The organism is Actinokineospora sp. (assembly GCF_050699995.1).
Classification (GTDB): Bacteria; Actinomycetota; Actinomycetes; order Mycobacteriales; family Pseudonocardiaceae; genus Actinokineospora.
In genome coordinates this window covers 1-54,383 of sequence record NZ_JBOHGC010000209.1, presented here as the reverse complement: position 1 = coordinate 54,383, position 54,383 = coordinate 1, and the positions used below count along the sequence as shown (strand labels likewise).

58 protein-coding genes, 2 pseudogenes and 1 riboswitch (1 of these 61 running past the window's edge) are annotated in these 54,383 nt (G+C 69.3%); of the genes and pseudogenes, 35 read left to right on the top strand and 25 right to left on the bottom strand.

From position 1 onward, the window contains the following. Positions 1 to 488, top strand: partial view of a transketolase family protein gene (locus tag ACRDSQ_RS11635; protein ID WP_431420899.1) — the 3' portion only. 424 nt of this gene lie to the left of the window's left edge; only the last 488 of its 912 coding nucleotides appear in the window; its start codon lies off the left edge, out of view; it ends in the stop codon at positions 486 to 488. Positions 489 to 492: 4 nt separating this feature from the next. On the opposite strand, the gene ACRDSQ_RS11630 is transcribed toward ACRDSQ_RS11635, so the two are convergent. Continuing rightward, positions 493 to 720: a hypothetical protein gene (locus ACRDSQ_RS11630; protein WP_431420898.1), complete on the bottom strand. Its 228-nt coding sequence runs from the start codon at positions 718 to 720 to the stop codon at positions 493 to 495. 124 nt (positions 721 to 844) lie between these two features. Here ACRDSQ_RS11630 and hisH point away from each other — a divergent pair, with 124 nt between their 5' ends. From hisH to ACRDSQ_RS11610, 4 genes are all read left to right on the top strand, one after another. Then, positions 845 to 1,480, top strand: a complete 636-nt coding sequence (gene hisH, locus ACRDSQ_RS11625) for an imidazole glycerol phosphate synthase subunit HisH (RefSeq protein WP_431420897.1) — start codon at positions 845 to 847, stop codon at positions 1,478 to 1,480. Continuing rightward, the gene (locus tag ACRDSQ_RS11620; RefSeq protein WP_431420896.1) at positions 1,477 to 1,710 is read left to right on the top strand and encodes a hypothetical protein; all 234 of its coding nucleotides are present in this window, start codon (positions 1,477 to 1,479) and stop codon (positions 1,708 to 1,710) included. Before hisH ends, ACRDSQ_RS11620 begins: the two co-directional genes overlap by 4 nt. A gap of 9 nt (positions 1,711 to 1,719) precedes the next feature. Continuing rightward, a complete protein-coding gene (gene priA, locus ACRDSQ_RS11615; protein ID WP_431420895.1) occupies positions 1,720 to 2,451 on the top strand; it encodes a bifunctional 1-(5-phosphoribosyl)-5-((5-phosphoribosylamino)methylideneamino)imidazole-4-carboxamide isomerase/phosphoribosylanthranilate isomerase PriA in 732 nt (243 codons plus the stop codon). Positions 2,452 to 2,520: 69 nt separating this feature from the next. After that, positions 2,521 to 2,670, top strand: coding sequence for a hypothetical protein (locus ACRDSQ_RS11610; protein ID WP_431420894.1), 150 nt, complete (start codon positions 2,521 to 2,523; stop codon positions 2,668 to 2,670). Positions 2,671 to 2,674: 4 nt separating this feature from the next. On the opposite strand, the gene ACRDSQ_RS11605 is transcribed toward ACRDSQ_RS11610, so the two are convergent. After that, positions 2,675 to 3,067: a PPOX class F420-dependent oxidoreductase gene (locus tag ACRDSQ_RS11605; protein WP_431420893.1), complete on the bottom strand. Its 393-nt coding sequence runs from the start codon at positions 3,065 to 3,067 to the stop codon at positions 2,675 to 2,677. An 80-nt stretch (positions 3,068 to 3,147) separates the two neighbouring features. Between ACRDSQ_RS11605 and ACRDSQ_RS11600 the strand changes: the two genes are divergently transcribed. Next, on the top strand, positions 3,148 to 4,785 hold the full coding sequence (locus ACRDSQ_RS11600) for an alkaline phosphatase D family protein (protein ID WP_431420892.1): 1,638 nt from the start codon (positions 3,148 to 3,150) through the stop codon (positions 4,783 to 4,785). Positions 4,786 to 4,814: 29 nt separating this feature from the next. Here ACRDSQ_RS11600 and ACRDSQ_RS11595 read toward each other — a convergent pair whose 3' ends face one another. Together ACRDSQ_RS11595 and ACRDSQ_RS11590 are read right to left on the bottom strand one after the other, a co-directional pair. After that, entirely contained in the window at positions 4,815 to 5,549 is a 735-nt protein-coding gene (locus tag ACRDSQ_RS11595; RefSeq protein WP_431420891.1) for an ABC transporter permease, read from the bottom strand. Between the two features lie 230 nt (positions 5,550 to 5,779). Beyond that, positions 5,780 to 6,265, bottom strand: a pseudogene (locus ACRDSQ_RS11590) (ATP-binding cassette domain-containing protein); the annotation flags it as partial. A 99-nt stretch (positions 6,266 to 6,364) separates the two neighbouring features. On the opposite strand from ACRDSQ_RS11590, the gene ACRDSQ_RS11585 reads away from it, so the two are divergent. Next, positions 6,365 to 6,895: a hypothetical protein gene (locus ACRDSQ_RS11585; protein ID WP_431420889.1), complete on the top strand. Its 531-nt coding sequence runs from the start codon at positions 6,365 to 6,367 to the stop codon at positions 6,893 to 6,895. Between the two features lie 17 nt (positions 6,896 to 6,912). Beyond that, positions 6,913 to 7,752, top strand: a complete 840-nt coding sequence (locus ACRDSQ_RS11580) for a hypothetical protein (protein WP_431420887.1) — start codon at positions 6,913 to 6,915, stop codon at positions 7,750 to 7,752. A 37-nt stretch (positions 7,753 to 7,789) separates the two neighbouring features. Here the strand turns inward: ACRDSQ_RS11580 and ACRDSQ_RS11575 are convergent, their stop codons facing one another. Together ACRDSQ_RS11575 and ACRDSQ_RS11570 are read right to left on the bottom strand one after the other, a co-directional pair. Continuing rightward, positions 7,790 to 8,461 carry a maleylpyruvate isomerase family mycothiol-dependent enzyme gene (locus tag ACRDSQ_RS11575; protein WP_431420886.1) on the bottom strand — a complete coding sequence of 224 codons (672 nt, stop codon included), beginning with the start codon at positions 8,459 to 8,461 and terminating at the stop codon, positions 7,790 to 7,792. 39 nt (positions 8,462 to 8,500) lie between these two features. Further along, positions 8,501 to 9,142 carry a TetR family transcriptional regulator gene (locus ACRDSQ_RS11570; protein ID WP_431420884.1) on the bottom strand — a complete coding sequence of 214 codons (642 nt, stop codon included), beginning with the start codon at positions 9,140 to 9,142 and terminating at the stop codon, positions 8,501 to 8,503. A 57-nt stretch (positions 9,143 to 9,199) separates the two neighbouring features. Here ACRDSQ_RS11570 and hisF point away from each other — a divergent pair, with 57 nt between their 5' ends. Genes hisF through hisI form a run of 3 tightly spaced genes read left to right on the top strand, consistent with a single transcriptional unit; the run spans position 9,200 to position 10,651 of the window. After that, complete coding sequence (hisF, locus tag ACRDSQ_RS11565) at positions 9,200 to 9,973, top strand: imidazole glycerol phosphate synthase subunit HisF (RefSeq protein WP_431420882.1); 774 nt, start codon at positions 9,200 to 9,202, stop codon at positions 9,971 to 9,973. Then, positions 9,970 to 10,314 carry a hypothetical protein gene (locus ACRDSQ_RS11560; RefSeq protein WP_431420881.1) on the top strand — a complete coding sequence of 115 codons (345 nt, stop codon included), beginning with the start codon at positions 9,970 to 9,972 and terminating at the stop codon, positions 10,312 to 10,314. The genes hisF and ACRDSQ_RS11560 overlap by 4 nt, the downstream gene beginning before the upstream one ends. Beyond that, complete coding sequence (hisI, locus tag ACRDSQ_RS11555; protein WP_431420879.1) at positions 10,307 to 10,651, top strand: phosphoribosyl-AMP cyclohydrolase; 345 nt, start codon at positions 10,307 to 10,309, stop codon at positions 10,649 to 10,651. The genes ACRDSQ_RS11560 and hisI overlap by 8 nt, the downstream gene beginning before the upstream one ends. A gap of 3 nt (positions 10,652 to 10,654) precedes the next feature. Here hisI and ACRDSQ_RS11550 read toward each other — a convergent pair whose 3' ends face one another. Continuing rightward, complete coding sequence (locus tag ACRDSQ_RS11550) at positions 10,655 to 11,263, bottom strand: TetR family transcriptional regulator (protein WP_431420878.1); 609 nt, start codon at positions 11,261 to 11,263, stop codon at positions 10,655 to 10,657. Positions 11,264 to 11,356: 93 nt separating this feature from the next. Here ACRDSQ_RS11550 and ACRDSQ_RS11545 point away from each other — a divergent pair, with 93 nt between their 5' ends. From ACRDSQ_RS11545 to ACRDSQ_RS11520, 6 genes are all read left to right on the top strand, one after another. Further along, positions 11,357 to 12,907: an anthranilate synthase component I gene (locus ACRDSQ_RS11545; RefSeq protein WP_431420877.1), complete on the top strand. Its 1,551-nt coding sequence runs from the start codon at positions 11,357 to 11,359 to the stop codon at positions 12,905 to 12,907. 20 nt (positions 12,908 to 12,927) lie between these two features. Then, entirely contained in the window at positions 12,928 to 13,446 is a 519-nt protein-coding gene (locus ACRDSQ_RS11540) for a Trp biosynthesis-associated membrane protein (RefSeq protein ID WP_431420875.1), read from the top strand. 111 nt (positions 13,447 to 13,557) lie between these two features. After that, positions 13,558 to 14,367 carry an indole-3-glycerol phosphate synthase TrpC gene (gene trpC / locus ACRDSQ_RS11535; RefSeq protein ID WP_431420874.1) on the top strand — a complete coding sequence of 270 codons (810 nt, stop codon included), beginning with the start codon at positions 13,558 to 13,560 and terminating at the stop codon, positions 14,365 to 14,367. Continuing rightward, positions 14,346 to 15,668 carry a tryptophan synthase subunit beta gene (trpB, locus tag ACRDSQ_RS11530; protein WP_431420918.1) on the top strand — a complete coding sequence of 441 codons (1,323 nt, stop codon included), beginning with the start codon at positions 14,346 to 14,348 and terminating at the stop codon, positions 15,666 to 15,668. The genes trpC and trpB overlap by 22 nt, the downstream gene beginning before the upstream one ends. Next, a complete protein-coding gene (trpA, locus tag ACRDSQ_RS11525; RefSeq protein WP_431420873.1) occupies positions 15,668 to 16,459 on the top strand; it encodes a tryptophan synthase subunit alpha in 792 nt (263 codons plus the stop codon). The genes trpB and trpA overlap by 1 nt, the downstream gene beginning before the upstream one ends. Before the next feature lie 139 nt (positions 16,460 to 16,598). Beyond that, positions 16,599 to 17,156, top strand: a complete 558-nt coding sequence (locus tag ACRDSQ_RS11520; protein WP_431420917.1) for a Uma2 family endonuclease — start codon at positions 16,599 to 16,601, stop codon at positions 17,154 to 17,156. Here the strand turns inward: ACRDSQ_RS11520 and ACRDSQ_RS11515 are convergent, their stop codons facing one another. Beyond that, the gene (locus ACRDSQ_RS11515) at positions 17,157 to 17,723 is read right to left on the bottom strand and encodes a class I SAM-dependent methyltransferase (RefSeq protein ID WP_431420871.1); all 567 of its coding nucleotides are present in this window, start codon (positions 17,721 to 17,723) and stop codon (positions 17,157 to 17,159) included. It lies immediately after the preceding gene. A 93-nt stretch (positions 17,724 to 17,816) separates the two neighbouring features. Between ACRDSQ_RS11515 and lgt the strand changes: the two genes are divergently transcribed. Continuing rightward, positions 17,817 to 18,962 carry a prolipoprotein diacylglyceryl transferase gene (lgt, locus tag ACRDSQ_RS11510; RefSeq protein WP_431420870.1) on the top strand — a complete coding sequence of 382 codons (1,146 nt, stop codon included), beginning with the start codon at positions 17,817 to 17,819 and terminating at the stop codon, positions 18,960 to 18,962. A gap of 561 nt (positions 18,963 to 19,523) precedes the next feature. On the opposite strand, the gene ACRDSQ_RS11505 is transcribed toward lgt, so the two are convergent. Genes ACRDSQ_RS11505 through ACRDSQ_RS11490 form a run of 4 tightly spaced genes read right to left on the bottom strand, consistent with a single transcriptional unit; the run spans position 19,524 to position 22,480 of the window. After that, positions 19,524 to 19,748, bottom strand: coding sequence for a hypothetical protein (locus ACRDSQ_RS11505; protein WP_431420869.1), 225 nt, complete (start codon positions 19,746 to 19,748; stop codon positions 19,524 to 19,526). Continuing rightward, positions 19,738 to 20,532, bottom strand: a complete 795-nt coding sequence (locus ACRDSQ_RS11500) for an ABC transporter ATP-binding protein (protein WP_431420868.1) — start codon at positions 20,530 to 20,532, stop codon at positions 19,738 to 19,740. Before ACRDSQ_RS11500 ends, ACRDSQ_RS11505 begins: the two co-directional genes overlap by 11 nt. Next, positions 20,529 to 21,554, bottom strand: coding sequence for a FecCD family ABC transporter permease (locus tag ACRDSQ_RS11495; RefSeq protein WP_431420866.1), 1,026 nt, complete (start codon positions 21,552 to 21,554; stop codon positions 20,529 to 20,531). Before ACRDSQ_RS11495 ends, ACRDSQ_RS11500 begins: the two co-directional genes overlap by 4 nt. Beyond that, a complete protein-coding gene (locus tag ACRDSQ_RS11490) occupies positions 21,551 to 22,480 on the bottom strand; it encodes an ABC transporter substrate-binding protein (RefSeq protein ID WP_431420865.1) in 930 nt (309 codons plus the stop codon). The genes ACRDSQ_RS11495 and ACRDSQ_RS11490 overlap by 4 nt, the downstream gene beginning before the upstream one ends. A 103-nt stretch (positions 22,481 to 22,583) precedes the next feature. Next, positions 22,584 to 22,691, bottom strand: a riboswitch (cobalamin riboswitch). A gap of 192 nt (positions 22,692 to 22,883) precedes the next feature. Between ACRDSQ_RS11490 and gltB the strand changes: the two genes are divergently transcribed. From gltB to ACRDSQ_RS11470, 4 genes are all read left to right on the top strand, one after another. Further along, entirely contained in the window at positions 22,884 to 27,425 is a 4,542-nt protein-coding gene (gltB, locus tag ACRDSQ_RS11485) for a glutamate synthase large subunit (RefSeq protein ID WP_431420864.1), read from the top strand. Then, positions 27,418 to 28,917: a glutamate synthase subunit beta gene (locus ACRDSQ_RS11480; RefSeq protein WP_431420863.1), complete on the top strand. Its 1,500-nt coding sequence runs from the start codon at positions 27,418 to 27,420 to the stop codon at positions 28,915 to 28,917. The genes gltB and ACRDSQ_RS11480 overlap by 8 nt, the downstream gene beginning before the upstream one ends. 104 nt (positions 28,918 to 29,021) lie before the next feature. Then, complete coding sequence (locus ACRDSQ_RS11475; RefSeq protein WP_431420862.1) at positions 29,022 to 29,534, top strand: hypothetical protein; 513 nt, start codon at positions 29,022 to 29,024, stop codon at positions 29,532 to 29,534. Positions 29,535 to 29,639: 105 nt separating this feature from the next. After that, the gene (locus ACRDSQ_RS11470; RefSeq protein WP_431420861.1) at positions 29,640 to 31,124 is read left to right on the top strand and encodes a PstS family phosphate ABC transporter substrate-binding protein; all 1,485 of its coding nucleotides are present in this window, start codon (positions 29,640 to 29,642) and stop codon (positions 31,122 to 31,124) included. On the opposite strand, the gene ACRDSQ_RS11465 is transcribed toward ACRDSQ_RS11470, so the two are convergent. After that, entirely contained in the window at positions 31,125 to 32,354 is a 1,230-nt protein-coding gene (locus ACRDSQ_RS11465) for a lipase family protein (RefSeq protein WP_431420859.1), read from the bottom strand. Positions 32,355 to 32,633: 279 nt separating this feature from the next. On the opposite strand from ACRDSQ_RS11465, the gene ACRDSQ_RS11460 reads away from it, so the two are divergent. From ACRDSQ_RS11460 to tesB, 6 genes are all read left to right on the top strand, one after another. Next, a complete protein-coding gene (locus ACRDSQ_RS11460) occupies positions 32,634 to 32,858 on the top strand; it encodes a hypothetical protein (RefSeq protein ID WP_431420858.1) in 225 nt (74 codons plus the stop codon). A 102-nt stretch (positions 32,859 to 32,960) separates the two neighbouring features. After that, positions 32,961 to 33,893, top strand: a complete 933-nt coding sequence (locus tag ACRDSQ_RS11455; RefSeq protein WP_431420857.1) for a trypsin-like serine peptidase — start codon at positions 32,961 to 32,963, stop codon at positions 33,891 to 33,893. A 68-nt stretch (positions 33,894 to 33,961) separates the two neighbouring features. Further along, positions 33,962 to 34,732, top strand: a complete 771-nt coding sequence (locus ACRDSQ_RS11450) for an aminotransferase class IV (RefSeq protein ID WP_431420856.1) — start codon at positions 33,962 to 33,964, stop codon at positions 34,730 to 34,732. Beyond that, the gene (locus tag ACRDSQ_RS11445) at positions 34,729 to 35,388 is read left to right on the top strand and encodes a DUF2461 domain-containing protein (protein ID WP_431420855.1); all 660 of its coding nucleotides are present in this window, start codon (positions 34,729 to 34,731) and stop codon (positions 35,386 to 35,388) included. Before ACRDSQ_RS11450 ends, ACRDSQ_RS11445 begins: the two co-directional genes overlap by 4 nt. Before the next feature lie 89 nt (positions 35,389 to 35,477). Next, positions 35,478 to 36,908, top strand: a complete 1,431-nt coding sequence (pyk, locus tag ACRDSQ_RS11440) for a pyruvate kinase (protein WP_431420854.1) — start codon at positions 35,478 to 35,480, stop codon at positions 36,906 to 36,908. Between the two features lie 30 nt (positions 36,909 to 36,938). After that, positions 36,939 to 37,865: an acyl-CoA thioesterase II gene (gene tesB, locus ACRDSQ_RS11435; RefSeq protein WP_431420853.1), complete on the top strand. Its 927-nt coding sequence runs from the start codon at positions 36,939 to 36,941 to the stop codon at positions 37,863 to 37,865. Positions 37,866 to 37,868: 3 nt separating this feature from the next. On the opposite strand, the gene ACRDSQ_RS11430 is transcribed toward tesB, so the two are convergent. The 7 genes from ACRDSQ_RS11430 to ACRDSQ_RS11400 form a co-directional block, all read right to left on the bottom strand. Next, complete coding sequence (locus ACRDSQ_RS11430; protein ID WP_431420852.1) at positions 37,869 to 38,912, bottom strand: hypothetical protein; 1,044 nt, start codon at positions 38,910 to 38,912, stop codon at positions 37,869 to 37,871. Between the two features lie 72 nt (positions 38,913 to 38,984). Continuing rightward, positions 38,985 to 39,926, bottom strand: coding sequence for a hypothetical protein (locus ACRDSQ_RS11425; RefSeq protein WP_431420851.1), 942 nt, complete (start codon positions 39,924 to 39,926; stop codon positions 38,985 to 38,987). Next, positions 39,910 to 40,311 (bottom strand): hypothetical protein, encoded by a 402-nt coding sequence (locus tag ACRDSQ_RS11420; protein WP_431420850.1) that lies wholly within the window; start codon positions 40,309 to 40,311, stop codon positions 39,910 to 39,912. The genes ACRDSQ_RS11425 and ACRDSQ_RS11420 overlap by 17 nt, the downstream gene beginning before the upstream one ends. Positions 40,312 to 40,365: 54 nt before the next feature. Further along, positions 40,366 to 40,974 carry a DUF3558 domain-containing protein gene (locus tag ACRDSQ_RS11415; RefSeq protein WP_431420849.1) on the bottom strand — a complete coding sequence of 203 codons (609 nt, stop codon included), beginning with the start codon at positions 40,972 to 40,974 and terminating at the stop codon, positions 40,366 to 40,368. Between the two features lie 7 nt (positions 40,975 to 40,981). Continuing rightward, positions 40,982 to 41,431, bottom strand: coding sequence for a hypothetical protein (locus ACRDSQ_RS11410; protein ID WP_431420847.1), 450 nt, complete (start codon positions 41,429 to 41,431; stop codon positions 40,982 to 40,984). 77 nt (positions 41,432 to 41,508) lie between these two features. Further along, positions 41,509 to 41,697 (bottom strand): DUF397 domain-containing protein, encoded by a 189-nt coding sequence (locus tag ACRDSQ_RS11405; RefSeq protein WP_431420846.1) that lies wholly within the window; start codon positions 41,695 to 41,697, stop codon positions 41,509 to 41,511. A 20-nt stretch (positions 41,698 to 41,717) separates the two neighbouring features. Continuing rightward, complete coding sequence (locus tag ACRDSQ_RS11400; protein WP_431420844.1) at positions 41,718 to 42,599, bottom strand: helix-turn-helix domain-containing protein; 882 nt, start codon at positions 42,597 to 42,599, stop codon at positions 41,718 to 41,720. 152 nt (positions 42,600 to 42,751) lie between these two features. On the opposite strand from ACRDSQ_RS11400, the gene ACRDSQ_RS11395 reads away from it, so the two are divergent. Beyond that, entirely contained in the window at positions 42,752 to 42,958 is a 207-nt protein-coding gene (locus tag ACRDSQ_RS11395) for a hypothetical protein (protein WP_431420843.1), read from the top strand. Positions 42,959 to 43,650: 692 nt separating this feature from the next. Here the strand turns inward: ACRDSQ_RS11395 and ACRDSQ_RS11390 are convergent. Next, positions 43,651 to 43,950: a hypothetical protein gene (locus ACRDSQ_RS11390; RefSeq protein ID WP_431420842.1), complete on the bottom strand. Its 300-nt coding sequence runs from the start codon at positions 43,948 to 43,950 to the stop codon at positions 43,651 to 43,653. Between the two features lie 271 nt (positions 43,951 to 44,221). Here ACRDSQ_RS11390 and ACRDSQ_RS11385 point away from each other — a divergent pair, with 271 nt between their 5' ends. From ACRDSQ_RS11385 to ACRDSQ_RS11370, 4 genes are all read left to right on the top strand, one after another. Then, positions 44,222 to 45,103 carry a helix-turn-helix domain-containing protein gene (locus tag ACRDSQ_RS11385; RefSeq protein WP_431420840.1) on the top strand — a complete coding sequence of 294 codons (882 nt, stop codon included), beginning with the start codon at positions 44,222 to 44,224 and terminating at the stop codon, positions 45,101 to 45,103. After that, positions 45,100 to 45,306 carry a DUF397 domain-containing protein gene (locus ACRDSQ_RS11380; protein WP_431420839.1) on the top strand — a complete coding sequence of 69 codons (207 nt, stop codon included), beginning with the start codon at positions 45,100 to 45,102 and terminating at the stop codon, positions 45,304 to 45,306. The genes ACRDSQ_RS11385 and ACRDSQ_RS11380 overlap by 4 nt, the downstream gene beginning before the upstream one ends. Positions 45,307 to 45,460: 154 nt before the next feature. Then, positions 45,461 to 45,628: a hypothetical protein gene (locus ACRDSQ_RS11375; RefSeq protein WP_431420838.1), complete on the top strand. Its 168-nt coding sequence runs from the start codon at positions 45,461 to 45,463 to the stop codon at positions 45,626 to 45,628. Positions 45,629 to 45,653: 25 nt separating this feature from the next. After that, positions 45,654 to 48,650 (top strand): helix-turn-helix transcriptional regulator, encoded by a 2,997-nt coding sequence (locus ACRDSQ_RS11370; RefSeq protein ID WP_431420837.1) that lies wholly within the window; start codon positions 45,654 to 45,656, stop codon positions 48,648 to 48,650. A gap of 165 nt (positions 48,651 to 48,815) precedes the next feature. Here the strand turns inward: ACRDSQ_RS11370 and ACRDSQ_RS11365 are convergent, their stop codons facing one another. Both ACRDSQ_RS11365 and ACRDSQ_RS11360 read right to left on the bottom strand, forming a co-directional pair. Continuing rightward, a complete protein-coding gene (locus tag ACRDSQ_RS11365) occupies positions 48,816 to 50,399 on the bottom strand; it encodes a succinic semialdehyde dehydrogenase (protein ID WP_431420835.1) in 1,584 nt (527 codons plus the stop codon). 33 nt (positions 50,400 to 50,432) lie between these two features. Then, positions 50,433 to 51,530: a GNAT family N-acetyltransferase gene (locus ACRDSQ_RS11360; protein ID WP_431420834.1), complete on the bottom strand. Its 1,098-nt coding sequence runs from the start codon at positions 51,528 to 51,530 to the stop codon at positions 50,433 to 50,435. 158 nt (positions 51,531 to 51,688) lie between these two features. Here ACRDSQ_RS11360 and ACRDSQ_RS11355 point away from each other — a divergent pair, with 158 nt between their 5' ends. Next, positions 51,689 to 52,240: a hypothetical protein gene (locus ACRDSQ_RS11355; protein ID WP_431420832.1), complete on the top strand. Its 552-nt coding sequence runs from the start codon at positions 51,689 to 51,691 to the stop codon at positions 52,238 to 52,240. Between the two features lie 32 nt (positions 52,241 to 52,272). Here the strand turns inward: ACRDSQ_RS11355 and ACRDSQ_RS11350 are convergent, their stop codons facing one another. Both ACRDSQ_RS11350 and ACRDSQ_RS11345 read right to left on the bottom strand, forming a co-directional pair. Then, the gene (locus ACRDSQ_RS11350) at positions 52,273 to 52,668 is read right to left on the bottom strand and encodes a PAAR domain-containing protein (RefSeq protein WP_431420831.1); all 396 of its coding nucleotides are present in this window, start codon (positions 52,666 to 52,668) and stop codon (positions 52,273 to 52,275) included. Further along, positions 52,665 to 53,279, bottom strand: a complete 615-nt coding sequence (locus ACRDSQ_RS11345; protein WP_431420830.1) for a Pvc16 family protein — start codon at positions 53,277 to 53,279, stop codon at positions 52,665 to 52,667. The genes ACRDSQ_RS11350 and ACRDSQ_RS11345 overlap by 4 nt, the downstream gene beginning before the upstream one ends. Before the next feature lie 206 nt (positions 53,280 to 53,485). Here ACRDSQ_RS11345 and ACRDSQ_RS11340 point away from each other — a divergent pair. Beyond that, positions 53,486 to 54,383, top strand: a pseudogene (locus tag ACRDSQ_RS11340) (phage tail sheath family protein); the annotation flags it as partial.

Genomic DNA, 54,383 nt, shown 5'->3' with positions numbered 1-54,383 from the left:
ACCCTGATGAGGTCGGCCCGCTGCTCGCGGGCGCCATCGCCGGCGACGACCGCGTCTACCTGCGGCTGTCCGCGCGGTCCAACTCTCGACCGCAGCCGGTGACCGGCGAGTTCGTCCCGCTCAAGCACGGCAGCCTGGGCGCCGTCCTCGCGATCGGCCCCACCCTGGACACCGTGCTGGCCGCGAGCGAGGGCCTGGACGTCTCGGTGCTCTACACCCCGACGATCCGGCCGTTCGACAGCGCGGGCCTGCGGGCCGCGGTCGACTCGGCCGCGCCGAACGTGCTGGTCGTGGAGCCGTACCTGCGGGGGACCTCGGCCGCCCAAGTCGCCGACGCGCTCGCCGACGTCCCGCACCGGCAGCGTTCGGTCGGCGTGCGGCGGGACCTGGAAGTGCGTGCCTACGGAACGCCCGAGCAGCACGACGAGATCCACGGGCTCGACGCCGCCGGGATCGCGAAGACCCTGAGGGAACTCCTCGGGTACTGACCGCTCAGACGTGTGCCGCGCGCGTGGGTGCGGGCGCGGTCCGGGGCCGGGGGACCTCGATGGCAGGGGAAGCCGGGCGCGGCGTGATGAGCGCACCCGCGATGCCGAGCCAGACGACGGCGAGCACGGCGGGCCACACCACCGACTCCGACATCGCCAGGTAGGCGTCGACGATCGCGGCAAAGAACAGGATGACGGCCAAACCCCAGCGCACCCGGGTGTTGGTGGTCATTGTCGCCCTCCTCGGACTCCGGCCCGACCTGGCCGTGACCTGGTGATTACCCACTTTCGAGTGAATTGACACGCCAGTTTGGTCACGGTTAGGTCACGCGCGTCCAGCGACTAGGCTGAACGGCGTGGCACGAGTCGTCGTACTTGATTACGGATCCGGAAACCTGCGCTCCGCTGAGCGAGCCCTGCGCCGCGTCGGCGCCGAGGTCGAGGTGACCGGCGACTTCCAGGCAGCCGTCGAGTGCGATGCGCTGGTCGTCCCCGGTGTCGGCGCGTACGCCGCCTGCATGGCGGGCCTGCGAGGCATTCGCGGCGACCGGATCATCGGTCGCAGGCTCGCGGGCGGCCGTCCGGTGCTGGGCATCTGCGTCGGCATGCAGATCCTCTTCGAGCGCGGTATCGAGCACGGCGTGGAGACCGAGGGCTGCGCCGAGTGGCCCGGCGTCGTCGACCGCCTCGACGCCCCGATCGTGCCGCACATGGGCTGGAACACCGTGCGCGCGCCGGAGAAGTCGGTGCTGTTCGGCGGAATGGACCCGGAGACCCGGTTCTATTTCGTGCACTCCTACGCGGCGCGCACCTGGGACCTGCACCCGGAACCGCCGATGATCCCGCCGCTGGTCACCTGGGCGAACCACGGCGGCGACTTCGTGGCCGCGGCAGAGAACGGGCCGCTATCGGCCACCCAGTTCCACCCGGAGAAGTCCGGCGACGCGGGCGCGCGGCTGCTGGAGAACTGGCTCAAGGACGTCACGGGATGACCGCCCCGCGCAAGCGGCGCACCACACCCGCCAGCCGACGGCGCTCGACCACGGCGCGCAGGCGCAGGCGGTCCACCGCCACGACGCTCGGCGGCGCGGTCGGCGCCGCCCTCGCCGGGGTGCTGACCGCGCTGATCGGCACCCTGCCGCTGTGGGTGTGGGCACTGCTCCTGGTCGTCGGCTTCGCCGTGGGCTACCTCATGCACCGCCGCGCGCACCCGGCCGCATAGGCTGCTCCGGTGAGCTTCTACTTGCTACCCGCCGTCGACGTGGCCTACGGCCAGGCCGTCCGACTCGTCCAGGGTGCCGCGGGCACCGAGACCGACTACGGCTCCCCGCTGGACGCCGCCCTCGCGTGGCAGACCGACGGCGCCGAGTGGGTCCATCTGGTCGACCTCGACGCCGCTTTCGGCCGGGGCAGCAACCGCGACCTCATCGCCGAGGTCGTCGGCACCCTCGACGTGAAGGTCGAGCTGTCGGGCGGCATCCGCGACGACGACTCCCTGGCCGCCGCACTGGCGACCGGCTGCGCCCGGGTCAACCTGGGCACCGCGGCGCTGGAAGACCCCACCTGGTGCGCCAAGGCCATCGCCGAACACGGCGAGAAGGTCGCGGTCGGCCTGGACGTGCGCATCGTCGACGGCGTCCACCGGGTCGCGGCCCGCGGCTGGACCACCGACGGCGGCGAGCTGTGGGATGTGTTGGAGCGCCTCGACAAGGACGGCTGCTCCCGTTACGTGGTCACCGATGTCAGCAAGGACGGCACCCTCCAGGGCCCGAACCTGAAGCTGCTCAGCGACGTCTGCGCGCGCACGGACGCCCCGGTGATCGCCTCCGGCGGAGTGTCCAGTGTGGACGACCTGATCGCCCTCGCGGGCCTGTCCGACCTCGGCGTCGAGGGTGCGATCGTCGGAAAAGCCTTGTACAACGGCAACTTCACCCTTCCCGAGGCGCTGTCGGCCTTGCCGTAGTGGCAGCTGCCCACCAGGCTCGACACCACCTCGCGGCACGCCGCGCATGGGGGGGTCGATCCTGATGGGATGCTCCGGCGCAACAACCTGATCAGCGATGCGGACGTCGAGCGGCTCGAAGCGTGGATCTCGACGATCTCCTACGCGATGGCCTGCGTTCTCGAAGGCAGTGTCGCAGAGGCGTTCCACGAGTACGACCGGCGCGACGCCGGGCACTGAGGCGTCAGTCGGTCGCACCCACGGTGATCTCGACGCCGATGGTGCCCTCGGAGCCGCGGCGCAGCCTGCTGCCGAGCATGGTGATCCGGCCGACCAACCCGTACTTGCTCTGGATCAGTGAGCGGGCCCGGTCGGACCCGTCGGCGTCGAGGAGGCGGGCTTTGCCCTCGAAGGTGTCGCCGAGGGGCTTGCCGCCGAAGTCGCACTCGGTGAGCTGCACGCGGCCGTTGTTGCGGATGCGCTTGACCTTGCCCGAGTCGGTGACGGTCCAGAAGTAGAGGGCCTCACCGTCGCGCGCGACCCAGACCGGGGTGGGGACCGCGGTGCCGTCGCGCTTGAAGGTGGTGACCAGGAGGTATTTGCCGTCGCCGAGTCGGGTCAGCCCGTCCGATGCCATGGGAGGACAGTACAAGTTACCGGCAAGTTCATCCGAATAGTGGGTGTGACACTTCATGTCGAGGTGTACCACTTGTAGGCGTGACTCCCACCACATCGTTCGATCGCCGCGCCTTCCTCCGCACCTCAGCGGTGGCCGGTGGCGCCCTGCTCATCCCGGCCGCGCTGGCTTCCCCGGCCAGTGCGGCGGCCGTGCCGCAGTTCGCGCACGGTGTCGCCTCAGGTGACCCCTTACCCGACGGCGTCCTACTGTGGACCCGTGTCACGCCCACTCCCGAGGCAACTCCAGGCTCCGGTGCGGGCCCGGAGGTCGAGGTCCACTGGGACATGGCGACCGACTCGGCGTTCGCCAACATCGTCCAGTCGGGCGCCGCCACGACCGGCCCCGCGCGCGACCACACCGTCAAGGTCGAGGCCGGGGGACTGGCTTCGGCGACCGTCTACTACTACCGGTTCACGCTCGACGGCATCGCCTCGGCGACCGGGCGCACCCGGACCGCCCCGGCTGTGGACGCGGCCGTGAGTAAGCTGCGCCTCGGCCAGGTGTCCTGCTCGAACTGGCAGGCAGGCTACTTCTCCGCCTACCGCCACCTCGCGGCGCGCGCCGATCTCGACGGTGTCCTGCATGTCGGCGACTACCTCTACGAGTACCAGGTGGGCGGCTTCGGTGCCGGTGGCGTGACCGTCCGCCCGCACGAGCCCGCCCACGAGATGCTCTCCCTCGCCGACTACCGCCGCCGCCACGCCCAGTACAAGACCGACCCGGATCTCCAGGCGCTGCACGCCGCCCAGCCGTGGTTCATCACCTGGGACGACCACGAGTACGCCAACGACACCTGGTCCGGCGGCGCCCAGAACCACCAGCCGAACGAAGGCGACTGGAACGCGCGCAAGGCCGCGGCGCGACAGGCGTACTTCGAGTGGATGCCGGTGCGCCAGGGACCCGACGGCCAGATCTACCGGCGGTTCCGCTGGGGACGGCTCGCCGAACTGTCCCTGCTCGACCTGCGCAGCTACCGCTCGCTGCAGACCACCCCGTCCTCCGGCGACCCGAACGACCCGGCCCGCACGATCACCGGCGACCCGCAGATGGCGTGGCTCAAGTCCGGTCTGTCCGGCACGGACGCCACCTGGAAGCTCGTCGGCAACTCGGTGATGATCACGCCGATCTCGGTGGGCAACGTCGAGGCGCGGTTCCTCGAAGCGCTCGGCAGCCTGCTCGGGCTGCCGCTCGGCGGCGTCGCGGCCAACTCCGACGCCTGGGACGGCTACACCGCCGACCGGCAGGAACTGTTGGGGCACCTCAAGGACAACCGGGTCAAGAACACCGTGTTCCTGACCGGCGACATCCACTCGTCGTGGGGCGCGGACGTGCCGATCGACCGCTCCAGCTACTGGTGGAACGGCAACAGTGTGGCCACCGAGTTCGTCACGACCTCGGTGACCAGCGACAACATCGACGACATCCTCAAGATCCCGGCGCGGACCGGGTCCGTGGTCGCGGAAACCGCGCTGTACGCGGGGAACTGGCACCTCAAGTACATCGAGCTGGACTCGCACGGCTACTCGGTGGTCGACGTGAACCCGCGGCGCGTCCAGATGGACTGGTACTACATCGGCGACCGGCTCAGCCCGACCTCCGGCGCGCGGCACGCGAAGTCGCTGGCCACGCCGGTCGGCACGCAGAAGGTCAGGCCCGCCGGTTCGCCGGTCGCCTAGGAGGCCGGATTTCCAGAAAGACGGGCGAGTCAGGGGGTGCGGCGGCGCAGGGTCGCCGCACCCAGGACCACGGCGAGCACGACGCAGGCCCCGACGACCACCAGGTTGCGCAGCAGCGTCAGGTCGACCTCGGCGGAGCGGGTGACCTGGGTGAGGGCGTCGACGGCGTAGGACAGCGGCATCACGTCGGACAGCGCGTTGAGCACCCAGCCCATGCTGTCGCGCGGCTGCAGCAGCCCGCACAGCAGGAACTGCGGCAGGACGAACAGCGGCATGAACTGGATCGCCTGGAACTCGCTGGTCGCGAACGCGCTGACCAGCAGCCCGAGTGCCATGCCCAGCAGGGCGTCGAGCACCGCGATCAGCAGCAGCGTCCACACCGAACCGGCGACGTCGAGTCCCAGCCACAGCACCGAGACGCCGGTCGCGATGCCCACTTGGAACACCGCGATCCCGCCGAAGGCAATGGCGTAGCCCAGGATCAGGTCGAGCTTGGCCAGGGGCATGGTCATCAGCCGTTCGAGCGTGGCCGTCGTGCGCTCGCGCAGGGTCGTGACCGAGGCGATCAGGAACATGATCACGAACGGGAACACGCCGAGCAGCGCGGGCGCGATCCGGCTGAACACCTGCTCGTTGTTGAACACGAACCGGAGCAGCGTCATCAGCAGGGTGGGGACCAGCAGCAGCATCGCGATGGTGCGCGGGTCGTGCCGCAGCTGGGTCAGGATCCGCCGGGCCGTGGCCAGGGTGATGGTCGCGTTCACGCCGCCTCCCTCGATCGCACCAGGTGCAGGAACGCCTGTTCCAGGTCGTGTTTGCCGGTGTCGACGCGCAGGCCTTCCGGGGTGTCGTCGGCGAGGATGGCGCCCTCGCGCATGAGCAGCAGCCGCTCGCAGCGGGCGGCCTCGTCCATCACGTGACTGGACACCAGCAGCGTCGTGCCCGCCTTGGCGAGCCTGCCGAACAGCGCCCAGAGGTCGTCGCGCAGGACTGGGTCCAGGCCGACCGTGGGCTCGTCGAGCACCAGCAGCTCCGGCTCGCCGAGCAGCGCGACCGCCAGGCTGGCCCGGCTGCGCTGGCCGCCGGAGAGCTTGCCGACGAGCTGGTTCGCCTGGCCGCCGAGGTCGACGTCGGCGATCACCCGGTCCACATCGGACGCGGGCGCCTTGAGCACGGAAGCGAAGTAGCGCAAGCACTCCGCCACTGTCAGGTCGGCGTAGACGGCCGGGTTCTGGGTCGCGTACCCGACCCGGTCGCGCAGCTTCGGGTCGCCCGCGGGCAGGCCGAGGACCGTCACCTCGCCACCCTCGACGATCTGTGCGCCGACGATCGCGCGCATCAGCGTCGTCTTGCCGCACCCGCTGGGCCCGAGCAGACCGGTGACCGATCCGCGTGGCACCTCGAACCCGACGTCGCGCAGCACCTCGAGACCGCCGCGGCGGACCCGCAGGCCGTGTACCAGCACCGCAGAATTAGTCATGCGTTTAATTCTGCGCCCGTGGAGTTCGCCCGTCAAGAGGTACGCACGGGACCGTTCGAGTCGTACGGTGATCACGCCGACGCACTACCCGGAGGTCCGATGCCCGCCGCCCAAGCCATGTCCGCGCTGTTGCTGGCCATGTCCGCCGACCGTCCCAGGTTGCGCGTCGACGAGATGCCCGAGCGGTTCCTCTCCACGGTGCGCGGCGGGATCGGGACGTGGGAGGCGGCGGTGGCGTCCTTCGACGCCGGGGGCGAGGCGACGGCGGCGCTGCCGGTCGTCGAGGCGCTGTTCGAACCGGACACCGCCATCGCCCGGGCCGCGGCCGCCGCCGAGGACTCCGTGCGGTTCGGTGTCGGCAAGCCGATCGACCAACTCGTCGTCGGCTTGGTGAAGGTCCACCGCGAACTCGTGAAGGAGAATCGCAGGCCAGTCGCGATGATCCGCAAAGCCGCCCACATGGAACGCCGCGCGACAAGCCGCTGGCGCGGCGCCGAGGGGCGCAAGGGCCTGCTGGTCGACCGCGATCTGCAACTGGAGGAAGCCCGAGTCGAAGTCCGGGTCCTGCTCGATGACGCCCGAGCCGTGGCCGACCTCATGCACCGCTGGCGCGCACAACCAGTGGCTTAGCTGACACCCTGGTCTCGATGGCACGACACCGCGAGGCCGCCGAAGAGCGGGTCGAGCAGGTCCGCGACGACGCCGCGGGCCGGTTCCGGCTCGCTGGGGAGTTCTACGAGACCCCCGCCCGGCGCGGTTTCGCGCGGGGCGAGCTGAGCTTCCTGCGCTGGGAGTTCGAGCGCGGCGTGCTGTCGCCGGTGCGGGGGAGCCCGTGGTGGCGGGCGGTCAACGAGCGCCTGCTGCGCGACAAGATCGAGGCCGACCTGGCCCGCGGTGGCCACGTGTCCTCGCGCGCGGTCGAACTCTGGACCGACTTCGTCCGCACGCCCACGCCGGTCACCTGGTACCGGGCGCACAACGCCAGCATCGTCGCCGGCTACCTCGAACACGAGGAACTCGCCCACGACGAGACCCCGCTCGAACGTTTCATGATCAACGTGACGCTGGTCCGCGCGCTCTACGCGCACGCGCTGGTCGCCGAGCCCCGGCTGGCCGCGGGCAGACTCGGCCGCGCGGCCAGACATCTCGGCGACCCTCGCTATGGGACGGTCGGCCTGTTCCTCAGCCTGCGCCGGGTGTTCCCGCAGCACTACCCGGTGGCGGGCGGCTCGCTGGCCCGGCTCATCGCAGAGGAAGGCCGCCTGCCCCGGCTGCTCGATTTCGGCGTGATCATCCCGCGGCTGCGACAGCTCTACGACTTCGCGGCGAAGTCGCTGGACGAGCCGAGAATCACCGAGCTGATCACCGACGGCATCCCGTCCTACGGCCAAGCGCCGGTGGAGCCCTCGGCGTGGCGGGTCGCCCGCCCCAGCCTCGCCATGCGACTCGTGCGCCTGGCCACGAAACCGGTCGCGGGCAGCCGTTGAGGTCGCGTTCACCCTCTTCGCCACAGCTGTCGCTGGGTCACGGCCGCGCTGCCGCGCAACGCTCGCGGAGAACGGCGACGCCGTCGCCGTCGAGTTCCTCGCAGTAGAGGGTGCGGCCGGTCATGGCCATGATCAGGGCCAGGGTCGCGCCGGACACCAACGGCCCGGAGCCGGTGGCGAACGGGCCGTCGGCGGCGACCAGTCGGAGGCCGCCGATGCGGCCTTTGGCGAGGACGACGAGGTCTGAACCCTGGTAGTAATCGGCCAGCCGAGTGAGCGTGGCGACCGGGTAGTCGCGTCGGACACCCAGCGGCCTGCGGATGTCCTCGCCGTGCACGACCGCTTCGCCGAGCATCGCGACGACCGGAAGGGGTGGTTTGGTGGTGCTGATGACCACCTGTCGGAACCGCGCGAGCGTATCGGCAGGCGTCGCGCCCAGGTGCTGGGCCAGCCGCATGGCGACCTGCTTGTCGAAGTCGAACCGGCAGCGGATCACCCCCGCCAGCCATCGCACTGGGGTGAGGCTCGCCGCCGCGGTGAGGTGCGCGAGCACCTCGCGCACCGTGAGATCGGCGCTCAACGACCGCGTCGCCCACTGGCGGTCGGTCAGGTCGGCGAGGTCCGCCGACAACGCCACGCGCTCAGCGTGCACCAGTGGCCAGATATCGGTCGCGCGGCGGAGGTCTGTTGATCGTTCTGGTGTGGTCATGGCGGAACTCCTGGGTCAGGACGAATCGTTCGCGGTCGTTCACCAGCGAGACCGCGCCGCCCGCGCGGAATCGTCGCTCGGGCTTGAAAGAACTTCGCCTGCCTGGACCGGCCCGTCGCCGTCCAGGTAGTGCTGGATCACCGGCGCGACCACGGCGACGACCTCGTCATCCGACGCCGAGGCCATCGGCTCCACCCGCACCACGTACCGGACCATCGCCAGGCCCACCAGCTGTGCGGCCATCGCCGTCATCCGCAGCCGGGGGACCCCCAGCGCCTCCGCGACCTTCGTCAGCACCGCGCGCTCCAGGAATTCGCGGAGCATCTTGGCGGCCTGTTCGTTGGTCGACACCGAGCGCAGCAGGGCCAGGAAGGACTTGCTGGGTTCCGGGGCCGACCACAGGCCGAGCATCAGCCGCACCAGTCGCTCGCCCGCGTGGTCCCGGGGGCCGTTCAGCACGACCTCGGCCATGACCGTCGGGTTGACCGGCAGGCTCAGCGCCTCGACGAAGACCTGCTCCTTCGTACCGAAGAAGTGGTGGATGAGAGCCGGGTTCACCGAGGCCTCCGCCGCGATCCCGCGAATGGTCGCGCCGCCGTACCCGAGCGCGCCGAACTGGCTGCGCGCGGCGGTCAGGATGTGCTCGCGCGTCTGGGTCTGTCCCGGTCTGCGGCCTGCCATCGCCTCCCCTTCGTGGTCCTTCGGACCCCAGTATCGCCGCCACGTAGGCTCGAAGGCATGTCTGTAGCGGTGCGCGTGATCCCTTGTCTCGACGTCGACGCGGGCCGGGTGGTGAAGGGTGTCAACTTCGCCGACCTGGTCGACGCGGGCGACCCGGTGGCACTGGCCGCCGCCTACGACGCCGAAGGCGCCGACGAGCTGACCTTCCTGGACGTCACCGCGTCCTCTTCGGACCGTGAGACCACCTTCGACGTGGTCCGCCGCACAGCCGAGCAGGTCTTCATCCCGCTGACGGTCGGCGGTGGCGTCCGCGAGGTCGGCGACGTCGACAAACTGCTCCGTGCGGGCGCCGACAAGGTGAGCATCAACACCGCCGCGATCGCCCGCCCCGAGTTCCTCCGCGAGGCCTCCCACCGCTACGGCGCCCAGTGCATCGTGCTGTCGGTCGACGCCCGCCGCGTCCCCGAGGGGTTCGCCCCGACGCCGTCCGGCTTCGAGGTCACCACCCACGGCGGCAGGCGCGGCACCGGCATCGACGCCGTCGAGTGGGCCGCCCGCGGCCAGGAACTCGGCGTCGGCGAGATCCTGCTCAACTCGATGGACGCCGACGGCACCAAGGCGGGCTTCGACCTCGACCTGATCGACCTGGTCCGCGCCGTCGTGGACGTCCCCCTGATCGCCAGCGGGGGAGCGGGCGCGCTGGAGCACTTCCCGCCCGCCGTCGCCCATGGCGCCGACGGGGTCCTCGCCGCCAGCGTGTTCCACTTCGGACAGCTGCGCATCGGCGAGGTCAAGGACACCCTTCGGGCCTCCGGGGTCGAGGTGCGGTGAGACCGCTGGAAATCCGGCTGTCGGCGGCGATCGTCGTCGCCGCGGCGGTGGTTTTCCTCGGGCTCGCGCCGCTCCGCGACGACCCGGGCGTGGTGCGGTTTCCGGTGGTGCTGGCGGTGATCGCGGCCATTGCCGTCGCGGCGATGTGGACCCGGGTCCGCGTGGCCGCTCTCGTGGCGGTCGGGCTGCTCGCCTTGGTGCACACCGTGATCACCCTGGGTGCCTTGCCGTGGTGGGTCCGAGTGGCGTCCGGCGTCCTCGCCGCGGCACACATGTACGTGGTGATCTTGTTGCTGACCGGCCCCGCGCGGGCCCACTTCACTGGAGTGCCGAATGACTGAGCTGGACCCGGAGATCGCCGGCCTCCTCAAGCGCAACGCCGAAGGCCTCGTGTGCGCCGTCGCCCAGCAGCGCGGCACCGGCGAGGTCCTCATGGTCGCCTGGATGAACGACGAGGCACTGCACCTCACCCTGACCACGCGCAGGGCCACGTACTTCTCCCGCAGCCGCGGCGAGCTGTGGGTCAAGGGCGAGACGTCCGGCCACACCCAGCAGGTCCATGACGTCCGACTGGACTGCGACGGCGACACGATTCTGCTCACCGTCGACCAGGAAGGCGCGGCCTGCCACACCGGGGACCGCACCTGTTTCGACGCCCGGCGGCTTCTTGAGGCGTAGGCGTCAGTCCAGCGAGCCGGTGAGGTAGCGCTGGACGTTCGGGCCGATCGCCCGGACCAAGGTCTCCACATCGCTGTCCGCCAGCGGGTCGAACTTGGCGACGTAGCGGACCACGCCGAGGCCGATCATCTGCGAAGCCACCAGGTTGGCCCGCAGATCCGTCCGGTCGTCGGCCACCTTCCCCGCGAGCTGGGCGAACACGTTCTTGAGGAAGAACTCGCGCAGCACGTTGGCCACCTGCTCGTGCGCGGCGACGCTGCGGATCAGCGCGGCGAACACCCCGCCCCCCTGGGCGTCCCAGGTGGTGAGAAACGCGCGGATGATCCGGGTGCCCAGATCGTCGATCCCGCCTTCGAGCAGGTGGGCGATGATCTCCTTCGGGTTGAACGGCAGCTGCAGCACCGCCTCCCCGAACAGCGCTTCCTTGCCGCCGAACCAGTGGTTGACCATCGCGGCGTCCACCCCGGCGCGCGCCGCGATCGCCCGGACGGTGGCCCCGTCGTACCCCTGTTCGCTGAACACCTCACGGGCGGCGGCGAGCAGCGCGGCGCGCGTGTCGGTGCCGCCGGGTCGACGCCCGCGCTTGGGGGTCTGCTGAACTTCGTCCGCCATAGCATGATGATGGGGCAGTCGCGAGAATAGTTCAACATATGTTGAATTACCCCACTCCCCACGCGCCGGATCCCCACCCGGCAGAATGTCGCCATGGTCAGCGCCATCGGCATCGCGTCCCGGGTCCCCTCGACCACCGGGATGGGTGAGATCAGCCCCACCCGCGAGGAGTTCCACGCCCTCGCGGCCGACCGACGCGTCATCCCGGTCGTGCGGCGGGTCCTCGCCGACGCTGAGACACCCGTGGGGGTCTACCGCAAGCTCGCGGGCGACCGCTCGGGCACCTTCCTGTTCGAGTCCGCCGAGAACGGGCGCTCCTGGTCGCGCTGGTCGTTCGTCGGCGTGAACAGCCCCGCCGCACTCACCGCCACCGGCGGCGAGGCGCACTGGGTCGGCACCCCGCCGGTGGGCCTGCCGACCGGCGGCGACCCGCTCGAGGCGCTCAACGAGACGGTCAAGGCGCTGCACACCGACCCACTGCCCGGGCTGCCGCCGCTGACCGGCGGGATGGTCGGCTACGTCGGCTACGACGCGGTCCGCAGGCTGGAGCGGCTCCCCGAGCTCGCCGAGGACGACCTGAAGCTGCCCGAGCTGGTCATGCTGCTGGCCACCGACCTGGCCGCGCTCGACCACCACGAGGGCACGATCACCCTCATCGCCAACGCCGTGAACTGGGACAACTCGCCCGAGCGGGTCGACGCGGCCTACGACGACGCAGTCGCCCGGCTCAACGCGATGACCCACGACCTGCAGACGCCCGCCGCGCCCACGGCCGCGGTGTTCGACCGGCCCAAGCCGGACTACGTGCGCAGGCGCGAACCCGCCGAATACCAGGCCGCCGTCGAGACCGCCAAGGAGGCGATCCGCGCCGGTGAGGCGTTCCAGGTGGTCGTGTCGCAGCGGTTCGAGATGCGGACCCAGGCCAACCCGCTCGACGTCTACCGGGTGCTGCGCACGACCAACCCGAGCCCGTACATGTACCTGTTGAAGCTCGACGGGTTCAGCATCGTCGGCTCCAGCCCCGAGGCCCTGGTCACCGTCCGGGACGGCCGCGCCACCACGCACCCCATCGCGGGGACCCGCTGGCGCGGGGCCGACCCCGAGGAAGACCAGATCCTGGAGAAGGACCTGCTGGCCGACGAGAAGGAGCGCGCCGAGCACGTCATGCTCGTCGACCTCGGCCGCAACGACCTGGGCCGGGTCTGCAAGCCCGGCACCGTGCACGTCGTCGATTTCTTCCGGGTCGAGCGCTACAGCCACGTCATGCACATCGTCTCCACGGTCACCGGCGAGCTGGCCGAGGGCAAGACCGCGTTCGACGCGGTCGCGGCCTGCTTTCCGGCGGGCACCCTCTCCGGCGCGCCCAAGCCGCGGGCGATGGAGCTGATCGAGGAACTGGAGCCGACTCGGCGCGGCCTCTACGGCGGCGTCGTGGGCTACCTCGACTTCGCGGGCGACGGCGACACCGCCATCGCCATCCGCACCGCGCTCATCCGCGACGGCGTCGCGTACGTGCAGGCGGGCGCGGGCATCGTCGCCGACTCGAACCCCGCGGCCGAGGACACCGAGTGTGTCAACAAGGCGGGGGCGGTCCTGGCCGCCATCGCCACCGCGGAGACCATGCGTGAGGCCACCGGTGGCTGAGTTTTCCCTTGTGCGCGGCCATGAACGCTAAGCGTCCATTATGGACAGTCTGCCTGCTGCTGGCGCTGGCGGCGCTGTCGCTGTGGGGCTCGTCGCGGCTTGGCTGGGGTACGGACTCCCGGCTGCCGCCAGGGCGTGCCTTCGACATCGACGCCTATGAGACGGTCCCGGTGGTCGGCGCCGACATGCTGCCCGCGCTGGTGCCGCTGGCACTGTTCTCGCTCGCCGCCATCGCCGCGGCCATCGCGCTGGGCGGCTGGGCCCGGGTGGCTGTCGGCGGCCTGGTGGCGCTCTTGGGGCTCGTGCCGCTGATCCTGCCGCTGGGCGGCGATCCGCTGCTCTGGGGACGCGCACTCGCGGTGACCGGCGGGGCGCTCATGGTGGCCGCCGGACTGCTCCTGGTCGTCCGCGGGCGCCGCATGCCCCGGCTCGGCTCCAAGTACCGGACTCCGAAGGCGGCCAACGAGTCTAACGCCTCCGAACCGGATCTCTGGCGGGCGCTGTCCGAGGGGGACGATCCCACCGCGCGGGAGAGCTGAAGCGCGGACCCGGTGCCAGACCGTCGGAAGGCTCGGAGTTAGCATCATTTAGGCGGAAGGGGCAATGCTTGTGAGGCACTACACGAGCCGAACATCGATCGAGGGTGGCCAGTGAGCATCCTCGAATCGATCGTCGACGGTGTCCGGGAGGACCTTGCCGTTCGCGAGGCGGCGATTCCGTTCGACGTCATCAAGGAGTTGGCGGCGAAGGCGCCCGCCCCCAGGGACGCGATGAGCGCGTTGCGCGGTTCGGATGTGGGTGTGATCGCCGAAGTCAAGCGGCGCAGCCCCTCCAAGGGTGACCTGGCGGCCATCGCCGATCCCGCCGCGCTGGCCAAGGACTACGCCGAGGCGGGCGCCCGGGTCATCAGCGTCCTCACCGAGCAGCGGCGCTTCGGCGGCTCCCTCGCCGACCTCGACGCCGTGCGTGCCGTCGTGGACATTCCGGTGCTGCGCAAGGACTTCATCGTCAGCCCCTACCAGGTGCACGAGGCCCGCGCGCACGGCGCCGACCTGGTGCTGCTCATCGTCGCGGCGCTCGAACAGAACGCGCTGGCGTCGCTGCTCGACCGCGTCGAGTCGCTCGGCATGACCGCGCTGGTCGAGGTGCACACCGCCGAAGAAGCCGACCGCGCCCTGGAAGCAGGTGCCAAGGTGATCGGCGTCAACGCCCGTGACCTGCACACACTCGAAGTCGACCGCGACGTCTTCGGCAGGCTCGCGCCGGGACTGCCCTCGGGCATCGTCAAGATCGCCGAGTCCGGTGTCCGCGGCCCGAGCGACCTGATGACCTACGCCGGGGCCGGTGCCGACGCGGTGCTGGTCGGCGAGGGCCTCCTCGCCACCGACGACCCGCGCGCCGCGCTCATCCAGCTGGTCACCGCCGGTTCCCACCCCGCCTGCCCGAGGCCGAGTCGATGAGTGGCACCGCGCCCGACGCCGAGGCGCCGCGCAAGCACGATCCGGACGAGCGGGGCCACTTCGGCCCGTACGGCGGCCGGTACATGCCGGAGGCGCTGATCGGGGCGCTCGACGAGCTGACCGCGGAGTACGACAAGGCCCGGCTCGACCCGGAGTTCACCGACGAGTTCGCCCGGCTGCTGCGGGACTACGCGGGCAGGCCGTCGCTGCTGACCGAGGCTCCCCGCTTCGCCGAGCACGCGGGCGGCGCGCGGGTGTTCCTCAAGCGCGAAGACCTGAACCACACCGGCTCGCACAAGATCAATAACGTGCTGGGCCAGGCGCTGCTGACCAAGCGCATGGGCAAGAAGCGGGTCATCGCCGAGACCGGCGCGGGCCAGCACGGCGTGGCCACGGCCACCGCGTGCGCGCTCATGGGCCTGGACTGCGTCGTCTACATGGGCGAGGTCGACACCGAGCGCCAGGCGCTCAACGTCGCCCGGATGAAGCTGCTCGGCGCCGAGGTCATCCCGGTCAAGTCCGGCTCACGCACCCTCAAGGACGCCATCAACGAGGCGCTGCGCGACTGGGTGACCAATGTGGACACCACGCACTACCTGCTGGGCACGGCGGCCGGTGGCCACCCGTTCCCGCTGATGGTGCGCAACTTCCACAAGGTCATCGGCATCGAGGCGCGCGCCCAGATCCTCGACCTCGCGGGCAGGCTGCCCGACGTGGTCACCGCGTGCGTCGGTGGCGGCTCCAACGCGATCGGCATCTTCCACGGCTTCATCGATGACGCCGACGTGCGGCTGGTCGGCATCGAGCCCGGGGGCCACGGCATCGAGTCCGGCGAGCACGGTGCGACGCTGTCCGAGGGCACCCCCGGCATGCTCCACGGCGCGCTGTCCTACCTGTTGCAGGACGAGGACGGCCAGACGGTCGAGGCGTACTCGATCTCGGCGGGCCTGGACTACCCGGGCGTCGGCCCCGAGCACGCGTGGCTCAAGGACACCGCCCGCGCGGAGTACCGCTCGGCCACCGACGACGAGGCGATGGCGGCGTTCAAGCTGCTCTCGCGCACCGAGGGCATCATCCCGGCGATCGAGTCGGCGCACGCGCTGGCAGGCGCGCTCAAGCTGGGTCAGGAACTCGGTCCCGAGGGCCTGATCCTGGTCAACCTGTCTGGTCGCGGTGACAAGGACATGGACACCGCCGCGAAGTACTTCGGCTTCTACCAGGAGGCAGGCGCGTGCGACGCTCCTCCTGCACGTGACGGCCGACCGGGTGCGGGTGTCCCGCAAGACACCGAGGAGTCCTGATGGGCCTGGCCACACTGTTCGAGGGCACCCGGGCCGAGGGCCGCGCCGCCCTGGTGGGCTACCTGCCCGCCGGATACCCGACCGTCGACGCCTCGATCGAGCTGCTCAAGGGCATGATCGACGCCGGCTGCGACCTGGTCGAGGTCGGCGTCCCGTATTCCGACCCGGTGATGGACGGCCCGGTCATCCAGGCCGCCGCCGTCGAGGCCCTCAGCAACGGCTTCCGCCTGCGCGATGTGTTCCGCGTGGTCGAGGCGGTGTCGGCGCACGGGGGCAAGGCCGTCGTGATGACGTACTGGAACCCGGTGTACAAGTACGGGGTCGACGCCTTCTCCCGTGACCTCGCCGCGGCCGGTGGTCTGGGCATCATCACCCCGGACCTGATCCCGGACGAGGCCGCCGACTGGATGGCCGCGTCCACCGAGCACGGCTTGGACCGGATCTTCCTGGTCGCGCCGTCGTCGTCGGACGAGCGGATCGCGAGCACCGTGAAGGCGTCGTCCGGCTTCGTCTACGCCACGGCCGTCATGGGCGTCACCGGCGCCCGCGACGCGGTCGGCTCGGCCGCGGAGGGGCTGGTTGCCCGCACCCGCGCGCACACGGCCCTGCCGGTCGCGGTCGGCCTGGGTGTCCGCTCGGGCCCACAGGCCGCGGAGGTCGCGGCGTTCGCGGACGCGGTGATCGTCGGCTCCGCCTTCGTCACCCGCGCCGCCTCCGGCGTCGACTCGGTCCGTGAGCTGGCCACGGAGCTGGCGGCGGGCGTCCGGAAGGCGCCGACCCCCATCGGGTGAATCTCCAGGTCGGAGCCCTCCCAGGGCCTGTTTCTGTCGGTGGTGCTGATCAAGCTGGTGTCATGCACGCCATCTGCTCAGGTCCGGCATGTCACACTGGTGACAGTTGGGCGAACCCCGGAGGTGACTCGACGTGGCCATGCCCGTCACGCCCGAAGAACAACCGCGCATGCCCTGGCATCCGCAGCCGTGGACGCTCGAGGACATCCTCGCCATGCCCGAAGATCACGGTCAGCGGATCGAGCTCATCGATGGGTCGCTCCACGTGAGCCCCGCGCCGGATTCGCGGCATCAACGCGTCCAGCGCCGAGTCGACATCGGCCTTGAAGCCGATCTCCCCGAACACCTGGAGATCCTCGCCGGGGTCAACGTCGTCCTCAGCTCCGAGCGACTGCTGATTCCTGACGTGGCTGTCATCAAGACCCCAGATGTCGACACGCTGTACTACAAGGCCGACGACATTCTCCTTGTGGTCGAAGTGATCTCTCCATCCTCACGTTCGCATGACAAGGCACTTAAGCGGACTCTCTACGCCGAAGCGGGTATTCGCTACTACCTGCTTGTCGATCCGGTCCCGCGCCCCGCCACTGCGATGTTGTTTCGTCTCGACGGGGCGGACTACGTCGAGATCGCGGTGAGCAGGGCGGGCAAGCTGCGGTTCGGTGAGCCATTCACCGCCGATATCGCGCTGGCTTGATCAGGCCACTCGGTATGGCCGGGTGATCTCGCGGATCTGCGTGGCCTGACGCTTCTGCACATCGGTGAAGAAGGTGAGTTCGCCGTCTGCGCCGCGGTAGGCGGCCATGTTCGAGTGGTGCAGGAAGCCCGTGCCGCCGGGGACCAGCTTCTTGGCCAGTTGGGCCAGGTAGCCGCGGATGACGTCTTCCTCGACGTGGATCAGCGAGTCCCAGCTGAACACGAAGTCGACCGAGTCGTTCTCGACCATGTCGAGGGACAAGCCGTCGTTGACGTGGTACTCGATGTGGTCGAGGTCGGCGAAGCGCTTCTTGCAGGCGTCGATGCACCGCTGGGTCAGGCCCACCACGGTCAGGCGGTTGCACGACGGCGCCAGGTACTGGGTGGCGCGCCCGAATCCGGGGGCGATCTCAAGGATGTGCCCGGCGGGCAGGAACGGGCCGATGCGAGGGCGGATCGTCCACGTCCACATCGCCTCGGTGCCGCCATAGCCGACCGACCACTCGTCACCGCCCGAGGACCATTCGTGGTTCGACCACTGGTTGAGGTTCTCTTCGACGCTGGGCATCGTCTGCCTCCTGGCACTGCTGGTGCGCGCATTGTGGCGCGCCGACGGCCTGGGTGCCACCTCTTCACGCCGAGGTGACGGCGAGCCGTTACCGTGTGCCCCGTGACAAGCGCTTCCAGCCTGATCCTGGCGAACATCCCCAGCCCCGACCAAGGCGTGTGGAAACTCGACCTCGGGTTCATCACGCTCCCGCTGCGGGCCTATGCCCTGTGCATCATCGTGGGCATCGTCGTCGCGATCTGGTGGGGGGAGCGGCGGCTGATCGCCCGCGGCGGCGCCCCCGGCACGGTCATCGACGTGGCCGTGTGGGCCGTCCCGTTCGGCCTGGTCGGCGGCAGGCTTTACCACGTCGCGACGGACTACTACCGGTACTTCGGTGAGGGCAAGAACCCGCTCGACGCGCTGCGCATCTGGGACGGTGGTCTTGGCATCTGGGGTGCCATCGCCCTCGGCGGCGTCGGTGCGTGGATCGGCTGCAGGCGCAAGGGTGTGCCACTGCCCGTCTTCGCCGACTCCGTCGCACCCGGCATCGTCACCGCGCAGGCCATCGGCCGGATCGGCAACTACTTCAACCAGGAACTGTACGGCGGTCCGACGGACCTGCCCTGGGGCCTGGAGATCTACCGCCGCTTCAACGAGTTCGGCGTCGAGGACCCGCTCAACGGTGTCGCGGAGGCCAGCCACACGCTGGTCGACGGCAGCCCGGTGCACCCGACGTTCCTTTACGAACTGATCTGGAACCTCCTCGTCGCGCTGCTAGTCGTGTGGGCGGACCGCAAGTTCCGCCTCGGCCACGGCCGCGCCTTCGCCGTGTACGTCGCCGGCTACACCGTGGGCCGCGGGGTCATCGAGATGATGCGGACCGACCCGGCCACCCAGGTGCTCGGCCTGCGCATCAACGTCTTCACCTCAGCCGTGCTGTTCGTCGGCGCCATCGCCTACATCATCATCGCCCGCCGCCGCGGCCCCCGCGAAGAGCTGTCCACAGTGGACGCCATCGACGGTGAACCGGTCACCGTGATCGACGAGGACACCGACCTCGACGCCGTCGAACCCGTCGACTCCGAGCGCGTCGACGAGGCCGCGGACACCCCGGACACCGACACCCCGGACACCGCCAAGCCGGACACCGACAGCACGGCCGCGAACGACACTGCCGCACCGGCCGACGAGACCCCCGAGACCCCCGAGACCACCGGGGCCGCGAAGTCCGGCAACGAGGCCAAGCCCACCAGCTGACCGCCGCCGCCTCGAAGCACCGAAGCGCCGCCCTCACCCGCTCAGCCGGGTGGGGGCGGTTCTAGCTGTACCCACCCATCAGCCGCCTGCTACCAACCTGATGGCTGGGTACAGCTGGTTGTGATGAGAGGCAGCAAGGACCGGGACCGCCACCCAGACTCAGCGGCCGGGGGAGCACCACCGTGACTCGGTGGCCGGGGCGAGGCACCGCGTGCGGAACCCGCGTGGCCACCGTCAGTGGGTCGTTGGGGTGCGGCATCCCCATTCGGGGATCAGTCCGTCCACCTCGACCCGCGTCTGCGTGGTCAGCACCGATCCCTTGACGCAGCCCCCGGAGGTCGAGATGCCGAAGACGACCGCCCGCTGGTCCGACGACGCCGCGACGTCTTCGGCGAAGACCGAGTCGGCGGGGTAGCCGAGGGCGACCAGGGCCTCCTCGACCGCCGCCGCGCGCGGTAACTCCGGGGCGCGCAGACGGTCGAGTGCCGTTTGGACCTCGACAGCCTTGGTCTCGAGCAGGGCGCGGGCTTCCGGTGTCAGGTCCCGTGGCTGCAGGTGGCCTCAGTTGTCGACCCAGTTCGGCGGACCGTCACCCTGGTACGGCACGCCGCCAGGCGTCCGGCTCGCCACCGGATCTGTGGTGGTCTTGGGTGCGGAAGTCGATGAAGGTGGGCCGTCGGAGCCCGCCTGGGTCGGTGTTCCGCCTGCCCACGCCCACAGTCCGACGGCGGCCACCAAGACGCCGATGATCACTGCGAGCGCGGCCCCCAGCCGCTTATTCCCCATGGCGAAAGTGTGTCACGGAACGTGCCGGCACCACCACGGGATGACCTTGGCCTGTGGATAACACTTCGACCTTGGCGTCGTAGTGCTGGGCGATCAGGTCCGCGCGGAGAACCTCGTGCGGCGTCCCAGCCGCCACCGGGGCGCCCGCGTCCAGCAGCAGGAGCCGGTCGGGGTACTGGGCGGCGAGGGGCAGGTCGTGCAGGGTGCTGACCACCGTGGCGCCGTCCTCCGCGCGCAACCGGTCGACGAGTTCCAGCAGGGATTGCGCGTGCCCGATGTCCAGGCCCGCGGTCGGCTCGTCCAGCAGAAGCAGGCCCGCCTCCTGCGCCAACACCCTGGCCAGCACCGCCCGCTGCCGTTCGCCGCCGGACAGCGTCCGCAGCCGCCGCCCAGCCAGCTCCGACAGATCGAGCCGGGCCAGTACCTGGGTGACCACAGCCAGGTCGCGCGGGCCTTCACGGGCCAGGGTCGCCAGATGCGGTGTCCGCCCGAGCAACACGTAGTCGGTGACCGACAGCCCCTCCGGGATCAACGGCGTCTGCGGCGCGTACCCGATCGCGCGTGCCCGGTCGCGCGCGGGCATCGACGACGTTGCGTGCCCGCCCAGGGTGATCACGCCCTGGCTGGGCACCAGCCCGGCGATGGACTTGAGCAGCGTTGACTTGCCTGCCCCGTTCGGTCCGATGACGGCCAGCCAGCTGCCCGCCGGCACCTCGACCGTCACCCCCGACACTGCGGGCCGACCGCCGTACCCGGCGGTGACATCGCGAAGCACCAGCGTCATCGCACGCGCCCCCGGTTCATCCGCAGCACCAGCAGGAAGAACGGGGCGCCGGTGAACGCGGTGATCACGCCGATCGGCAGTTCGCCAGGCGCGACGACCGTCCGGGCCACCTGGTCCGCGACGATCAGGAACACCGCCCCGCCGACCAGCGACAGCGGCACCACCACCCGATAGCTGGACCCGGCCAGCAACCGCACGACATGCGGGACCACGATCCCCACGAACCCGATGAGCCCGCTCACCGCGACCGCCGCCGCGGTGGCCAGCGACGCCGCGAGCAGCACGATCACCCGCACCCGACCCGGCCGGATACCCAGCGACGCCGCCTCCTCGTCGCCGACCGCGAGGACGTCGAGCAGCCGCCCACACAGGCACAGGACGATCGCCGACACGGTGATGTAGGGCAGCGTCAGCAGCACCTCATGCCACCCGCTGGTGTTCAGCCCGCCCAGCATCCACGTGTAGACCTGCTTGATCGTGTCGGTGTTGAGCTGCTGCGCGAACGTCTGGATCGACGTCAGGAACGCCGCCACGGCGATCCCCGACAGCAGCAGGACCGCCGTGCCACCGCCCGCGGACCGCCCCAGCACCCAGGTCAGCCCAACCCCGCCGAGCGCCCCCGCGAACGCCGCGAGCGGCAGCGGCCCGATGATCCAGCCCGCCGCCGACGGTGCCGTGACGACGACCAGCGTGGCCGCCATCCCCGCGCCCGCGGCGGCGCCCAGCAGGTACGGGTCGGCCAGCGGATTGCGGAACACCCCCTGGTAGGCGGCGCCGGACACAGCCAGCGCCGCCCCCACCAGACCGGCCTGCAGCACGCGCGGGAACCGCACTTGCCACACGATCGCCGCTTCCCGCTCGCTCAGCGGCGAGACACCGCCGGTGAGCTGGGCGACGATCTCGCGGATCACCCGCGTCCACCCCAGCCCGGCCGCGCCGAGCAGGGTGGACACCACGACCGAGGCCACCAGCACCAGCAGCGCCGTGGCCAGGACCGCCGGGGTGAGCCGCGCGCGGGTCACTTGAGCGCGTCGGCCACGGCGCGGACCAGGTCGACGATCCGCGGGCCCCAGCGCGAGGCGAGGTCGTCGTCGAGCGCGACCACGCGGTTCTTGGTCACCGCGTCGATGGTGTTCCAGCCGGGCCGCAGCGCCACCGTCTCCGCGGTCTGTCCGCAGCACTTGGTGTCGCCGAGGAAGATCAGCGTGGGGTTGGCCTTGATCACGTACTCCGCCGACAGCTTCGGGTAGCCGCTCGCGTCGGTGTCGGCCGCGTCGGCGATGTTGGTCATCCCGAAGAGGCCGTAGACCTTGCCGATGAACGTCTTCGACGTCACGGAGTAGAGGTCGGTGTCGAGTTCGTGGTAGTAGCTCAGCGGCGTCTCGGACTTGGGCGTGTCGCGGACGATCTTCTCGATGTCCTCCTTCGTCCGCCGCGCCAGGTCCGCGCCCTGCGCCGCGTTGCCGGTGGCTTTGCCGACCAGGTCGAACTGCGCGTAGACGTCGTCGAGGCTTTTGGCCGCGGGCAGGATCAGCACGGGGATGCCCAGCTTGCCCAGGCCCGCGACCATGTCGCCCGCGTCGCCGGAGGCGATCACCAGGTTCGGCGTGTGGCCCGCGATGGCCTCGACGTTCGGCGTCAGGCCCGACAGCGTGGTCTTGGGCGCCTCGGCCGGGAACGTCGACTGCTCGTCGACCGCCACGACCTGCTTGCCCGCGCCGATCGCGAACAGCGTCTCGGTGGCACTGGCCGAGAGCGACACGATCCGCTCCGGCTTGCGGTCGAGCGTCAGCGGCTTGCCGTTCGGCGCGGTCACCGTCACCGGGAAGGCGTCGGCCGGTGCGGCGGGCGGGGGTTCCTCGGCGCGGGTGGCGCAGCCTGCGATGGCGAGCGCCGCGGCGAGGACGAGTGCCAGACGTCGCGCGCGTCTGGGGGTCTGCGGGGTCATGAGGAACCTCGAGTCGTGGGCCGGGCCGGGCACGGGCCGCCGCCGCTCGACGCGGTCGCGACGCCGCACCCCTGCGCCGGGGGCGGAAGGCGTCGGCGTGCGTCGGCAGGCGACCTGGCTCGGCTCCGCGAGGAGCCATCACAGTTGCGGGACAGCGCCGGATTCGCACCGGACTTCGCTTTCCGCGCACGCCGCCGAACGGGCGTAACCGCCCGGCCCGCTGACGCTAGCAGCCGGTGGGCCGCCCTACCCCGCGTGCCCAGGCTGACTCGTTTCAGGACTGTTAAACTCGGGTGACCCGCGGGCCGCTGCCGTCCCGCGCCAGAGTGGCTTCGTTCAGTCACCATCAACGAAGCGAACACCGCTCCTGAGCGCGATGAAGACAGTGGAAGGCCGGCGCAGCATGATCTTTTCCGCACTCCCCTCGCCTATGGGCCTCTATGACCCGGCGGCGGAGCGCGACGCCTGTGGCGTGGCGATGGTGGCCGATATCCATGGCCGCCGGTCCCACGCCATCGTCACCGACGCCCTCACCGCGCTGGCCAATCTCGAACACCGGGGTGCCGCGGGCGCGGAGCCGACCAGCGGCGACGGCGCGGGCATCCTTGTGCAGCTGCCGGATGAGTTGCTGCGCGCCGAAGCAGCGTTCGAGCTGCCAGAGCCCGACGAGCACGGCCACCACCGCTACGCCACCGGCCTGGCCTTCCTGCCCGCCGACGCCGACGACCGGGCCAAGGCCGTCGAGCTGATCGAGCGCACCGCCGTCGAAGAGGGGCTTCGCGTGCTGGGCTGGCGCCACGTCCCGGTCGACCCGGTGGGCGCGGGCCTGGGGCCGACCGCGCTGTCGGTGATGCCCCACTTCGCCATGCCGTTCCTCGCCGCCGAGTCCGAGGACTCCGCGGCCGCCGGGATCGAGCTGGACCGCCTCGCGTTCTGCGTGCGCAAGCGGGTCGAGCACGCGGGCAGCGAGATCTACTTCCCGTCGCTGTCATCGCGCACCCTGGTCTACAAGGGAATGCTGACCACCGCGCAGGTCCCCGCGTTCTTCGCCGACCTGCGCGACGAGCGCCTGACCAGCGCGATCGCGCTCGTGCACAGCCGCTTCTCGACCAACACCTTCCCGTCCTGGCCGCTGGCGCACCCGTTCCGCTACGTCGCGCACAACGGGGAGATCAACACCGTCCGCGGCAACCGCAACCGCATGCGCGCCCGTGAGGCCCTGCTGGCGTCCGACCGCATCCCCGGCGACCTGACCAGGCTCTACCCGATCGTCGACCCCAACGGCTCGGACTCCGCGTCCTTCGACGAGGTGCTGGAGCTGCTGCACCTCGGCGGGCGCTCGCTGCCGCACGCGGTGCTGATGATGATCCCGGAGGCGTGGGAGAACCACGCCACGATGGACCCGAAGCGCCGCGCGTTCTACCAGTTCCACAACAGCCTGATGGAGTCTTGGGACGGCCCGGCCTGCGTCACGTTCACCGACGGCACGCTCGTCGGCGCGGTGCTCGACCGCAACGGCCTGCGCCCGGCGCGCTGGTGGCGCACCAAGGACGACCGCATCGTGCTGGCCAGCGAGACGGGTGTGCTCGACGTGCCGCCGAGCGAGGTCGTCGCCAAGGGACGCCTCAAGCCGGGCCGGATGTTCCTGGTCGACACGGAGGCGGGCCTGATCGTCGACGACGACCAGGTCAAGTCCGAGCTGGCCGACCAGCTCCCGTACGAGGAGTGGCTGCACGCCGGCCTGCTCAAGATCGCCGACCTGGCCGACCGCGAACACGTCGTGCAGACGCACGAGTCGGTGCAGCGCCGCCAGGTCACCTTCGGCTACACCGAGGAGGAAGTGAAGATCCTCCTCACGCCGATGGCGATCACCGGCGCCGAGCCGATCGGGTCGATGGGCACCGACACCCCGCCCGCCGCGCTGTCGCAGCGGTCAAGGCTGCTCTATGACTACTTCAAGCAGAACTTCGCCCAGGTGACGAACCCGCCGCTGGACGCGATCCGCGAGGAGATCGTCACCTCCGTGCGGCGCATCATGGGCCCGGAGCAGAACTTGCTGGAGCCCGGACCGGCCTCGTGCAGGCACATCCAGCTCCCGTATCCGGTCATCGACAACGACGAGCTGGCCAAGCTCATCCACGTCAACGACGACGGCGACCTCCCCGGCTACGCCAGCACCGTCCTGAGTGGACTCTACGAGGTGGACGGCGAAGGAGCGGCGCTCGCGTCGGCCATCGAACGCGTCCGCCGTGAGGCGTCCGCGGCGATCGAGGCGGGCGCACGCATCCTCGTGCTCTCCGACCGCGACTCCGATCACCGGATGGCGCCGATTCCGTCGCTGCTGCTGGTCTCCGCGGTGCACCACCACTTGGTGCGCACCAAGGAGCGGCTGCGGGTCGCGCTGGTCGTGGAGAGCGGCGACGCCCGCGAGGTGCACCACATCGCCCTGTTGCTGGGCTACGGAGCGGCGGCGGTCAACCCGTACCTGGCCTTCGAGACGATCGAGGACCTGATCACCCACGGCGCCATCACCGGCGTCGAGCCGCGCACCGCGATCCGCCGGTACGTGCAGGCGCTGGTCAAGGGTGTCCTCAAGATCATGTCCAAGATGGGCATCTCGACCGTCGGCGCCTACACCGCCGCGCAGGTCTTCGAGTCGTTCGGCTTGGCCCAAGACCTGCTCGACGAGTACTTCACCGGCACGCTGTCCAAGCTCGGCGGCGTCGGCCTGGACGTGATCGCCCGCGAGGCCCAGAGCAGGCACCGCCGGGCCCACCCGGAGAACCCGACCGACCGCGTCTACCGGCGGCTGGAGGTCGGCGGGGAGTACGCCTACCGCCGCGAGGGCGAACTGCACCTGTTCACACCGGAGACGGTCTTCCTGTTGCAGCACGCGACGAAGACCGGTCGCGAGGACGTCTACCGCGAGTACTCCGCCGAGGTCGACCGGCTCAACCGCGAGGGCGGCGCGCTGCGCGGGATGTTCGCGCTGAGGACCGAGGGCCGCACGCCGATCCCGATCGATGAGGTCGAGCCGGTCGAGTCGATCCTGCGCCGGTTCAACACCGGCGCCATGTCCTACGGCTCGATCTCCGCCGAGGCGCACGAGACGCTCGCCATCGCGATGAACAGCATCGGCGGCCGGTCCAACACCGGTGAGGGCGGAGAGGACCCCGACCGCCTGCATGACCCGCGCAGGCGCTCGGCGATCAAGCAGGTCGCGAGTGGACGGTTCGGCGTCACCAGCGAGTACCTCGTGCACGCCGACGACATCCAGATCAAGATGGCCCAGGGCGCGAAACCCGGTGAGGGCGGCCAGCTTCCGCCGAACAAGGTCTACCCGTGGATCGCCCGCACCCGGCACTCCACCGCGGGGGTCGGGCTGATCTCGCCGCCGCCGCACCACGACATCTACTCGATCGAAGACCTGGCCCAGCTCATCCACGACCTGAAGAACGCCAACGAGAACGCCCGCGTCCACGTCAAGCTGGTCAGCGAGGCAGGCGTCGGAACGGTCGCGGCAGGTGTGTCGAAGGCACACGCGGACGTCGTGCTGATCTCCGGACATGACGGCGGCACCGGCGCCTCACCGCTCAACTCGCTGAAGCACGCGGGCACGCCCTGGGAGATCGGCCTCGCCGAGACCCAGCAGACGCTCATGCTCAACGGCCTGCGCGACCGGATCACCGTGCAGGTCGACGGTGCGCTCAAGAACGGCCGCGACGTCATCGTGGCGGCGCTGCTGGGCGCCGAGGAGTTCGGCTTCGCCACCGCGCCGCTGATCGTCGCGGGCTGCGTGATGATGCGCGTCTGCCACCTCGACACCTGCCCGGTCGGTGTCGCCACGCAGAACCCGGTGCTGCGCAAGCGCTACACCGGCCAGGCCGAGCACGTCGTCAACTACTTCCGGTTCGTCGCCGAGGAAGTCCGCGAACACCTCGCCGCGCTGGGTTTCCGCACCATCGACGACGCCGTCGGCCACGCCGAACTGCTCGACGTCGACGAAGCGGTGTCGCACTGGAAGACCGAGGGCATGAACCTCGCCCCGGTCTTCGAGGTGCCGCCCGTGAGCGGGGCGCGCAGGCGCGTTCGGGCGCAAGACCACGGCCTGGCCGGGGCACTGGACCGGACGATCATGCGGCTGGCCGAGCCCGCGCTGGAGGACGCCTTGCCGGTGCGGCTGGAACTGCCCGTGCGCAACGTCAACCGCACGGTCGGGACCCTGCTCGGCGCGGAGATCACCCGCCGCTACGGCGACACCCTGTCCGAGGACACCGTCCACGTGACACTGACCGGCTCCGCGGGCCAGTCGCTCGGCGCCTTCCTGCCCAAGGGAATCACCCTGGACCTGGTCGGCGACGCCAACGACTACGTGGGCAAGGGGCTCTCGGGCGGCCGGATCATCGTCCGCCCGCACCCGGAGGCCCCGTTCGCCGCCGAGCGCCAAGTCATCGCGGGCAACGTGATCGCCTACGGCGCCACGTCAGGCGAGGTGTTCCTGCGCGGCTGCGTGGGGGAGCGGTTCGGGGTGCGCAACTCCGGCGCGGTGATCGTCGCCGAGGGTGTGGGCGACCACGCCTTCGAGTACATGACCGGCGGTCGGGCGGTCGTGCTCGGCAAGACCGGGCGCAACCTCGCGGCGGGCATGTCCGGCGGCATCGGATACGTGCTCGCCCTCGACCCGGCGAAGGTCAACCCGGCGATGGTCGAGATCCAGCGCCCCGGCTTCGACGACCTGCGCTGGCTGCGCGAGATCGTGGTCAAACACCACAAGGCCACCGGCTCCGCGGTCGCCGCGTCGCTGCTGGGCGACTGGACCCGCCGCGCCGCCGCGTTCGCCAAGGTCATGCCGCGCGACTACCAGCGGGTGCTGGAGGCGATGCGGATCGCCCGGGTCGAGGGCCGCGATGTCGACGAAGCCGTGATGGAGGCGTCCCGTGGCTGATCCGACCGGTTTCCTCAAGCAACCGCGCAAGGACGCGCCGAAGCGGCCGGTGGCCGAGCGGCTCGGTGACTGGCGCGAGGTCTACGCCGACCAGGACCCGGCCTGCCGCGACAAGCAGGTTCGCGAGCAGGCGAGCCGCTGCATGGACTGCGGCATCCCGTTCTGCCACTCGGTGAGCGCGGGCTGTCCACTGGGGAACCTGATCCCCGAGTGGAACGACCTCGTCCGCCAGGGCGACTGGGCGCTCGCGGGTGAGCGGCTGCACGCCACCAACAACTTCCCGGAGTTCACCGGCAGGCTGTGCCCGGCGCCCTGTGAGTCGGCGTGCGTGCTGGCGATCACCCCGGACGCCGGGGGAGCGGTGACGATCAAGCGGGTGGAGAACACCATCGCCGACGTCGCCTGGGAACGCGGCGACGTCAAGCCCCAGGTGTCCACTGTGTCCTCCGGCCGCTCGGTCGCCGTGGTGGGCTCCGGCCCCGCCGGTCTGGCCGCCGCCCAGCAGCTCACCCGGGCCGGCCACGACGTCACGGTGTACGAGCGGGACGACCGCCTCGGCGGGCTGCTGCGCTACGGCATCCCCGAGTTCAAGATGGAGAAGCGCGTCCTCGACCGCAGGCTCGCCCAGCTACGGGCCGAGGGCACGAGGTTCGTCACCGGCTGCGAGGTCGGTGTCGACCTGACCGTGGAGCAGTTGCGCGAGCGGCACGCGGCGGTCGTGCTGGCCGTCGGCGCGCTGCGCGGCCGGGACGCGCCGGAGGTGCCCGGGCGCGACTTGCGCGGCGTGCACCTGGCCACGGACCACTTGGTACCCGCCAACAAACAGGTCGAAGGCGACGGTCCGACACCGATCGACGCGCGCGGCAAGCACGTGGTCATCATCGGCGGCGGCGACACCGGGGCCGACTGTTACGGCACCGCGACCCGGCAGGGCGCGGTATCGGTCACCCAGTTGGACCAGTACCCGCGCCCGCCCGAGACCCGCGACGACGAGGTCTCGCCGTGGCCGGTGTGGCCCTGGATCCTGCGGACCTACCCGGCGCACGAGGAGAGCGGAACCCGCCGGTTCGCCGTCGCCGTCGAGCGGTTCGTCGGCGACTCCGACGGCAACCTGACCTCGGTGCAGCTACGCGAGGTCGAGGTCCGGCGGATCGACGGCATCCGGCAGGTCGTGCCGGTCACCGACGACGTGCACGTGCTGCCCGCCGACATGGTCCTGCTGGCCATCGGCTTCGAAGGGGTCGAGCACATGCCGCTGCTCGGCGCGCTCGGCTTGTCGCTGACCCCGCGCGGAACGCTCTCCTGTGGACCGGACTGGCAGACCGCTCCCGGCGTGTTCGTCTGCGGCGACGCCCACCGCGGCGCGTCCCTGGTGGTGTGGGCGATCGCGGAGGGCCGGTCGGTGGCGCACGCGGTCGACACCTACCTCACCGGGGCGTCCGAGTTGCCCTCCCCGGTGCACCCGACGGCACTTCCACTCATGGTGCGTTAAACCCTGAGTGACGGTGCGTGTCACAACATCGTGGTATTGCCAAGCAGGCACAGCGGTGCGTTATGGTCTTGAAACCAAATTGACCATCGCGTACTCGGGGGACCATGTCCACGGTGATACCGCCCGTCGAGGACGGCGGCACGCCTGAGCCCGACAGAGCGCCCCGCGCCCGCCACCGCAAGCCGGAGAAGCGTGACGGGGTGCTGCTCGGCCTCAAGATCGGCGCTTTCGTCGTCGCGCTGGGGATCGTCGCCGGGGTCGTGTCGGTGATGTCCGACGGTCCCCGGCCGCAGCCCGCGGGCGCCGACACGCGAAGGCCGGTCACCACCACGCCCACGACGACCACGCGGCAGGGCAGTCCGCGCGCGGAGTCGGTGGTCTCGCTGCCACCGCCGCCGATCGCGTCGACCGTCCTCGCGGGCCCACCCGCGTCGGTCGTCCCCACCACGACCACAACCACTGGGCGTCCCACCAAGACGAAGAAGCCGGCGCCGGACACCGTCACCGTCGGCGAAGAGTGCGACACCCCAGGGGAGCTCGCGTTCGTGGGTTTCCGCGCGGTGGTGTGCCGCAGCGCCAGTCCGGGTGAACCGCCCCGCTGGCACTTGGTCTACTGACCGCGCGGTGCGCTGAACATCCGGCGAACGTCGGGTGAAGCCGATCTTCTTGGCAGGCCGTGCTTTCTACGGTGTGCCAAGGAGGTGGCGCCTGCGATGTCCTGGGTGTCGAACAATCTGGAAGCGACGGTCGGACTCGCGGGACTCGCGGCTTCGGTGGTCGGTTATCTGGCCGCGTTGTGGCTCAAGCGAAAGCGCATCAGCTATCGGGTCCATTTGGACACTCCGGTCGGGGTGACGCCCACGCACGGCGGCGAGATCGAAGTCGAGTGGCGATACCAGGGCGAGGTCGTCAAGGAGCCGAGCTTCGCGCTGGTGCGCATCATGAACACCGGCAGCCTGGAGATCCGCGAGGACGACTTCCGTGAGCCGCTGACGCTGGAGTTCGGCGGCAGGCGGGTGGTCGACGCGAAGGTGATCGAGGCCGACGACACGCTCATGCGGATCGTCGCCCGCGACAAGTCGTGGCCGCCGGTGGGGGACACCGAGTTGGTGCTGCCCAAAGTCCCGCTCAACCGCAAGAACCGGATCAAGGTGCTGGTGCTGCTGACCGGCAAGCCGGAGCCGAAGTCCGCCGTCGCGTGCGTCGGGTTCCTCAGCGGCGGGAAGATCGTCCGGGACACGACGACCGGAAACGGGCCCAGCAAACGGAGTGTGGTGCTCAGCGGCATCGCAATGCTCCTCGTGGGAGCGTCCCTCGCGCTGCTGATCAGCAGTCCGTGGAGTCCGCGGCCGACGACCTGCGCGGCGGGCGAAGTCAAGATCACCGGTTCGAGCGCGTTCGACCCGGTTGCCAAGGACATCGTGGACGCCTACCTGAAGCAGTGCGATTCGGCGGCCGTCACCGTGCAGGGCCGTGGCAGCCTCGACGGGCTGCGCGAACTCGACAACGTCGCCCGCAACGACCCGGCGCAGCGCGAGGCACGCATCGTGATGTCCGACGGGCCCGCGTCGCGCAACTACCACAACCTGACCCCGCACCCGGTCGGCGTCGTGGCGTTCTCGATCGTGGTCAACAAGGCCACCGGGCGGCACGCGCTCACGGGCGACCAGGTCAAGGCGATCTTCGGCGGGGACGTGACGAACTGGAACCAGCTCGGCGGCCCGGACCTGCCGATCAGCGTCGTCAGCCGCGGTGGCGGCTCGGGCACCCGGCTGGCGTTCGAGGAGAAGGTATTAGGCAGGCCGGAACCCGGCTTATCGTCCAACGACTGCGTCCGCCGCGACCGCGACCCGACCGCGAAGGTGACCCGCTGCGAGTACGACTCGACCGCCGCGCAGCTCGACGAGGTCGACCGGCTGCCCGGCGCCATCGGCTACGCCGAGGTCAGCGCGACGACGAAGTACACCAACCTCAACCGCGTCAAGCTCGACGACCGCGACCCGGACCTCGACGCGGTGATCAAGCGCGGCTACCCGTTCTGGGCGGTCGAGTACCTCTACACCTACGGCCCGCCGCAGAACGGCAGGCTCGTGGACTCGCTGCTGGAGTACATGAACTCCGACGCGGCGAAGAACATCCTTCGCCGCGCCGGATACGTCCCTTGTGTCGACGGCCCACAGGACCTCATGGGCACGCTGTGCAGGTAGTCACAGGAACGGCACCGCCCAGCAGTTCGACAGTGCGGGCAGCCCGGCGAAGCGGGCTTCCAGCCAGGCGAACGCACCCGGGTAGCTCGCGACCGCGCCGCCGACGTGGGTCGGGCCCAGGTTCGGGGCGAGCCGGACGTTGGCGCCCTTGTCGCACCAGTCGGACGCCAGGGTCTTGCCGACGCTGTACGGGATGACGTCGTCGAGCGCGCTGTGCGAGATGAGCACCGGGCCGGTCGGCTTGATCCGGCCGATCCGCTGCTCGTCGATCACGGTCTTGAACAGCGCGTTGTTCGCCAGCAGATCGGTGATCGGCTTGCCGTCGGCGGTCAGGGTCGCCGACTTCCTGAACGCCGCCGCGGGCAGAGCCTCCAGCGTGCACTTGCCCGCGACGTCGGCGAAGACCTGCTTGCCGGTGGCGTTGAGGTACGGGCCCATGTCGATGCCGTAGCCCGCGGCCAAGCCGGACGTCGCGTAGCCGAGGAACGCCATGTACAGGCTGCCGTCGAGGGTCCGGGCGACCGCGGACAGCTCGGCGGGCACCGCGCCCATCGACACACCCTTGAGCTTGAGCTCCGGCGCGTAGGTCGGGGCCAGCTCGGCCGCCGCCGCCGCCGCGCCACCACCCTGGGAGTACCCGTGAACCGCGACCGGCCCGTTCGCCGGGACCCCGGCCGCGGGCAGCCGCTGGGCCGCCCGGATCGAGTCGAGGACCGCGTGGCCCTGCACGACGCGGTTCATGTACGTGTGCATTCCGTCGGTGCCGAGGCCCTGGTAGTCGGTGAGGGCGACGGCGTAGCCGCGGGTGATCAGGCCCAGCACGAACGGGCCCTCGTACTCGCTGCCCACCGTCAGCTGCCGCGACGGCGCGCAGTGGTCGGCGAGCCCCTGGGTGCCCGCCGCGTACCCGACGATCGGCCGCTCGCCGACGCCGAACCACGCGGACTTAGGCGTGATCACCGTGCCGCTGACCGCGATCGGCTTGCCGGTGCGGTCGGTGGAGCGGTACAGGATCCGCTGCACATTGGCGTCGATCTTGATGAGCTTGATCGGGTCCAGGTAGAAGATCGACGGCTCGCTGCGGATGATGTCGCCGTTGTTGGCGGGCAGGGTCGTCGGGGTCTCGTAGAACGGCTGGGCGCTCGCGCTCGGGATGGCCAACAGCCCGGCGGCGGCCACGCCCGCGGCGACGGCCAACACCCCTAAGCGGCGGGAGAGACGAAACGTCACAGTGATCTCCTGGAGACGGCAGGGACGGTTACCGGCGAGTAACCCGTTTCCTGACTGTGAGCTGCTTCCCATGAGGTGTCAACGTTCTTTGTTCGCGCGGACTGTTCCCGCTGTTCGTCAAGCTAAGGAAGCGGGTCTGGCCGGGTCGGCCGTCCCAAACTCGCGATCGTTGACGGCGGGGGAACGTTCCGGCAATGAGACCGTGCCGGATTCCACACGCCGCCCGCGCCCCGGCGCGAGGGTGCGGCGTGCGCGTGGGGTGACGGGGAGTTCCGCGGCGTGTGGCTGTCGCTCACGAAGGCCGCGCCGGTCGAGGGCAAGCGCGCCGTCGACGTCGGTGGCCGTAAGGGCGTCGTCGTGGAAGAGATGGAGTACGCCTGCGACGTCCGGGTCGACATCGACGGTGTCGCGATCGACTTGCGGGCGGTCGCGTCGGACAAGACCGAGTGGTGTCCGGAAGCCGCGACCGCGCTGGCGGCCGCGGTGGGCGAGCTCGGCTGGTAGCTCGAAGTTCACCCGGAAGCCAGATCTGTCGCGGCGGGAATCTGAGTAACTTTCAACTCGGTGACCCTGTTGATGATTCACGCCACGTGAAGGGCCGTGCTCATGAACCGACATCTGGTCCGGGCTGCTGTTGCCGCCGCCGCGCTCGTCTCGTCCATCCTGTTCGCTCCCAGCGCGACCGCCGCTCCCGCGGTCAACCTCGCCGCCGACACCGCCGCGGAGGCGCGCGCGGTCGCCGCCCACTGGACGGCGAAGGCGATGCGCGAGGCCGTCCCGCTCGACGCGCTCACCGTGGACGCCTCCCGGCTGGTGTCCACAGTCGCCAAAGGCCTGCCGCGGGTGATCTCGCCGACCGCCTACCCCAACGGCGGCAGCGCGTGGACCGGGGCCGGGTCGGTCGTGAAGACCGTGGGTCGGGTGTTCTTCACCTACCAGGGCCGAAACGCCTCTTGCAGCGGCAACGCGGTGACCAGCGCCAACAAGAGCACGGTCATGACCGCCGGGCACTGCGTCAAGCTCGACGGCGCCTACCACACGAACTTCGTGTTCGTTCCTGGCTACAACGACGGAAACGCGCCGTACGGCACGTGGACGGCCAAGGCGACGATGGTCACGCCGCAGTGGAACGCCAGTGAGGACATCAACTACGATGTCGGCGCCGCCGTCGTCAACCCGCTCAACGGCCAGAGCCTGACCGATGTCGTTGGGGCACAGGGGATCGCGTTCAACCAGCCCAAGTCGCAGAACATGTACGCCTTCGGCTACCCGGCCGCGGCGCCGTACGACGGCAGCAAGTTGATCTACTGTTCGGGTGGGACGTTCTCGGCGTTCCTCAGCAACGGGATCGGCATGACCTGCAACATGACCGGCGGGTCCAGCGGCGGCCCGTGGTTCAAGTCGTTCGTCGAGGGAACCGGCGTCGGCGTGCAGAACTCGGTCAACAGCTACAAGATCAATTTCTTCCCGAACTGGATGTTCGGCCCGTATTTCGGGGCCGACGCGCAGAACCTCTACAACACCGCGCAGGCGAGCTGACGCGACACGGTCCCGCGGGGGTGGTCCGCGGGGCCGTGTTCCTTGCCGGGCATGCGAGACTGCAGGCGATGAGCGCGCAAGATGATCTCCAGTCGATGGCCCTGGTGAACTACGGACACTTCACCTCGATGCGGGTCGACCGCGGCCGGGTCCGCGGCCTCGCCCGGCACCTCGAACGACTCGACCGCGACGCCCGTGTGGTGTTCGGGCTCGGGATCGCCGAGGACCTGGTCCGCGCCGAGCTCCGGCGCGCGATCGAAGGGCGCACGCAGGCGGTTTACGCGCGTGCCAACGTCTTCGGCCCCAAGTTCGACCCGCGGGTGCCGGAGGCCGAGGTGGAGCCGGACGTCGTCGTGACCCTCGGCGAACTCCCGCCCGACGACGCCCCGCCGCTGCGCGTGCGCACCGCCGGCTATCAGCGCGACCTGCCGCAGGTCAAGCACGTCGGCACGTTCGGGCTGTTCTACCAGCGCCGCATCGCGCGCAAGGCGGGCTTCGACGACGCGCTGTTCGTCAACCCCGACGGCCAGGTGTGCGAGGGCTCCACCTGGAACATCTGCTTCCTCGACGGCGACAAGGTCGTCTGGCCCAGCGCGCCGGTGCTGCCGGGCATCGCGATGGGCCTTATCCAGAGCGGGATGAACCGCAGCGGGCTGCACTACGAGGTGCGGCCGGTCGCGATGTCGGAGCTGTCCGGTTTCCGCGCCGCGTTCGCCACCAACGCGCTGAGCCCGGTCCGGCCGATCTCGGTCATCGACGACGTCGAGTACGAGGTCGACGAGAAGGCCGCGGCCCGGCTGCGCCGCGCGCACGACCTGACCCCCGAGGAACGGGTGTGAGGTTCGAAGGGTTCGGCGAGTACGCGGTCGACTTCTTCGACGGCCTGGTCGCCGACAACTCCAAGACCTACTGGGACGCCAACAAGGCGACCTACGACTCCGACGTCCGCGCGCCGATGCAGGCGCTGCTGGGGGAGTTGGAGAAGGAGTTCGGCGGCGAGTTCGGCGCGCCGAAGGTGTTCCGGCCCTTCCGCGACGTGCGCTTCGCCAAGGACAAGACGCCGTACAAGACCAACTGCGGCGGTGTGATCGAGGCCGGTCGGGGCGGCGGCGCCTACTACGTCGAGGTCAGCCCGGCGGGGCTGCGCACCGGCGGCGGCTGCTTCCACCTGGAGTCCGACCAACTCGCCCGGTATCGCGCCGGGGTCGCCGAGGAGATCCACGGTGAGCGGCTGCGCTCGATCCTGGCCACGCTGAAGCGGGCGGGCTGGGAGATCAAGGGCGACCAGCTCAAGTCCGCTCCGCGCGGATACGACAAGGACCACGAGCGGATCGACCTGCTGCGCTACCGCTCGGTCTACGCGGTGCGCGTCTGGGAGCCCGACGACGTCCTGCACGAGCGCGCGTGCTTCGACCGCGTGCGCAAGGCGTGGCGTCAGCTGCGGCCGTTCAACGAATGGGCCAGGGACCATGTTGGCGTCGCGGTGTCCAGTTGATCTCCGCAGGCTGAACAATCTGAATCGAAACTTAACTTACTGGCCGGTACATCATGATCGGTCAAGCTCGGCAGTCTAAGCTGCCACTCGTGAGCCGACGCGCGAAGATCGTTTGTACGATGGGACCTGCCACCGCCACTCCGGAGAAGCTCCGTGAGCTCGTGGCGGCGGGCATGGACGTGGCCAGGATGAACTTCAGCCACGGCAGCCACAGCGACCACAAAGAGGTCTACGACCTCGTGCGCGCCGCATCCGACGAGGCAGGCCGCGCGGTCGGCGTGCTGGCCGACCTGCAGGGCCCGAAGATCCGCCTCGGAACCTTCGCGGGTGGTCCCGTCCAGTGGAACAACGGCGACGTCGTGCGGATCACCGTCGAGGACGTGGCGGGCACCCACGACCGCGTCTCCACCACCTACAAGGGCCTCGCCAACGACGCCAAGCCCGGCGACCGCCTGCTCGTCGACGACGGCAAGGTCGGCCTGACCGTGTTCGAGGTCGACGGCCAGGACGTGGTCTGCGAGGTCACCGAGGGCGGCCCGGTCAGCAACAACAAGGGCCTGTCGCTGCCCGGCATGGACGTCTCGGTGCCCGCGATGTCCGAAAAGGACATCGAGGACCTGGAGTTCGCCCTGCACCTGGGCGTCGACTTCATCGCGCTGTCCTTCGTCCGCTCGCCCGCCGACATCGACCTGGTCCACCAGGTGATGGACCGGGTCGGCAAGCGCAGGCTCCCGGTGATCGCCAAGCTGGAGAAGCCGGAAGCGGTCGACAACCTCGAAGCCGTTGTCCTGGCGTTCGACGGCATCATGGTCGCCCGCGGCGACCTCGGCGTCGAGCTGCCCCTGGAGTACGTCCCGATCGTGCAGAAGCGCGCGGTCCAGATCGCCCGCGAGAACGCCAAGCCGGTCATCGTCGCCACCCAGATGCTCGACTCGATGATCAACAACTCGCGCCCCACCCGCGCGGAGGCCTCGGACGTCGCCAACGCCGTCCTCGACGGCGCCGACGCCCTGATGCTGTCCGGCGAGACCAGCGTCGGCCGCTACGCCGTCGAGTCCGTGCAGACGATGGTGCGGATCATCGAGGCCGTCGAGACCGAGACCACCCCGGACGCCGTGCCGCCGCTGACCCACGTCCCCCGCACCAAGCGCGGCGTGATCTCCTACGCGGCACGCGACATCGGCGAGCGCCTCAACGCCAAGGCCCTGGTCGCCTTCACCCAGTCCGGCGACACCGTCAAGCGGCTCGCCCGGCTGCACACGAAGCTGCCGCTGCTGGCCTTCACGCCGGAACCGCACGTCCGCAGCCAGCTCGCGCTGACCTGGGGCACGGAAACGTTCCTGGTGCCCCAGGTGGACTCGACGGACCAGATGGTCCGGCAGGTGGACATCTCGATGCTGGCCATGGGCCGCTACCAGCCCGGCGACCTTGTCGTCATCGTCGCGGGCTCCCCGCCCGGAACCGTCGGCTCCACCAACCTCATCCGCGTCCACCGCCTGGGCGAGGAAGACCACGCCTGACCCTGGCGCTGGGTCGACTAGGGTCGAGCGATGACTGAGGTTGCGCGGGCGGCGGCTGAGGCGTTGGACCAGGAGCCGCTCACGGCTGACGGTGTCCCTCGTGGACAGGCGGTTCTCGACCGGCTGGTGGCTCTCCTCGATCTGGAGAAGATCGAGGAGAACATCTTCCGCGGGGTCAGCCCGAGCCATTCGCCGGTGCGGGTGTTCGGCGGGCAGGTCGCCGGTCAGGCCCTGGTCGCCGCCGGGCGGACGGTGCCGCCGGAGCGCGGAGTGCATTCGCTGCACGCCTACTTCATCCGCGGTGGCGACCCGAGTGTGCCGATCGTCTACGAGGTCGACCGGATTCGCGATGGACGCTCCTTCACGACCCGCCGGGTTGTCGCCGTGCAGCACGGCAAGGCGATCTTCGCGCTGTCGGCGTCGTTCCAGAAGGTGGAACAAGGGGTCGAGCACGCCGAGAAGATGCCGGACGTGCCCGCGCCGGACGGGCTGCCGACCCACGGTGAGCTGATGACCCCGGAGCTGAAGGCCAAGTTCGGCCGCATCGCCGACCGGCCGCGGCCGATCGACATCCGCTACGTCTCCGAACCGCCGTGGCTTTCGCGCGACACCGGGCCCCGGGAGGCGAGCAACCAGGTGTGGATGCGGGCCGACGGCACGCTCCCCGACGACCCGCTGCTGCAGGTCTGCGTGCTCGCCTACGCCTCCGACATGACGCTGCTCGACGCGATCCTCGCCCGCCACGGCGTCTACTGGGGCACCGACAACGTCATGGGTGCCAGCCTCGACCACGCCATGTGGTTCCACCGGCCGTTCCGGGCCGACGAATGGGTCCTCTACGACTGCGTTTCCCCAAGCGCGTCCGGTGGACGCGGTCTCGCGACGGGCCGGTTCTTCACGCAGTCCGGCGAACTCATCGCGACCGTCGTCCAAGAAGGACTGATCCGGATCGTCTGACTCTCAGGTGAAGTACCTCGAAACAATGTCGACAACCGTGGGCTCAAGATGGGCCGCTGCCTTGGTGTCGATAGGGACTTGGCCATCGACACCGCGACCAGGCAAGAAGTGGGCCGCAACGCACAGCAGCCCGGTCCTTGCTCCCGAAACTGGCAAAAGACACAGACGACGTTCGTCGTAGCCATCGCCCGTGCTCGTGCCCGACGTCGCCGGACGGCCCGCCAGTGTGGTGTTCTGTCCGCCGCGTGTGCGGGCTGTGTCATTGAGGGCGCTGTCGAAGTGTACGGATATCTCGATCACCACCGTATGGCTCGGTTCCACGAAGAAGCAGCGCGCTGGATCGGTGATAACCGCCACGAGATGCTTTCCGAACCTGCTGGTGACCGCTTCGCGGGCGAACGCACATGTCACTCGCGGATCGCCATCGGCGGCAGCCAGCACAACGTCACCGCCGGTTGGTACAGGTACATCGCTGTTCGGTAGACAGTCCAAGCCGTACGGGAAGTCGACACAGGCGCCGATCAGGCCCTGGTCAGGTTCATTCGATCGAAACACCAAAGAGCCAAGCTTATCCACCGCCACGTCGGCGGCTGACTTCGTCGGAATGCAGACATCTCCGGATTTCGAGCGCGGCCCCTTTATCCCGATGATCAAGACGGCCACTTCGAAACTCACCGGGATCGCCATTTCGCAGGTTCCGGAGCGAGGATCGAACAGCTGATACGCTTTGGCGCCACCAAGGTTGATCGATGACGCGCGGTATCTCTTCTCGCGGTCGAACTGATCGTCGATAGTGGCGGCAAAGTGGTCGTCACCATCGGCCTTGAACAGCGTGCATCGCTTCACGCTCGTTTCCACGGGTTTTGTCCCTGCCGGAGCATCTACAGCGGTCGGATCCAGCAACGTGCAGAGACCAAGCTCGCGCAACGCCTTGGTCGCGGCCTGCCTGTCTCGATCCTTCGGCGGTTCGACTTTTGGGAACTCCACCCGCGTCGGCTCGGGTCGTGCCGATTCGGTGTCATCTGAGGTGCATCCGGAAACGGCCATGACAAGAGTAAGAGCCAGGGACCAACTCGCCCGCTTCATCCGCAAACCAATCCGTACGTCGCGACCACCTGGTCAGCCTGGGAGCTTCGGCATATTCGCCAGACGATCGTCCAGCCCGGCGACGGCGTCGTGTAGCTTGTCGATCTCATCGCGGGCGTTCTGTAAGATCTTCATTTGGGCAACGAAGTAATTGTCGACGATCTCGCGCCACTTCGCGCCCCCGATGTTGGCGCCGTCGCCGCTGTCGATGGTCTTGTCCATCGCCGTCGTCAATCCGGCTACCCAAGCCGCCGCAGCCCCACCCGCGGTGACATAAGCCAGCGCGGCTCCGGAGATCGCGCTCAGTCCCTTGATCAAGATCTTGTCCCATGGAGCCTCACGCGTGTAGAACTTGTGGTGGAAGGCATCAACGAGCTTACCCATGGCTTCGTTGAGGTTCACTCGGGCAGTCTTGATTATCGCGCCGTACGCGATGGATATCGCAGACATTTCCTTCGCGATTATTGTGAAGTCTGTCATGCAGTCGTCGATGGCCCCAAGGAACTCGCCTGCGCGACTGCCCGCTGCACCATCCCAGACGTGCCGAAGGTCCTCGAACCCGCCGCTGAGCTTTCCGTTCCAGTCGTCATTCTGCCAGTACGCGTTGCTCAGTCCTTCGAATACTCTACTTAGATCGCTGTACTCGTCGAACAATTGTCCCGAGAGTGCGAGTGCGGGGTCGAAGAACTGCTCCGTGAAGCATCCTTCGATGGCCGATTCGTAAGGGTGGTACTCGATCGGCTCGATCGCGTCAGGCATCAGCGGGCCGTTGGAATCGCTCTTTTCTATGGGCAGGTTGCCGGTATGTTCGATCTTGTTGCCACCTGGCAGGATGATCGTTCGGTCATGTCCGTGCTGTTCCGGGTGGAGAAGCCACTCAACCCAGGCGGCAATTTCGCCGGCGTGGCCGAAGGTGTTGTCGACACCGGCTGCGGCTGAGTGATACGGGTCAGGTTGCCTATCCGGTGGCGCCATCGGTGTCCAGTCTCGTTTCTAGTCGGCCAACCAGGTTTGTTAATGACTGAGTAGCCTCGGCTTCGGTGTGTATGTACGCCGCGTCAGACTGCTGCAGATTGTCTCGAAACCTGGTGACGGTCTGAACGAGAGCCTGCTGTCGCTCGGTTAATGCGTGATGGGTCTCGAAAAACTTGTCAAGCATTCGTTTGCATGAGTCGGTGAATTCGTTTCCCCCGGTCAGCAGTGGCCGCCCCAGCATCTGGGAACGAGACACACCTGTCGTCGCGAAAAGTTGGCTTCCTATCCGGTCAAAATTTTCCAGCGCCGGATTGACAATGGCGGATAGATAGTATTCGAGCGCCTCGGAGGACGTCGAATAGCCGGTATTCTTTTCGGGATTCATTTACACGCCCCGTTGTCGCAGCGGTTGACTTGCCGGTATCGTGGGGTAAGCGGATTATGCCCCGGTCTTCATTGTGGCGATCGCTTGTTCGGCGATGGCCTTGATATTTTCGCACGACTTCTTGCCCGGTCCGCGCGTGGATCCGACTCGAAAGGTTAGTTCATCTCGGACCCCGACGACCATGTTGCACTCGCCGCCATCACGCCGGTCTTTGCCATCTTCGAACACTCCAGGATACCCGCTGACCGTGACGGGTTCGAAGTAGGCGGCGAAATCAGGATCGGATCGGTCGGCGCGATAAGTGTCGGCCAGTCCGTTCTTGTTGGACGCCAACCAGCCGAAGGTGTAATGCTCCCGATCATCATCGCTATTCCAGGTGCAGTAAGGGTCTTTGCTGCCAAGATCTTTGGGCGTACCTTCCTTCTCCAGTTTGAGCGTAGCGGTTTGGTCTATAGTTAGCACCGAGCACGGGTTCTCAATGAACGCTGCCGCCTCGATGGGATCAGATACACGGGGTGCACCGTAGCTTTTGTCCTCGGACGGTTCGTTCCCGGATGTGACCGTCGACGGGGTGTTGGCAGGCATCGGATTGCCCGGCTCAGCCGTGCATCCGACCAAGGTGAAAGCCGCGATCGCGAGTGCGATTCGGGTGGAATGATTCATTGCGGTGTCATGCTCCGTCTGAGTGCTGCACGGTCGCCGTGTTGTGACCTTCGGTGTTCTGATACCTGTTACGAGCGTCCGTAAGCTTGTCGATGTAGCCTTGCGCGTACTTGCTCATTTCGATGTTGTGATCGATCGCAGTCTCAAGACTATTCCTGGTCGCCTTGGCTTCTTTGGCGCTCATCTCGTCCTTGGCGGGTGGCTCGACGTAATCGCGCGCACGCCTCAGTTTGTCGCCGCTGGAGTCGATTTTGTTGCGGATGACTGTCCACTGGGCGATTATGGAGTCGAGTTCAACCACGCTGGCGATACGGAATTGGCCGCCCGCACCGCCGCCGCCCGCGCTCAATGGTGCGACGTTGCCTGGGACGATGCGATCGATCGCATTCACGGCTCGTCCGACAGCGACCTCGGCTTCGAGTTGCCTGTCGACGTTCGGATTGTGCTCGTCCGGCATCGTTCCCCCTTGCTTCCTGGCTCCTGCGTGGGAGCTTACCGACTCTGCGGAGTCGGCAGGTCGCTTTCGGTGAACTGTCAGGCGTCCTTGATCGCCGAGCGCAGGGCGTCCCATGCGTTAGTGGGCAGGGTGAGCGCGCTGCCCGAGGTATTCTTGGAGTCGCGGATGGCGGATCCGTCGCGCAACAGGGCGACTTCGACGCAGGCGCCCGTGTTGCCGCTGCGGCTGCTCTTGCGCCAGTTGGCGTCGATCAAGTTCTCGGCCACTGCGGTCCTCTCGTCGGCGGCTACTCGTACTGCTTGGTGATTCTACCGATCAAGGCGCGGGACTCGGCAGGGTCGGCCGCCGCCGAACGCAGCCGTTGGAAGCTCGCGGCATACTGGTCGATCACGGTGTAGTCCTCGGGATAAGTGGCACCGGTGAAGTCCTCCAGGTACAGCACGGTGCCTTGCTCGGGCAGCCTGAGCAGCATGAACTGGCTCTTGGCCGTGAATGCCTCATCACGGTTCGGGGTGGGTTTCGGGTGGAAGGGAAGGATCTGGAGGCGGACTGAAGGCAGCTTGGAGACCTTCACAAGGTGCTTGAGTTGGGCCGCCATGATCTTGTCGTCGCCGATCACCCGGTGCAGCACAGACTCGTGCATGATCAGGTCGAGCAGGGGCGGTGCCGGATCGGTGCGGGTGAGAATGTGCTGGCGGCTGATCCGCAGGTCGACCTGCTTGTCGATCTCGTGGGTTCCCGCCATCGGCGCGCCGGATTGCAGGAGAATCCGGGCGTAGTCCTCGGTCTGCAACAGGCCGGTGACCGTCTCGTTCTCGTACACAAGAACATCGCTGGCCTCCGATTCCATAACCAGGAACCGTTTGAACCAGTTCGGCACGGCGTCGCGGTACGACTGCCCGCGCTTGCGGCGAGCACGCGGCCGAGGCACTGAGGCAAGTCTCAACGCCTCGGCGGTAGCCGCGTCATCCGCTCGGTAGATGTCGAGCAGAGCCAACACGTCGTCAGGCTTGATTGCCTGTTTGCCGCCCTCGATCCGGCTCATGCTGGCGTTGGTCAGACCGATGTGCGCGCCCGCTTCCAGCGCCGTCAAGTCGGCCGAAGTTCGCAGTGTCCGCAACAGCAAGCCGAGCTGGATCTGGGTGACGACGGGATCGGCGCCGAGCATCGTGGGTCCTTTCGGATGGTGATCACCAGGTGACGACAACGATGCCCGCTCCCTCAATCGATGGACAAGTAACGCCAACCGATCGTGTACTAGCTAAGCCGTAACTTACATCGTAACGTCCTCCTTGTCGGATGGCGAGGAAAGGCGAGGTCGTGGTTGATCAACGCGAGTTTGACGGGCTCAGCGTCGCGCTTGGATTCGTCGGGGCTGGACTTTCCGTGCTGTTGCTCATGATTGGCCTGATCGCGTTCGCCCTCGGCGAGGCGGAGGAGCGGCGCTTGCGGCGCTGCCGGGAGGCGGACATCCTGCCGCCCAGGGGCCATTCGCGCCCCGAGTCGATCGACCAGCGCCTCGCATAAGCCACGAGCGCAGTCTGTGCGCTCACCATCGCGGCCCGCGTCGGTCTCCCCGCCATCGACGCGGGCCGCCCTTCAACCGTGGAGCACCCGTGCAGAGCGAGCCCAGATGGTTGTTGTCGGTCTATGACGACCGAGTTCACGCATTCGAGACGGACCAGGCGTCGCAGTTCTACTCGGAGGCGATGTGCTCGCACACCGCGCCAAACACGAGGGTTCTCTGCACAGATGCGGGCGAACGCTGTCTCGCGTGCCTACTTATCCACGGTGATCGCCTCGCCGACCGGCAAGGAGCCTCGCCGTGGCGGATGTAGGGCGCAATTGGCAGGTCGGGGTGTTCCGGCAACTCCGGCACTGGGTGGCTGAGGACGCGCGAACGGCGACCCACCATTGCGGCGTGACTTACTACGCGGTCTGCGGGTCACCTTGCCTGTATGTGCCCGAACTCCGGCGCATCTGGGGGAGTTGGCCGCACTGCGCGGTTTGTGTCGCGCGGGTATGGGACATCGCAGGATGGGGACGGGGCGTCTTGCAGGATCATGTCGCACACATTCGGGGGTACCGGCCCGAGTTCGCCTTGTGTGACGCACTGCTGGTCGCCGACCTGCCTGACATCGGCACGAGGCATGACCTGCGGGCCTGCTCGCACTGCGTCGCTCTGCGCATCGGGTGATACAGCACCTACGAGTACGGTTCTAGCGGTAGAGCGGGGTTTCGCTCTCTTCGGTCATCAGCAGGCACAGGTGCGCGGTGAGGTACGCGCGGCACGGTGCGGGCGCCTTGGTGAACAGCCGGGTGCGGCAGGTCGGGCAGCGGCCCTGCGCGTCCGGGTGGTGCTCGTCCAGCAGCGCCTGCAGCGCGGAGACGATGCGGGGGAGTTCGCCGCGGGCCAGTTCGGCGGCGGCGTGCTCACCGCTCTCCGTTGCCCGGGTGCTGAGCGTGGACAGATAGTCCTGTAACGACGATTCCATGTGCCCGAAGATCGACTCGTTCACCCGGGTCCTTCCAATCGGTGGCGCGGATACCCGCAAGACAGTTCTTTCCTAGAGAGACTGCGTGGTCGCGGTGGCATTCTGCAAGTTGCAATACACGATCGGGTGACGGCGCGAGCGCGTCCGGTGAGCCGCTCACAGACTGGCCGCAAAACGCGGAGGAGAGTCCCTTGTGTCCGACAAGATCAGCATTGAGACTTGCCGTGCGCGGACCCAGTCGCACCCACCAGTGGGCGGGGTCGTTATGCCCGCAGTTGAAAAGAGGTGAAACCACATGGCGCGAGACCTCAGCCCGACAGTGCGTCGCAGGCGGCTCGCGGGTGAACTGAGGAGATTCCGGGAGGCCGCGAACCTCACGATCGACGAGGTCGGCGACAAGCTCGAATGCTCGGCGTCGAAGATCAGCCGCATCGAGACCGGCCACGTCGGGGTCACCCCGCGCGATGTGCGCGACATGCTCGAGCTCTACGGCATCGAGGAGGACCGGCGCGAAGCCCTCGTCCAGCTCGCCAGAGAGGCCCGGCAGAAGGGCTGGTGGCACGCGTACACCGAGGTCTTCACCGGCTCGTTCGTCGGCCTGGAGTCCGAGGCCGCGTTCCTGCACACCCACCAGGCACTGCTCGTCCCCGGCCTGCTGCAGACCGAGGACTACACCCGCGCCGTCATCCGGGCCATCCGCCCCGACGTCGAGGACGACGAGATCGACAAGCGGGTCAAGGGCAGGCTGGCCAGGCAGCGGCTGCTCACCGGGCCGCACCCGCCCGAGTACTGGGCGGTCATCGACGAAGCCGTGCTGCACCGCGTCGTCGGCGGACCCGAGGTCATGCGCGCCCAGCTCCACCGGCTCGTCGACGCCGCCGCGATGCCGCACGTGACCCTGCAGGTCGTCCCGTTCGCCACCGGCGCGCATGCCGGAATGGAGACCCCGTTTCTGATCCTGGGATTCCCCGAACAGGCCGATCCTGATGTCGTCTATGTCGAGAACACCACTTCGGGTGTCTACTTGGAACAGCCGTCGGACGTCCGCCGGTATACGTTGATGTTCGACCATTTGCGCGCGGCGGCGTTGAAGCCCGATGACACCGTCGACCTGGTCCGGCGGACAGCCGATCGGCTGGGTCGCGAATCCGGAAAGAACGAAAGGAGCGGGGCGTGACCGTTTCTGGGCCTGCCCGCGCGGAATGGCGCAAAAGCAGCCGCAGCGGCGCGGGCAACGACTGTGTCGAGCTCGCCGTCGGCACCAGCGCGACAGCGGTTCGTGACTCCAAGAACGCGGAGCACGGACAGCTGGCGTTCGCCGACCTCGACTGGCGGGTGTTCGTCGGAGCCCTGAAGGGCGACGAGTTCGACGTTCGCTGAGTCATGACGGACCCCTTACCTGCCGCCGTGCGCCCCTGACCGGCGGCGGGTAAGGGGTCCGCGGCTCAGGACTGCGTGATCACCCCATGCCGGGCCACCCGCCTCAGCGGCACTGTTCTCATCACTGGAGTTCGAAGCGATGAGGAGACAGCAGATGTGGACCACCGAGGCCATCAACGCAGAGATCAGCTACCGGCGCAACGGCACGCGGGACCTCACCAGCAGGCTGCACCTGCACGAGGTCAAGCGCACTGGGCCGTCCTGGCTGAACCGGATCCTGCACCGAAGCGCCCCTCGAACAAGCGAGCGTTCGGCCACCTGATCCAGCGCGCCGGGGTTGTGCGACCATGCCAGCCATGCCGCGTCTGGGTTCTGGAATTCCGCTGGTGGCGCGCGGCCGCGAACTCCGCGGTCTGCGCGCCGCCTTCGACGCGGCCGCGTCCGGCCGGGCCGGAGCCGTCCTGCTCGCGGGCGACGCCGGAGTCGGCAAGACGAGAATGACCGAGGAAGTGACCGCCTTCGCCGTCGAGCAGGGCGCGCTGGTGCTGACCGGCCGCTGTCTCGACATCGGCGAGGCGGGTCTGCCGTACCTCCCGATCGCCGAGGCGCTCTCGCCGGTGCGCGACCGGGTGCGTGACTGGACCGCGTTGGCCCGGCTGTTCCCTGGAACCGCCGCCCCCACGCCGGATCCCGGCCCGTTCACCTCCGGCATGGGGATGCCCTCAGCGGGTTCCCGCTCGGAGCAGGACATCGGCCAGTTGCAGCTGTTCGACGCGGTGCACGGCGTGCTGAACGACCTGGCAGCCGAGCGGCCGGTCGTGGTGATCCTCGAGGACCTGCACTGGGCCGACGCCTCCACCCGCAGCCTGCTGTCCTTTCTCCTGTCCCGCCTGCGCGGCCAGAAACTCTTCATCCTGGGCACCTACCGAAGTGACGACCTGCACCGCAGGCACCCGCTGCGCCCCCTGCTCGCCGAACTTGTCCGGCTCCCGCAGGTCGAGCGCATCCAGCTCACCCCGTTCGACAACGCCGACTCCCGCCTGTTCGTCGCCGCGCTCGCCGAGGAGCGGCTCAGCGAGCCGGTGCTGCGCGAGGTCGCGGGCCGGTCCGAGGGCAACGCCTTCTTCGCCGAGGAACTGCTCGCCGCGACCGCCGAAGGTGGCGGCGGCATCCCGACCACGCTGGTCGACGTCCTCATGTCGCGGGTCGAACGCCTCAGCCCCGCCGCCCAGAGCGCGGTGCGGGCCGCGTCGGTCGGCGGTCGACGGGTGCCGGACGCGCGGCTGCGCGCGGTCAGCGACCTTGGGGACGCCGAACTTGAGGAAGCGCTGCGCGAAGCGGTGCAGCACCACGTTCTCGTGCCTGGGGATGGCGATGTCTACGCCTTCCGGCATGCCTTGATGCGGGAGACCGTCTACGGCGACCTCCTGCCCGGCGAGCGCGTCCGCTTGCACGCCGCGTACGCGCGGGAGCTGTCCAAGGAGTGCGCGACCTGCGGCACGGCGGCGGCGTTGGCCCACCACAGCATGGAGAGCCACGCGCTCGGGGCCGCGCTGACCGCGTCCGTGCAGGCCGCGGAGGAAGCCGAGGGGCAGGGCGCGCCCGCCGAGGCGCTCGACCACCTGGAGCGGGCGCTGAAGCTGTGGGAGGCGGTCCCGGCCGCCGACCGGCCCGACGTCAGCGAACTGACCCTGCTGCGGCGGGCGTCCTGGGTGGCGGGCACGTCCGGGGACCCGGAACGGGCCATCGCGTTCGCCCGGTCCGCCGTCAAGGCCGCCGACCGCGGTGAGGAGCCGGAGCACCAGGCGACTCTGCGCCGCAGGCTGGCGCAGGCCCTCTACGTGCTCGACGGGCGCGAGCAGGAGGCGCTGGAGAACATCGAGAAGGCCTGGGCGCTGGTCGCCGAGCGGCCGCCCAGCCCCGACCAGGCCTGGGTCCTCGCGGCGTACGCGACGATCCTGCGCGCTCTGCGCCGCCGCGACGAGGCCGAGCGGTACGCGCGCCAGGCCATCGAGGTGGCGGAGGCGGTCGACGCGGGCGGCCCCGCGGCCGAGGGCCTGATCACCCTTGCCATCCTGGCCGAGTCCCGAGGGCTCGCCGAGGAGTCCCGCGACATGCTCGTGGAGGCCATGCGGCGGGCGGCGGCAGTCGAGGCGATCACCGTGGAGCTGCGCGCCCGGTTCTTCCTGGCGATCAACTTCTACGAGCACGGCCTGCTGGCCGACGCGATCACCGCCGTGGACGGCGGTGTCGACCGCGCCCGCGAGACCGGCCTCACCTGGAGCGCCTTCGGCTTGGAGCTGCGGGTCGTGCAGGTCGTGATGCGGTACGCGGCGGGGGACTGGGACGGCAGCGAGGCGGCGGCGGAACCACCCGGCCACCGGGTGTCGAGCACGGTCTCGGCGCGACTGGCCGCCGTCGGGGCGCACGTCGCCGCGGGTCGTGGCCGCTTCGCCGAAGCCGAGCGGCTGGTCAACGAACTGCGGTCGGACTGGCATCGGGACATCCAGATCCCGCTGGTGACAGGCGGTGTCGGCGCCGAACTGGCGACCTGGCGCGGCAGGCCCGACCGCGCCGTCGAATGGGTCCGCGACACCCTGGAATGGGTCGCGCAGGCGGGTGGGCCGACGCTGCTCGCCGCGATCAGGATGTCCGCGCTCGGTATCGCCGCCCACGCCGACCTCGTCGCCGCGGCCACGACCCGCCGGGATGTGGAGGCGGCTCAGCTCTCGACCGTCGAAGCCCGGCGGCTGGCCCAACTCGCCCGCGACACCGCCCGCGACGGCCGTCCCCTCACCGGCACCCTCGGTCCTGAGGGCCGCGCCTGGCTGGCCCGCGCCGAAGCGGAACTGAGCCGTGTCGGCGGTCCGGGAGACCCGGACCTGTGGTGGGCCGCGGTCGACGGCTTCGACTACGGCGCGGTGTACGAGCAGGCGGTGTGCCGCAGGAGGTTGGCCGAGGCCCTGCTCGCCGCCGACCGCCGCGACGAGGCCGCGGTCGAACTCCGCCGGGCCGACACGGTGGCGGCCGACCTTGGTGCCCGACCGCTGCGTGAGGCCGTCCGCAAGGCGGCCCGCCGGGGACGGGTCTCACTCGACGAGAACGTGGAGACCCGCGACGAGGTCGACCTGTTCACCCCGCGCGAGCGGGCGGTCCTCGGGCTGGTGGCGCTGGGTCGGACGAACCGCCAGGTCGGCGACGAGCTGTTCATCAGCGAGAAGACGGTGAGTGTCCACTTGAGCCGGATCATGGCGAAGCTGGGCGCGAGCAGGCGGGCAGAAGCCGTCGCGGTCGCCTACGAGCGCGGCCTGCTCACCGAGCAGTCGTCGAACGCCACGCCCTGAGCCTGCTCAGAACCACCGTCATGGTGAACACGACGAGGTGTCCGGTCTCCGGCCCCTTGGCCTCAGGAGCCGGGGACCGACATGAAGCAGGAACCGGCCGAGCCGAAGACCTCGTCGAAACAACACCGCGAGCTTGGACCGGCTCAATTCCCCCTTGCACGCCGATCAGCGTGGGAGGCGCTTGAGAGCCTTGAGGCCGATCGTCAGTGCCTTGGTCCACGCCGTCGACGGGATTCCCTTCCACCCGCGCAGCGGCACGACCCGCTGAGCGGCAATGGTTTGGGCCTCAGTGTATTTGGTGAGGCCTTCCTCGCCGTTGCGCCGCCCCACCCCCGACTCGCCCATGCCGCCCATCGGCGCGTCGAGGCTGCCGAAGGCGGCGCCGAAGCCGTCGTTCACGTTGACCGTGCCCGCGTGGATGCGCTTGGCCACCCGCTCACCGGAGCGCCTGCTGCGGGTCCACACGCTGGCGTTGAGGCCGTAGCGGGTGGCGTTGGCCTGGTCGACGGCTTCCTGCTCGTCGCTGTAGCCGTAGATCGACACGACCGGGCCGAAGGTCTCCTCGGCGAACAGGAGCATGCCCTCGCGGACGTCGGTCAGGATCGTCGGCTCGTAGAACAGCGGGCCGAGGTCCGGTCGCGGCTTGCCGCCCGCCAGCACGGTGGCGCCCTTGCCGCGGGCGTCCTCGACGTGGTGCTCGATCGTCTTGAGCTGCTCGGCGGAGGTCAGCGAGCCCAGGTCGGGGCCGTAGGACAGGTCGGCGCCGATCTTGACGGCCTTGGTCTTGGCCACGAATGCGCGGGTGAAGGTGTCGCGGATGCTTTCGTGGACGTAGATCCGCTCCACCGACACGCACAGCTGGCCCGCGGAGGAGAAGCACGCGGTGACCGCGCCCGCGGCGGTCTTGTCGACGTCGGCGTCGGGCAGCACGATCATCGGGTTCTTGCCGCCGAGCTCCATCGAGTAGCTGGTCAGCAGGGCCGCCGCCTTGGCCGCGAGGCCCTTGCCGGTCTCGGTGGAGCCGGTGAAGCCGAGGTAGTCGGCTTCTTCGATCAGCGCGGTGCCGATCCTGGAGCCGCGGCCGAGCACGATCTGCCAGACGTCCTTGGGCAGCCCGGCCTCCTCGGCGAGTTCCTGCAGCCACAGCGCGGACAGCGCGGTCTGGTTGTCGGGCTTCTGCACGAGGGTGTTGCCCGCGATCAGCGCCGGGATGGCGTCCATGCCGGTGAGGGCGAGCGGGTAGTTCCACGGGGAGATCATCGACACGACACCCTTGGGGTGGCGCACCTGCGTGGTCCGGGTGAACACCGGCAGCGCGCCCGCGCGCCGCCGCGGGGCGAGGAACTTGGCGGCCTTGCGGCCGTAGTAGGACGCCGTCATCGCGGTGACCGCGACCTCGTCGTAGGCGTCGAGCCGGGACTTGCCGGTCTCGACCTGCATGATGTCGAGGACCTCGTTCTGCCGTTCGAGCAGCAGATCGTGCAGGCGCAGGAAGACCCGCGACCGGTCGGCCACCGACGTGGCCGCCCAACTCGCCTGGGCCACCCGGGCCCGGGCGAACGCGCGGCGCACGTCGGCGTCGTCGATCTGGGGGAGCGTGATGACGGGCTCGCCGGTGAACGGCGCGGCCATCTGCACCGTGGTCGGCTCCGTGCCGGTGACGGCGCGGTCGACCAGTTCGGTCGCACGGACCACCGTGGGCGCGCCGGTTACTCCACCGATGGTCGCTGACGTCGTGGCCGTGCTCATGGGCGCTCCTTCGCTCGACACTGAGCGTCCATGTTACTTCCGGGTAGCACCTTCCGTCGCAGTGGTGGCGGTCACGTCATCCGGCCGGCGGGACGCGTCCACCGTGATGGCCACGCGGAGCATGCTGTCCTCGTAGCGCACAGTCACCGGGTGGGCGGACGCGCGGGCGGCCCGCTCGAAGCCGATCTCCTGCGGCAGGCACCAGGCGATCATCCGCCGGTGGCCTTCGGCGCGGGCGATGCCGCCGAGCCGGTCGATCATCGCGGTGCCCACGCCCTGGCGCTGCCAGCTGTCCTCGACCAGCAGCGAGATCTCCGCCTCGGCCGGGTCGTTGGTGCGGATGAGCTGGGCCATCCCGATGACTTCGGTGCCACACAGCGCCAGCAGCGTCTTGCCGCGCGGCGGCTGCAGCAGGCGGTGCAGCCAGCGGCGGGGGAGGGTGCGCAGCCCGGAGTGGTACCGGGCGAACAGGGTCTGCGCGGAGCAGCGGGCGTGCAGGTCGGCGACCGCGTCACCGTCGGCGGGTGTGCCGGGGCGCAGGACGATGCCCGCGCCGTTGTTCGCGATGACCGCGCTCGGTGCGCCCGCGGCGGTCACCCCGGCGGTCAGCACCTCACCGAACGCGGCGACCCTGGCCAGCTCCACCTCGGTGAACGGCGCCCACCCGCGGCGGGCGACCAGGGTGGTGTCCTTGCCCAGCCGCAGGACCGCGAGATGCCCGCTCGCGTCGGGCTCGACGTCACCGTCCTCGGCGACGCGCACCGAGTCGGCGCCGAGCATCGTGCGCACCGCCTCGGCGGTCGCGGCCTGGTCACGCAGTGCGGCACCGGCGGCGCGGAGGGCGGCCGTGGTCCGGTCGACCATCTGCCGCACCTGCGCGCGCGTGATGCCGACGCACCGGCCGCCTTCGGCCCGGATGTCGTCGATCAGGGACGCGGGCTCGGTACCGGCCGGGGTGCTCACGACGATCTCGTCGATGACACCGCCGGGCACCGGGAGCACCGAGAGCCCGAGAACGTTGCAGTCCCGCGCGGCAAGGCGGGTGGTGACCCGGGCGAGCGTGCCTGGACGATCGTCCAGGCGGATACGCAGCCGCCAGGTCGTGGGCTGGGTCGCGGTGGTCGTGTCCATGCTTCGAGGATGCAGGGCGAAGATTGCCAGTCGGGGGCTTGGATGTTTCGGGCATGTGATGGGTTGCCGCCCGAACCGCTGCCCCTTCGGCCCTCGTAGCCCCGGGCGGACCGGGCCTACGGTCGGTTCCGGACCACACGCGGCGAGGCGGCGACATGGTGGGTACATCGGAATTCTCCCAGGCCCAGGCGTTTCGCTACACCCTGCCCGACACCCCCATAGCAGCCGCATCCGTCGACATCGGACACGTCGCCGTAGCCGTCTCACTGACCCTGCGGGGCGACTTGGACGTGATGACCACCACGCCCCCCGAAACCTCGGTTGCCGAGGTGCGAACCAGAAGCCTCGCGGTCCTACGGGATGTGGCCACCGGGGTGATGGTCGGCGGTATCGGCTCCACGACGGCCCGGGTCACCTCGGGCGCGGGACACGTCTTCACCCAGGCGGGCCGCACTTTCCGCCCACCTAACCGGGTGGCGTTCACGGGAAAGTGTGCGGTGGGCTACATCCGCGGAGACGCACGCGTGTCGGGCGAAGTGGGGTATGCCCTGGAGGTCTCGGCCTTACCCCACCACGAAGACACCCAACCTTGGGACGGCTCACCAGACGCCCGAACCTGGTTCGCCCGACACGACCACGAACTCTCGGCGGTGGGCGTCATGGTGCTGGTGGCAGTGCCCTTCGCCCCCGGCCCACTGGTAAGCCGCTGACGCTGACATCAAAGCCAAAGCGTGTGCCGTCGTCAGCCGCCGATCATCACCGTGCCCGTGGCGATGATGGTGCCCTTGGGTAGCGGAACCGGGTCGTTGCAGGTGTTCACCTTGTCGCCATGACGGGCGGCTGGTTTGTTGTTGATCAGGACGCTGGAGCTTCCTTTGAGGACGGTCCCCTGGTTCGTCGGCGGCACCTGAAAGGTGGACGGCGGCGGGACTACGTGCGGGGGTGAGTTGGTGACCGTACTTCCGGTCACCGCCGCCGCCAGCCCGCCGACCATCACGTCCGGGCTGCAGCCGCCGGTGATATTGCCGACGAACGGAAGTGGGGTGACGGTGGGCACCGGGCCGCCAGGGGACGGGACCATCACTATGTGATTGTCGGTCGCCGTGACCTTGTCGCCCATTTTGGCCGCGAAGCTCATGTCGGGTCGCCGACCGGGGTGCGGACCCACCGTTTGTTGCCCGTCGGTGCGAGTGGGGCGGGGACCTCTTGGTTGGAGCGCAACGTGATTCGTTCGGCCGGTGCCGCCAAGTCGGTTTCGACCGGCGGGAGGTAAGGCGCGCTAACGGAGATGATGAAAGCGGCTCGGGCGGGCATGCCGAGGCTGCTCCATAGTTCGCCCGGGTCGTCCCGTGACACCGACAGGAACACCGGGTCGCCGGTTTCTGCCAGGGTGCCGCTGAGGCAGTCGGCGGGGATCGAGTCGGCGAAAATCATTGTGCGTAGGGCCAAATCCAGCAACCGGTGTTCGTCGCCGACGCCGGGGGCGCGGGCCGTGACCAAATAGGACAGTGCGCACCTGCGTGCCGGTTGCTGTCGGGACAGCACCGCTCCGCGTTCGTCTCGGGTTTCGCCCCAGCCGGACTCGCGGCCCCGGGGGTCGTCGTGCAGGCCGAAGAGGAACAGGTCGAGGACCTTCGACGGGCGTTCGGTCTGCCAGGTCGGCTTGGGCGGGTCGAGCCGCACCGCGGTGCCCTCCGGCAAGCAGCGGCCGAGCATCAGGCACAGGGCGTCGTCCACCTCGGTGATCACCGGACCAGTGTGAGCGCCGCGGGCCGGGGAAGCAGCGGTCCGGCGCTCGTCCTATCGGTGCGCGGAGTCCGCCCGAAGGGGCGGTCCTGGCCGCCCCAGGCCTCGCCCCCGGACGACTGCGTTCGCCCCGGCCCGCCCAGCAAGCTCGGGACACGAGTCCCGCGGTCTGGGGCTCGGCCCACCCGACGGTGTAGGGAGATCCTTCGATGGCCAGCAGCTATCTAGCGCCAGGCGTGTACATGGAGGAGGTGTCCTCCGGCTCGCGGCCCATCGAGGCGGTCGGCACCGCTGTCGCCGCGTTCGTGGGGTTCGCTGAGCGCGGCCCCCTGCACGAGCCCGTCCTGGTGACCAACTGGACGCAGTTCAAGACCAACTTCGGCGACTTCGTCGACGGCTACTACCTCGCGCACGCCGTGTACGGGTACTTCCAGAACGGCGGCGGCGTCGCCTACGTCGTGCGGGTCGGCGGCGCGGGCGCGGAGGGCAACGGCCACACGAACGGCCAGATCACGTCCGTGCCGATGGCCGAGCTGCCCGGCACGAGCGGCGCCGGTCTCACCATCACCGCCCGTTCGGTCGACCCCGAGCTCACCGTGGAGGTGGCGCCCGCCTCCGAAGAGGGCGACGACACCTTCAAACTGGTGGTCAAGCGCTCCGGCGAGCCGGTCGAGACCTTCGACAACGTCAGCACCAAACGCGGGCCGAACAATGTGGCCACGGTGGTCAAGCAGCAGTCGAAGCTGATCAACGTGGAGGAGACCAAGGGCAAGGCGCTCGCCGTGCCCAGGCCGGGCGAGACCGCGCTGACCGCGCCGCCCCCGGTGCCGGAGAAGGTCGACGCCACCGAGTACGTCGGCAACTCGTCGGACCGCACGGGATTCGGCGGCCTGGAGGCGATCGACGAGATCACCATGCTCAGCGTGCCCGACCTGATGGCCGCCTTCCAGCGCGGCGCGCTGACCATGGACGACGTCAAGGCCGTGCAGCTGGCCATGATCGCGCACTGCGAACTCATGGCCGACCGCGTCGCCATCCTCGACACCCCGCCCGGACTCAAGGCACAGCAGGTCAAGGACTGGCGGATGGACTTCGCCGGCTACGACT

Excerpts from the sequence above, each read along its gene's own strand:
- ACRDSQ_RS11630 (WP_431420898.1), bottom strand. The coding sequence starts at position 720 with ATGACCACCAACACCCGGGTGCGCTGGGGTTTGGCCGTCATCCTGTTC.
- ACRDSQ_RS11620 (WP_431420896.1), top strand. The coding sequence starts at position 1,477 with ATGACCGCCCCGCGCAAGCGGCGCACCACACCCGCCAGCCGACGGCGC.
- ACRDSQ_RS11610 (WP_431420894.1), top strand. The coding sequence starts at position 2,521 with ATGCTCCGGCGCAACAACCTGATCAGCGATGCGGACGTCGAGCGGCTC.
- ACRDSQ_RS11605 (WP_431420893.1), bottom strand. The coding sequence starts at position 3,067 with ATGGCATCGGACGGGCTGACCCGACTCGGCGACGGCAAATACCTCCTG.
- ACRDSQ_RS11585 (WP_431420889.1), top strand. The coding sequence starts at position 6,365 with ATGCCCGCCGCCCAAGCCATGTCCGCGCTGTTGCTGGCCATGTCCGCC.
- ACRDSQ_RS11580 (WP_431420887.1), top strand. The coding sequence starts at position 6,913 with ATGGCACGACACCGCGAGGCCGCCGAAGAGCGGGTCGAGCAGGTCCGC.
- ACRDSQ_RS11575 (WP_431420886.1), bottom strand. The coding sequence starts at position 8,461 with ATGACCACACCAGAACGATCAACAGACCTCCGCCGCGCGACCGATATC.
- ACRDSQ_RS11570 (WP_431420884.1), bottom strand. The coding sequence starts at position 9,142 with ATGGCAGGCCGCAGACCGGGACAGACCCAGACGCGCGAGCACATCCTG.
- hisF (WP_431420882.1), top strand. The coding sequence starts at position 9,200 with ATGTCTGTAGCGGTGCGCGTGATCCCTTGTCTCGACGTCGACGCGGGC.
- hisI (WP_431420879.1), top strand. The coding sequence starts at position 10,307 with ATGACTGAGCTGGACCCGGAGATCGCCGGCCTCCTCAAGCGCAACGCC.
- ACRDSQ_RS11550 (WP_431420878.1), bottom strand. The coding sequence starts at position 11,263 with ATGGCGGACGAAGTTCAGCAGACCCCCAAGCGCGGGCGTCGACCCGGC.
- ACRDSQ_RS11545 (WP_431420877.1), top strand. The coding sequence starts at position 11,357 with ATGGTCAGCGCCATCGGCATCGCGTCCCGGGTCCCCTCGACCACCGGG.
- ACRDSQ_RS11540 (WP_431420875.1), top strand. The coding sequence starts at position 12,928 with ATGAACGCTAAGCGTCCATTATGGACAGTCTGCCTGCTGCTGGCGCTG.
- trpA (WP_431420873.1), top strand. The coding sequence starts at position 15,668 with ATGGGCCTGGCCACACTGTTCGAGGGCACCCGGGCCGAGGGCCGCGCC.
- ACRDSQ_RS11520 (WP_431420917.1), top strand. The coding sequence starts at position 16,599 with ATGCCCGTCACGCCCGAAGAACAACCGCGCATGCCCTGGCATCCGCAG.
- ACRDSQ_RS11515 (WP_431420871.1), bottom strand. The coding sequence starts at position 17,723 with ATGCCCAGCGTCGAAGAGAACCTCAACCAGTGGTCGAACCACGAATGG.
- ACRDSQ_RS11505 (WP_431420869.1), bottom strand. The coding sequence starts at position 19,748 with ATGGGGAATAAGCGGCTGGGGGCCGCGCTCGCAGTGATCATCGGCGTC.
- ACRDSQ_RS11500 (WP_431420868.1), bottom strand. The coding sequence starts at position 20,532 with ATGACGCTGGTGCTTCGCGATGTCACCGCCGGGTACGGCGGTCGGCCC.
- ACRDSQ_RS11490 (WP_431420865.1), bottom strand. The coding sequence starts at position 22,480 with ATGACCCCGCAGACCCCCAGACGCGCGCGACGTCTGGCACTCGTCCTC.
- gltB (WP_431420864.1), top strand. The coding sequence starts at position 22,884 with ATGATCTTTTCCGCACTCCCCTCGCCTATGGGCCTCTATGACCCGGCG.
- ACRDSQ_RS11475 (WP_431420862.1), top strand. The coding sequence starts at position 29,022 with ATGTCCACGGTGATACCGCCCGTCGAGGACGGCGGCACGCCTGAGCCC.
- ACRDSQ_RS11455 (WP_431420857.1), top strand. The coding sequence starts at position 32,961 with ATGAACCGACATCTGGTCCGGGCTGCTGTTGCCGCCGCCGCGCTCGTC.
- ACRDSQ_RS11450 (WP_431420856.1), top strand. The coding sequence starts at position 33,962 with ATGAGCGCGCAAGATGATCTCCAGTCGATGGCCCTGGTGAACTACGGA.
- tesB (WP_431420853.1), top strand. The coding sequence starts at position 36,939 with ATGACTGAGGTTGCGCGGGCGGCGGCTGAGGCGTTGGACCAGGAGCCG.
- ACRDSQ_RS11430 (WP_431420852.1), bottom strand. The coding sequence starts at position 38,912 with ATGGCCGTTTCCGGATGCACCTCAGATGACACCGAATCGGCACGACCC.
- ACRDSQ_RS11425 (WP_431420851.1), bottom strand. The coding sequence starts at position 39,926 with ATGGCGCCACCGGATAGGCAACCTGACCCGTATCACTCAGCCGCAGCC.
- ACRDSQ_RS11420 (WP_431420850.1), bottom strand. The coding sequence starts at position 40,311 with ATGAATCCCGAAAAGAATACCGGCTATTCGACGTCCTCCGAGGCGCTC.
- ACRDSQ_RS11415 (WP_431420849.1), bottom strand. The coding sequence starts at position 40,974 with ATGAATCATTCCACCCGAATCGCACTCGCGATCGCGGCTTTCACCTTG.
- ACRDSQ_RS11410 (WP_431420847.1), bottom strand. The coding sequence starts at position 41,431 with ATGCCGGACGAGCACAATCCGAACGTCGACAGGCAACTCGAAGCCGAG.
- ACRDSQ_RS11400 (WP_431420844.1), bottom strand. The coding sequence starts at position 42,599 with ATGCTCGGCGCCGATCCCGTCGTCACCCAGATCCAGCTCGGCTTGCTG.
- ACRDSQ_RS11385 (WP_431420840.1), top strand. The coding sequence starts at position 44,222 with ATGGCGCGAGACCTCAGCCCGACAGTGCGTCGCAGGCGGCTCGCGGGT.
- ACRDSQ_RS11375 (WP_431420838.1), top strand. The coding sequence starts at position 45,461 with ATGTGGACCACCGAGGCCATCAACGCAGAGATCAGCTACCGGCGCAAC.
- ACRDSQ_RS11370 (WP_431420837.1), top strand. The coding sequence starts at position 45,654 with ATGCCAGCCATGCCGCGTCTGGGTTCTGGAATTCCGCTGGTGGCGCGC.
- ACRDSQ_RS11365 (WP_431420835.1), bottom strand. The coding sequence starts at position 50,399 with ATGAGCACGGCCACGACGTCAGCGACCATCGGTGGAGTAACCGGCGCG.
- ACRDSQ_RS11360 (WP_431420834.1), bottom strand. The coding sequence starts at position 51,530 with ATGGACACGACCACCGCGACCCAGCCCACGACCTGGCGGCTGCGTATC.
- ACRDSQ_RS11350 (WP_431420831.1), bottom strand. The coding sequence starts at position 52,668 with ATGAGCTTCGCGGCCAAAATGGGCGACAAGGTCACGGCGACCGACAAT.